General features: G+C 62.5%; 38 protein-coding genes. 18 read left to right on the top strand and 20 right to left on the bottom strand.

The genetic code is table 11. The features are described 5' to 3' along the window. Nucleotides 1–807 precede the first annotated feature (807 nt). Both AADW18_RS11730 and rsgA read right to left on the bottom strand, forming a co-directional pair. Entirely contained in the window at nucleotides 808–2,058 is a 1,251-nt protein-coding gene (locus AADW18_RS11730) for a flavohemoglobin expression-modulating QEGLA motif protein (protein WP_337343569.1), read from the bottom strand. Between the two features lie 175 nt (nucleotides 2,059–2,233). Next, nucleotides 2,234–3,331, bottom strand: coding sequence for a ribosome small subunit-dependent GTPase A (gene rsgA, locus AADW18_RS11725; RefSeq protein ID WP_337343568.1), 1,098 nt, complete (start codon nucleotides 3,329–3,331; stop codon nucleotides 2,234–2,236). Nucleotides 3,332–3,423: 92 nt separating this feature from the next. Between rsgA and AADW18_RS11720 the strand changes: the two genes are divergently transcribed. Both AADW18_RS11720 and AADW18_RS11715 read left to right on the top strand, forming a co-directional pair. After that, nucleotides 3,424–4,704, top strand: a complete 1,281-nt coding sequence (locus AADW18_RS11720; protein ID WP_337343567.1) for an aminotransferase class I/II-fold pyridoxal phosphate-dependent enzyme — start codon at nucleotides 3,424–3,426, stop codon at nucleotides 4,702–4,704. A gap of 279 nt (nucleotides 4,705–4,983) precedes the next feature. Beyond that, nucleotides 4,984–5,625 carry an SGNH/GDSL hydrolase family protein gene (locus AADW18_RS11715; protein ID WP_337343566.1) on the top strand — a complete coding sequence of 214 codons (642 nt, stop codon included), beginning with the start codon at nucleotides 4,984–4,986 and terminating at the stop codon, nucleotides 5,623–5,625. Between the two features lie 151 nt (nucleotides 5,626–5,776). Here the strand turns inward: AADW18_RS11715 and AADW18_RS11710 are convergent, their stop codons facing one another. Further along, the gene (locus tag AADW18_RS11710) at nucleotides 5,777–6,613 is read right to left on the bottom strand and encodes a polysaccharide deacetylase family protein (RefSeq protein ID WP_337343565.1); all 837 of its coding nucleotides are present in this window, start codon (nucleotides 6,611–6,613) and stop codon (nucleotides 5,777–5,779) included. Between the two features lie 39 nt (nucleotides 6,614–6,652). Here AADW18_RS11710 and grxD point away from each other — a divergent pair, with 39 nt between their 5' ends. Beyond that, nucleotides 6,653–7,582 (top strand): Grx4 family monothiol glutaredoxin, encoded by a 930-nt coding sequence (grxD, locus tag AADW18_RS11705; protein ID WP_337343564.1) that lies wholly within the window; start codon nucleotides 6,653–6,655, stop codon nucleotides 7,580–7,582. Nucleotides 7,583–7,815: 233 nt separating this feature from the next. On the opposite strand, the gene AADW18_RS11700 is transcribed toward grxD, so the two are convergent. Both AADW18_RS11700 and AADW18_RS11695 read right to left on the bottom strand, forming a co-directional pair. After that, nucleotides 7,816–8,355 carry a DUF924 family protein gene (locus AADW18_RS11700; RefSeq protein WP_337343563.1) on the bottom strand — a complete coding sequence of 180 codons (540 nt, stop codon included), beginning with the start codon at nucleotides 8,353–8,355 and terminating at the stop codon, nucleotides 7,816–7,818. A gap of 382 nt (nucleotides 8,356–8,737) precedes the next feature. Further along, on the bottom strand, nucleotides 8,738–9,514 hold the full coding sequence (locus tag AADW18_RS11695; RefSeq protein ID WP_337343562.1) for an AMP nucleosidase: 777 nt from the start codon (nucleotides 9,512–9,514) through the stop codon (nucleotides 8,738–8,740). 112 nt (nucleotides 9,515–9,626) lie between these two features. On the opposite strand from AADW18_RS11695, the gene AADW18_RS11690 reads away from it, so the two are divergent. Together AADW18_RS11690 and AADW18_RS11685 are read left to right on the top strand one after the other, a co-directional pair. Continuing rightward, a complete protein-coding gene (locus tag AADW18_RS11690; protein WP_337343561.1) occupies nucleotides 9,627–11,051 on the top strand; it encodes an amidohydrolase in 1,425 nt (474 codons plus the stop codon). 149 nt (nucleotides 11,052–11,200) lie between these two features. Further along, a complete protein-coding gene (locus AADW18_RS11685) occupies nucleotides 11,201–12,454 on the top strand; it encodes an amidohydrolase family protein (RefSeq protein ID WP_337343560.1) in 1,254 nt (417 codons plus the stop codon). Nucleotides 12,455–12,598: 144 nt separating this feature from the next. On the opposite strand, the gene AADW18_RS11680 is transcribed toward AADW18_RS11685, so the two are convergent. Further along, nucleotides 12,599–14,308: a diguanylate cyclase gene (locus AADW18_RS11680; RefSeq protein ID WP_337343559.1), complete on the bottom strand. Its 1,710-nt coding sequence runs from the start codon at nucleotides 14,306–14,308 to the stop codon at nucleotides 12,599–12,601. 258 nt (nucleotides 14,309–14,566) lie between these two features. Here AADW18_RS11680 and AADW18_RS11675 point away from each other — a divergent pair, with 258 nt between their 5' ends. From AADW18_RS11675 to AADW18_RS11665, 3 genes are all read left to right on the top strand, one after another. Then, nucleotides 14,567–15,514 (top strand): DegV family protein, encoded by a 948-nt coding sequence (locus AADW18_RS11675; RefSeq protein WP_337343558.1) that lies wholly within the window; start codon nucleotides 14,567–14,569, stop codon nucleotides 15,512–15,514. Between the two features lie 106 nt (nucleotides 15,515–15,620). Further along, nucleotides 15,621–15,965, top strand: a complete 345-nt coding sequence (locus AADW18_RS11670) for a hypothetical protein (protein ID WP_337343557.1) — start codon at nucleotides 15,621–15,623, stop codon at nucleotides 15,963–15,965. After that, nucleotides 15,962–16,663 (top strand): ATP-binding protein, encoded by a 702-nt coding sequence (locus AADW18_RS11665; protein WP_337343556.1) that lies wholly within the window; start codon nucleotides 15,962–15,964, stop codon nucleotides 16,661–16,663. The genes AADW18_RS11670 and AADW18_RS11665 overlap by 4 nt, the downstream gene beginning before the upstream one ends. Nucleotides 16,664–16,816: 153 nt before the next feature. Here AADW18_RS11665 and fghA read toward each other — a convergent pair whose 3' ends face one another. The 4 genes from fghA to AADW18_RS11645 form a co-directional block, all read right to left on the bottom strand. Continuing rightward, entirely contained in the window at nucleotides 16,817–17,659 is an 843-nt protein-coding gene (gene fghA, locus AADW18_RS11660; RefSeq protein WP_337343555.1) for an S-formylglutathione hydrolase, read from the bottom strand. Nucleotides 17,660–17,886: 227 nt separating this feature from the next. Beyond that, the gene (locus tag AADW18_RS11655; protein WP_337343554.1) at nucleotides 17,887–18,996 is read right to left on the bottom strand and encodes an S-(hydroxymethyl)glutathione dehydrogenase/class III alcohol dehydrogenase; all 1,110 of its coding nucleotides are present in this window, start codon (nucleotides 18,994–18,996) and stop codon (nucleotides 17,887–17,889) included. A 61-nt stretch (nucleotides 18,997–19,057) separates the two neighbouring features. Next, nucleotides 19,058–19,333 (bottom strand): formaldehyde-responsive transcriptional repressor FrmR, encoded by a 276-nt coding sequence (frmR, locus tag AADW18_RS11650; RefSeq protein ID WP_337343553.1) that lies wholly within the window; start codon nucleotides 19,331–19,333, stop codon nucleotides 19,058–19,060. 153 nt (nucleotides 19,334–19,486) lie between these two features. Beyond that, nucleotides 19,487–20,362 carry a LysR substrate-binding domain-containing protein gene (locus tag AADW18_RS11645; protein WP_337343552.1) on the bottom strand — a complete coding sequence of 292 codons (876 nt, stop codon included), beginning with the start codon at nucleotides 20,360–20,362 and terminating at the stop codon, nucleotides 19,487–19,489. A gap of 228 nt (nucleotides 20,363–20,590) precedes the next feature. On the opposite strand from AADW18_RS11645, the gene AADW18_RS11640 reads away from it, so the two are divergent. Further along, complete coding sequence (locus tag AADW18_RS11640) at nucleotides 20,591–23,782, top strand: S41 family peptidase (RefSeq protein WP_337343551.1); 3,192 nt, start codon at nucleotides 20,591–20,593, stop codon at nucleotides 23,780–23,782. A 426-nt stretch (nucleotides 23,783–24,208) separates the two neighbouring features. On the opposite strand, the gene AADW18_RS11635 is transcribed toward AADW18_RS11640, so the two are convergent. Both AADW18_RS11635 and yihA read right to left on the bottom strand, forming a co-directional pair. Next, nucleotides 24,209–25,573, bottom strand: coding sequence for a glutamate--cysteine ligase (locus AADW18_RS11635; RefSeq protein ID WP_337343550.1), 1,365 nt, complete (start codon nucleotides 25,571–25,573; stop codon nucleotides 24,209–24,211). Between the two features lie 224 nt (nucleotides 25,574–25,797). After that, a complete protein-coding gene (yihA, locus tag AADW18_RS11630) occupies nucleotides 25,798–26,430 on the bottom strand; it encodes a ribosome biogenesis GTP-binding protein YihA/YsxC (protein WP_337343549.1) in 633 nt (210 codons plus the stop codon). 165 nt (nucleotides 26,431–26,595) lie between these two features. Here yihA and AADW18_RS11625 point away from each other — a divergent pair, with 165 nt between their 5' ends. The 4 genes from AADW18_RS11625 to AADW18_RS11610 all read left to right on the top strand — a co-directional run bounded on the left by AADW18_RS11625 (nucleotide 26,596) and on the right by AADW18_RS11610 (nucleotide 29,883). Next, on the top strand, nucleotides 26,596–27,387 hold the full coding sequence (locus AADW18_RS11625; RefSeq protein ID WP_337343548.1) for a c-type cytochrome: 792 nt from the start codon (nucleotides 26,596–26,598) through the stop codon (nucleotides 27,385–27,387). A gap of 112 nt (nucleotides 27,388–27,499) precedes the next feature. Then, nucleotides 27,500–28,156 carry a thiol:disulfide interchange protein DsbA/DsbL gene (locus tag AADW18_RS11620; protein ID WP_337343547.1) on the top strand — a complete coding sequence of 219 codons (657 nt, stop codon included), beginning with the start codon at nucleotides 27,500–27,502 and terminating at the stop codon, nucleotides 28,154–28,156. 101 nt (nucleotides 28,157–28,257) lie between these two features. Then, complete coding sequence (locus AADW18_RS11615) at nucleotides 28,258–29,082, top strand: thiol:disulfide interchange protein DsbA/DsbL (protein WP_337343546.1); 825 nt, start codon at nucleotides 28,258–28,260, stop codon at nucleotides 29,080–29,082. A gap of 30 nt (nucleotides 29,083–29,112) precedes the next feature. Continuing rightward, nucleotides 29,113–29,883 (top strand): endonuclease/exonuclease/phosphatase family protein, encoded by a 771-nt coding sequence (locus tag AADW18_RS11610; RefSeq protein WP_337343545.1) that lies wholly within the window; start codon nucleotides 29,113–29,115, stop codon nucleotides 29,881–29,883. A gap of 407 nt (nucleotides 29,884–30,290) precedes the next feature. Here AADW18_RS11610 and AADW18_RS11605 read toward each other — a convergent pair whose 3' ends face one another. Both AADW18_RS11605 and AADW18_RS11600 read right to left on the bottom strand, forming a co-directional pair. Beyond that, nucleotides 30,291–33,149, bottom strand: a complete 2,859-nt coding sequence (locus AADW18_RS11605) for a TonB-dependent receptor (protein ID WP_337343544.1) — start codon at nucleotides 33,147–33,149, stop codon at nucleotides 30,291–30,293. A gap of 202 nt (nucleotides 33,150–33,351) precedes the next feature. Then, a complete protein-coding gene (locus AADW18_RS11600) occupies nucleotides 33,352–34,179 on the bottom strand; it encodes a sulfite exporter TauE/SafE family protein (RefSeq protein WP_337343543.1) in 828 nt (275 codons plus the stop codon). A 278-nt stretch (nucleotides 34,180–34,457) separates the two neighbouring features. Between AADW18_RS11600 and AADW18_RS11595 the strand changes: the two genes are divergently transcribed. Beyond that, on the top strand, nucleotides 34,458–36,407 hold the full coding sequence (locus tag AADW18_RS11595; RefSeq protein WP_337343542.1) for a transglycosylase SLT domain-containing protein: 1,950 nt from the start codon (nucleotides 34,458–34,460) through the stop codon (nucleotides 36,405–36,407). 229 nt (nucleotides 36,408–36,636) lie between these two features. Then, a complete protein-coding gene (locus AADW18_RS11590; RefSeq protein ID WP_337343541.1) occupies nucleotides 36,637–37,887 on the top strand; it encodes a multifunctional CCA addition/repair protein in 1,251 nt (416 codons plus the stop codon). Between the two features lie 104 nt (nucleotides 37,888–37,991). Here the strand turns inward: AADW18_RS11590 and AADW18_RS11585 are convergent, their stop codons facing one another. The 6 genes from AADW18_RS11585 to AADW18_RS11560 form a co-directional block, all read right to left on the bottom strand. Beyond that, entirely contained in the window at nucleotides 37,992–39,299 is a 1,308-nt protein-coding gene (locus AADW18_RS11585; protein ID WP_337343540.1) for a PQQ-dependent sugar dehydrogenase, read from the bottom strand. Nucleotides 39,300–39,676: 377 nt separating this feature from the next. After that, on the bottom strand, nucleotides 39,677–40,759 hold the full coding sequence (locus AADW18_RS11580; protein WP_337343539.1) for a heparan-alpha-glucosaminide N-acetyltransferase domain-containing protein: 1,083 nt from the start codon (nucleotides 40,757–40,759) through the stop codon (nucleotides 39,677–39,679). Nucleotides 40,760–40,977: 218 nt separating this feature from the next. Continuing rightward, the gene (nagA, locus tag AADW18_RS11575) at nucleotides 40,978–42,123 is read right to left on the bottom strand and encodes an N-acetylglucosamine-6-phosphate deacetylase (protein WP_337343538.1); all 1,146 of its coding nucleotides are present in this window, start codon (nucleotides 42,121–42,123) and stop codon (nucleotides 40,978–40,980) included. Then, the gene (locus AADW18_RS11570) at nucleotides 42,120–43,160 is read right to left on the bottom strand and encodes an SIS domain-containing protein (RefSeq protein WP_337343537.1); all 1,041 of its coding nucleotides are present in this window, start codon (nucleotides 43,158–43,160) and stop codon (nucleotides 42,120–42,122) included. Before AADW18_RS11570 ends, nagA begins: the two co-directional genes overlap by 4 nt. Further along, a complete protein-coding gene (locus tag AADW18_RS11565; protein ID WP_337343536.1) occupies nucleotides 43,161–44,258 on the bottom strand; it encodes a LacI family DNA-binding transcriptional regulator in 1,098 nt (365 codons plus the stop codon). Between the two features lie 17 nt (nucleotides 44,259–44,275). Beyond that, nucleotides 44,276–45,586 (bottom strand): sugar MFS transporter, encoded by a 1,311-nt coding sequence (locus AADW18_RS11560; protein ID WP_337343535.1) that lies wholly within the window; start codon nucleotides 45,584–45,586, stop codon nucleotides 44,276–44,278. Between the two features lie 408 nt (nucleotides 45,587–45,994). Here AADW18_RS11560 and AADW18_RS11555 point away from each other — a divergent pair, with 408 nt between their 5' ends. The 3 genes from AADW18_RS11555 (at nucleotide 45,995) to AADW18_RS11545 (ending at nucleotide 52,292) form a co-directional block, all read left to right on the top strand. Beyond that, nucleotides 45,995–47,029 (top strand): glucokinase family protein, encoded by a 1,035-nt coding sequence (locus tag AADW18_RS11555; protein ID WP_346842728.1) that lies wholly within the window; start codon nucleotides 45,995–45,997, stop codon nucleotides 47,027–47,029. Nucleotides 47,030–47,171: 142 nt separating this feature from the next. Further along, on the top strand, nucleotides 47,172–49,847 hold the full coding sequence (locus tag AADW18_RS11550; RefSeq protein ID WP_337343533.1) for a TonB-dependent receptor: 2,676 nt from the start codon (nucleotides 47,172–47,174) through the stop codon (nucleotides 49,845–49,847). Nucleotides 49,848–49,946: 99 nt separating this feature from the next. After that, complete coding sequence (locus AADW18_RS11545; RefSeq protein WP_337343532.1) at nucleotides 49,947–52,292, top strand: family 20 glycosylhydrolase; 2,346 nt, start codon at nucleotides 49,947–49,949, stop codon at nucleotides 52,290–52,292. Nucleotides 52,293–52,372 lie beyond the last annotated feature (80 nt).

Genomic DNA, 52,372 nt, shown 5'->3' with positions numbered 1-52,372 from the left:
CTCTTCGCTTCTGTCGTGATCTGATGGGAAAAGCTCGCGGCGGGACGCCGCTCCTACAAAGGCGAACGACCATGACCCTGTAGGAGCGCCGTCTCGGCGCGAGCTCTTCTCTTCCATCGCGGTCTGACAGGAAAAGCTCGTGGCGGGACGCCGCTCCTACGAAGGCGAACGACCATGACCTTGTAGGAGTGCCGTCTCGGCGCGAGCTCTTCGCTTCTGTCGTGATCTGATGGGAAAAGCTCGCGGCGGGACGCCGCTCCTACAAAGGCGAACGACCATGACCTTGTAGGAGCGCCGTCTCGGCGCGAGCTCTTCTCTTCCATCGCGGTCTGATAGGAAAAGCTCGCGGCGGGACGCCGCTCCTACAAAGGCGAACGACCATGACCCTGTAGGAGTGCCGTCTCGGCGCAAGCTCTTCGCTTCTGTCGTGATCTGACAGGAAAAGCTCGCGGCGGGACGCCGCTCCTACAAAGGCGAATGACCATGACCTTGTAGGAGCGCCGTCTCGGCGCGAGCCCTTCGCTTCTGTCGTGATCTGATGGGAAAAGCTCGCGGCGGGACGCCGCTCCTACAAAGGCGAACGACCATGACCTTGTAGGAGTGCCGTCTCGGCGCGAGCTCTTCGCTTCGGTCGCGGTCTGATAGGAAAAGCTCGCGGCGGGACGCCGCTCCTACAAAGACGAACGACCATGACCTTGTAGGAACGCCGTCAGTCGCGATGAAGCGTTACCGGCAGAGCCTCATCGCGACTCACCAGTGCCGGCATGCCGGCACCACTCCCACAAAGAATAATTCTTGCCGCGCCTCTCAGATCGACGGCGTATCCAGCTGATCCATCCGGATTTTGTTGGCGAACAAGGAAAACGCCAGCATTCCCGCCAGGCCATTCGCGCGGCTGACCCATGGCGGCAGCCAACGCGGCGGCGCCAGCACGCCGCTGTCGAACAGCGGGTCGAAGGCTTGCACATCGCTCAAGGTCATCTTGCCGGCGAACAGCCTTCGACATAGCCGCAGCCGGTCCTGTTGCAGTGCGTGGCGAAAAAAGGTGTGCACGCCTATCAGTCCGCGCAGGTACACCGTGTCCTTGGTGAAAGCCGCGCCACCGTCGGTCGGCACACCGCGGAACACGCGTTGCGCGGAAGAGAAGCTTTCTTCCGGATTCTGGCCAGCGGCGATGAAGTAGCGAAATACCTCGATGAAGTTCGCGCCGTTCAGCGCCATCGCCACGGCATCGATACGCAAGCTGATGCGCTTCATCCGCTCGATGTCGATGCTGCCGGTGATCTGTTCGGCGAACGTAGCCAGGCCTTCCTGCGTGGCGGTGACGCGCGGCGATGACAGCGCAAGGCTGGGCAGGTGAAGTTGTTCTCGCCCGTTCAATGCGGTCAGCGAATGCACCAGCGCTTCGTGCTGCAGCAGTTGCCGCCGGTCGTAGTCGCTGAATGCCGCACCATGGCGTAGCCGGATACGGTTGGCCCCGGCGGCTGCCTTGGCGATCAGTTGAGGATCCAACTCCACGGTGATCACGCGGCTATCGAAGAAATCGTCCAGGTCGCTCTGCAACTGCAATTGCAGTGCGGTGGCCGAGACGGGAATCTGTTCCTCCGGTGCCAGCAATGCGTGATCCATGCCATTGGCGATGGCGATAAAGTGTTGTGCTGCTTCGCGCGTGGTCGGACCATGGCCCGGCAATGCTTCGTCCGGTTGACCGAACAGCGCCGCCGAATGAACGGTTACCTCCACTGTGCCCAGCGACTCCAGCAGCTGCGCGGCGATATCCCAGCTTTGCGCTGACTCGCGCAGATACGTGCCCAATGGGTGCGAGGGGTCGGCCGCCAACGCCACTTTCGCCAGTTCCCGCCGCGCGTCGCCGAAGTCCAGGCGTGGGTATTCGATCTGCGGCAGTTGCGGTTGACCGCGCGCGAATCCTTCCAGGAATGGCGCCTGCACCGTGGCCGGCCAACTCGCCAGGCTCAGCAGTTTGATGCCGCGCACCGCCTTGACCATGCGCGCATCGAGCGCGGCGTGATGGGCGATGTCGGGATTCATTTCAGTCATCGCGGAGCCTTTGCTTCACCTCCTCCCTTGCGCAAAGCGCAGGGGAGGACTGAGGAGGGGTGCTTTTGATCTTGCTTTAAGGTGCAGCAAGCGGTTGGCTTGTGCATGTATCTCGCAAAGAGCACTCCATCCGCCTTCGGCACCTTCCCCTGTAACAAGGGAAGGGAGTTTTCTTCTAGCGCTTGCCGTACTTGTCGTCCAATCGCTTGTTCAATGCTTTTCCTTGCACGCGCGCATCGGACTTCTGCGCCAGGCGCGCTGCCAATTTGTCGGCTGCTGCGGCGACTTCGTCGCGGAGTTTCAGATAGTTGTGGAAACGCTCTTCATCCAGCTCACCGCGTTCGATAGCGGCGCGCACTGCACAACCCGGCTCGCGCTGGTGCGAACAGTCGCGGAATTTGCATTGTTCGGCGAGCGCTTCGATGTCTGAAAATCCGCCTTCGCCCAGGTCTTCCTCGCCCGTCGGCTTCAGTTCGCGCATGCCCGGCGTGTCGATCAGGCACGCACCTGATGGCAGCGGAATCAGTGCGCGGTAGGTGGTGGTGTGGCGGCCGCGTGAATCGCTCTCGCGCACTTCGCTGGTCTTCATCCTCTCGTTGCCCAGAAGGGTGTTGGTCAAGGTGGACTTGCCGGCACCCGACGAGCCCACCAGCACCGCGGTGCGGCCGGGACCCAGCCAAGGCTCAAGTACCGCCACGCTGGCAGGGTCCTTGGCGTTCACTGCGTGCATCGGAATGCCTTGGATCGCGAGTTCTTCCAGCGTGGCGATCGCATCGGGGCCGTATTCGGTCTTGTCGGCCTTGGTCAGCACCACCACGGGCTGGGCACCGCCGCCGCCCACCAGCAGCAGGTAGCGTTCAATCCGGCGCGGATTGAAGTCCGCGTCCAGTCCGCAAACGATGAACACCGTATCGATGTTGGCGGCGATGACCTGCTGGTGATAGTGCTCGCCAGCGGCGCCGCGCTTGATCGCGGTATGCCGCGGCAGCAGCGCGACGATGCGCTTGCCTTCCAGCAGTACCCAGTCGCCCACCGCCGGCCGCTCATGCGCCGGGAACCGTGGGCGCTGCCATTCCGGCAGGGATTCGGCCTTGAGTGCGGCGCCGGGGGCGTTGGCGACCACATAGCCGGACCGGTGCTGTTCCACCACCCGCGCCGGAACCGCCTGGGGGTGGGCCGCGAAGGCCTTTTTCCAAGCCTCGTCCTCGGGGGTGCTGGCGTAGGGCCAGCCGATGGAACGGAGCGGGGCGAAATCCTGGAGTTCTGGCGTCATGGGGTGATTCTAGACGGCCCCTGAACTCCGCGCCGTCCGGACACCGGTTTTCCGCTAAGCTGGCAACTCGTTATTGCCCCTTCCGCCCCGCCATGCCTACTTTGAAGACCCGCGAACGCCTATCCGAAGTCCGTTACGAAATCCGTGGCGAATTGGCGCGGCGAGCCCGGGAGTTGGAGGCGCAGGGCCGCAAGCTGATCAAATTGAACATCGGCAACCCGGGTGCATTCGGGTTCCGTGCGCCGGCACACCTGCAGAAGGCGATCATCGGCGATATCGACCACACCGATCCCTACACCCATCAGCAGGGCCTGCCGGCAGCGCGCGAAGCCGTTGCGGCGGCCTATGCGCGTCGCGGTACGCCGCACGCCAGCGCCGACCGCGTGTTCATCGGCAATGGCGTCAGCGAACTGATCGATCTGTCGCTGCGCGCGTTGCTGAATCCCGGCGACGAAGTACTGGTGCCATCGCCGGACTATCCGCTGTGGTCGGCGGCGACCATCCTTAACGACGGCCGCCCGGTCTATTACCGCTGCGATCCGGAAAACGACTTCCTGCCCGATCCGAGCGAAATCGAAGCGCTGGTGTCTTCGCGCACTCGCGCCATCGTGCTGATCAACCCCAACAATCCGACCGGCGCCGCGTATCCGCGCGAGTTGCTGGAGCGGATCGTCGCCATCGCCGCCAAGCACAAGCTGCTGCTGATGGTCGACGAGATCTACGACCAGGTGCTGTACGACGGCGCCAAGTTCGAGCCCGTCGCGCCGCTGGCCGGTGAAGTGCCCTGCATCACCTTCAGCGGCCTGAGCAAGGTGCACCGCGCCTGCGGCTGGCGCGTCGGCTGGTCGGTGCTGTCCGGCGATGGCGAAGTGGTGCGCGATTTCCTGCACGCGATGGATCTGCTGAGTGCATTGCGCTTGTGCGCCAACGTGCCAGGCCAGTACGCCATCGAGGCGGCGCTCAACGGTCCGGATACTATTTCGGCGCTATGCACCCCGGGCGGCCGTCTGTATGAAACCCGCCGCGCGGTGATCGATGCCTGCGATGCCAGCGAGCATCTGGATCTGGTGGCACCGGCCGGCGCGCTCTATGCGTTCCCCGCCGTGATCGGCGACGCCGCGCGTGCTTTCGACGACCACAACTTCGCGTTGGACCTGATGGAAACCGAAGGCGTGCTGGTGGTGCCAGGCTCCAGCTTCAACGTGCCGTACCGCCACCATTTCCGCGTCACGCTGCTGCCGGAAGCCGCCACGATGCGCGAAGTATTCGCCCGCATTGATCGTGCTCTCACGCGCCGTGCCGAGGCGGTGACGAAGGTTGTCCCGATCAAGGCGAAGTCGCGGCCGCGCCTCGCGATAGGACAGAGTCAATAGCAATGAGACCGTCGCAACGGCCGGTGATTAGCGAATAACCGCTAAGTTGCTTGTCGTAGAGCGGAGCTTGCTCCGCTGCTCTTGCTCCGGAACGGAAAGCAGCCGAGCAAGCTCGGCTCTACCAGGAGCGCCGCCGGTTATTCATTATCGCTGGCCGTTGCGACGGCCTCATTGTTGTTGACTTGGAATTGTCGCGGGGCGCAGCTCCGCTCTACGACAGCCAGCGAGCAGGTAGAACTGCAGCTTTTGCTCTCCAGCATTCCGGAGCAAAATGAAATCATGACTACCACCCACACGACGGCCCTTGTCCCCGAGCTGCGCTATCTGGCACTCGGCGATTCCTACACCATAGGCGAAGGCATCGAAGAAGCCGGCCGCTGGCCGATGCAGTTGGCCCATGCATTGCGTGCCGAAGGCATTCCGGTCGCCGATCCGCACATCATCGCCACCACGGGCTGGACCACGGACGAGTTGGATGCCGCCATCACTGCGCAAGAACCGGTGGGTGAATACGACTTCGTCAGTCTGCTGATCGGTGTGAACAACCAGTATCGCGGCCGTCCCGTCGAGGAATACCGCGTGCAGTTCGCGGCGTTGTTGTGGCGCGCGATCGGCTTCGCCGGCAACCGTCCCGGGCGCGTGTTGGTATTGTCCATTCCCGATTGGGGCGTCACTGCGTTTGCGCAGCAGCAAGGCCGCGACCGCGATCAGATCGCGCGCGAATTGGATGCCTGCAATCTCGCCGCTCGCGAGGCCTGTTCGGCGCGTGGCGTCGCCTTCGTGGATATCACCGCCGTCAGCCGTGAACGCGGTAGCGATGTAAAGATGCTGGCCGAAGATGGTTTGCACCCTTCCGCCTCGATGTACGCCGAGTGGACGAAGTTGGCGTTTCCGGTTGCGCACCGGTTGCTTGCGGCCTGATCGAAGGACGGCTGAATTCCTTGTGGGAGCGACGTAAGTCGCGACGTTGATGTTTCCGGTCGCGACTTACGTCGCTCTCACAAGAAATTCCTCCACGCCTCGTAGAGCGCAGCTCCGCTCTACGACAAGCGGGATCCTCCACATGGATCCGTCACGCCGCTGCGTAGACATCCACGGCTTGGGCTCCACCGCCGGTCTGCCCCGGCAGCACACTGCGATATCCCTGCGCTTCCAGCCATTGCAGCAGTTCCGCCAGGATCGCCACGTTGTGGCCGTGCGCCGCGCCTTCGTGCAACAGCACGATGGCACCAGGGGAGATGTCGCGCTGGATGCGCGCCAATACCTGCGCCGGCTGGCAATCCACGCCGTCGAAACCACGCGCGCTCCACGCCATTCGTGCCAAGCCGTGACGCTTGAGCGACAGGCCGACGAACGGGTTGGTCATGCCCACCACGGACCGGAACCAGCGCGGTGTCTCGCCGGTAATGGCGGTCAGGATCGACTGGTTTCGGCCAATCTCATGCTCCAGACGCCACGGGCCCAGCCGCCAGAAGTGGGCATCCGGGTGGCTGGCGCTGTGATTGCCGATGCCGTGCCCCCGCCCGGCGATTTCCTTCACCAGCTCCGGCTGGGCCAATGCACGCTCACCCACCAGGAAAAAGATCGCCTTCGCGCCATGCTGGTCCAGCAGTTCCAGCATCGCCCGGGTGTCGTCGGAAGGGCCATCGTCGATGGTCAGCCAGACTTGGCGCCCGTCGGCGGGAAAGCGCGACAGCGCCGGGCAGAACAGCGTGGCGCGCGGGTGCAGGGTGCCCCAGAGCACCACCAGATGGGTCGCTGCCATTGCCGGCAGCCCCCATTGCCAGCCCCAACGCCACCACACCGCTGCCACGGCCACTTGCGACAGGGCCAACAGGCCCAATATCCAACCGGGATGGCGCGGTTCGCGATGCAATGTTGCTGCTTTAGTCATGCCCCATGATGCCATGCGGCGTAAAATCCTCTTTCCGTTTTCCGGTACCCATTCATGTCTCTCGACCCTGCTCTGCGTTCCCGCATCGAATCCCTTCTGCAGTCCAACCGCGTGGTGCTGTTCATGAAGGGCCAGCCCAACATGCCGCAATGCGGCTTCTCGGCCAAGGCGGTCGGTGCGCTCGGCGCGCTGGGCGTGGATTACGCTCACGTCAACGTGCTGGCCGACCAGGACATCCGCGAAGGCATCAAGGTCTACGGCGAATGGCCGACCATTCCCCAGCTGTACATCGACGGCGAGCTCGTCGGCGGCAGCGACATCATTGAACAGATGTCCAACTCCGGCGAACTGGCCACGTTGCTGGGCCTGGAAGCACCCGACCGCACGCCGCCCAAGATCACCGTTACGCCGGCCGCCGTCGACATGCTGCGCAACGCGGTGGAAGACGCGGGCGAAGGCGCCGCCCTGGCGCTATCCATCAATGCGCAGTACCAGCCGAATTTCCAGCTCGCGCAGTACGACGCCAATGCGATCGCCGCCGAATCCAACGGCATCCGCATCCAGTTCGATCTGGCCAGTGCACGCCGCGCTGATGGCATCACCATCGATTGGGTGGACGATATCCGCGGCAAAGGCTTGGCCATCGACAACCCGAATGCGCCCAAGCCGGTGCAGACGCTATCGCCCCAGGAAGCCGACGCCAAAATCCGCGCTGGCGAAGTGTTGCTGGTCGATGTACGCCCGGCCGACGAACGCGCGATCGCGGCGGTCTCCCTGCCGTTCAAGACGTTCGATGGCAACGGCCGCGCTGAGCTGGAAGCCTTGCCAAAAGACACCGCGATTGCTTTTTTGTGCCGTAGCGGTGCGCGCAGCCAGCAAGCGGCGGAAGAGTTTCTGGCCCGTGGCTTTACTGATGTCTACAACATCGCGGGCGGGACTAACGCCTGGGCTGATGAAGTGGATGCGGGTTTGGCGAAGTATTGATTTGTATCTCCCTTCTCCCCTTGGGAGAAGGTGCCCCGAAGGGGCGGATGAGGGCATGCGCTTTCAGATCGACGGATGAGTATCCGAGGACGGAATTCTTCTGCCCTCATCCGGTGCTACGCGCCACCTCGCCTCGCACCCCGGCCCTGCGCAGCGCGCAGGGCGTTCAGGCACGCACGAGCCGGTGGCTCGTAAGCCGCATGCCTTCACCCCGGAGGGAGAAGGGAAAAGCTCTACCCGCTAAACCCGCCACTCGCCAGATAATCGATCTCTTCCTGCGTCGACTCGCGACCCAGGGCTGAGTTGCGGTGCGGGAAGCGGCCGAAGCGTGCGATGAGGTCGTAATGCAGTTGGGCGTAGCGCATGTATTCGCCGTCGTCCAGCGCGCCGAATAGTTCCAGCGAGCGCTGCTGGTCCTCCAGCGACTCGGAATGCTCGAACGGCATGTAGAAGAAGATGCGTAGCGTCGGATCGACCTGATGGTCGAATCCAGCTTCCAACGCACGGCGTGCGTAATACCGCGCCAATCCGTCGGTGGCGTACGAATGCGCGCTGCCGCGGAAACAATTGCGGGGAAACTGATCCAACAGCACCATCAGTGCCAACGCGCCTTCCGCGGATTCCATCCATGTTTCACAGTCGCGGCGTGCGGCTGCGAAATGCGCTTCCAGGAAGCGGTCGCGGAACCGCACGTCGAACGCGCTGTCGTTGGCGAACCAGCGTTCCATGCCGGCTTCCTGCCAAAACTGCACCACCGTTGCGGGTTTTTCCATGCGCGTCACCGGTGATCGGTTTACAGGCATTGGATTGTGCCGGACCGGTAGCTGCCGGCGTAGATTGGGTTTGCCATCGAACTTCCAGGCCTGGAGAGACAGGGAGGATAGTGCAAATCGTGTCCGGAAAACGTCGTTGCTGGTGCGAGTCGTCCGGCTGGCAGTGAGATCGCTTCTGAACCGCCCGCCAAGCTTGAGTTGGCTTAGCTTCATGCAGAACCGAGATCCGATGTTGACTCTCATGGCGATACCGCATCTTTGTGGTAGCGACGTAAGTCGCGACCGGAAACGTCAACGTCGCGACTTACGTCGCTACCACAAGGAACTCATTCGAACGTTCGTAAAGCCGACTTCTCAAGCTAACGGAACCTCGCGCGACCCATCACTCATCGAACCGCAAATGCCGCACCGATTTTCCATTGCGGCGAATCAGCTTCAATGCCTCGATGCCGATGGTGATGTGGTTTTCGACGAACTGGCTGCTGACCTTGGCGTCTGAGGCTTCGGTCTTGATGCCTTCCGGGATCATCGGCTGGTCGGACACCAGCAGCAATGCGCCGCAGGGAATGTGGTTGGCGAAACCGGCGGTGAAGATGGTGGCGGTTTCCATGTCAATGGCCATGCAGCGCAGCTTGCGCAGGTATTCCTTGAAGGTGTCGTCGTGTTCCCACACGCGCCGGTTGGTGGTGTAGACCGTGCCGGTCCAATAGTCGTGGCCCAGGTCGCGGATCATGGTGGAAACGGCGCGCTGCAACGCGAACGCCGGCAGCGCCGGGACTTCCGGCAACAGATAATCGCTGGAAGTACCCTCGCCGCGGATCGCCGCGATCGGTAGCACCAGGTCGCCCAATTCGTTCTTACGCTTCAGTCCGCCGCATTTGCCCAGGAACAGCACCGCCTTGGGCATGATGGCCGACAGCAGATCCATCATGGTCGCAGCGTTGGGACTGCCCATGCCGAAATTGATCATGGTGATGCCGTCGAAGGTGGCGCTGGCCATCGGCCGGTCCAGGCCGACGATGGGCGCGCCCGTCAGCGCGGAGAAGGTATTGAGATAGCCGCCGAAATTGGTCAGCAGGATGTGCTCGCCGAACTGATCCAGCGGCACGCCGGTATAGCGCGGCAGCCAATTTTCGACGATGTCGTTCTTGTCTTTCATTGCTCTTGTCCTTTTGTTGTTTTTTTCGCCATTGTGGCATGAGCCTTACTCCATGCACTTGGCATCGGCGCCGTCGCCGGTTAGGTTTCACCGACCTTCCTGGGGAAACTCCATGCGATCCATTCCGATGGCCGGCTTTGGTCTGGCTCTACTTTGCGCGGCGGCCGCTGTGTCGGCGGCAACTCCCACCTCCCGTTTCACTCAAGATCCCTATCCCAGTACGTATCGCGCCATCGCCTCCGGGCCGGTGCTGATCGAGCACGCCACCGTGCTGACCGGTACCGGCGAGCGGCTGGACGATGCCGACGTACTGCTGGAAAACGGCAAAGTCACGGCGGTCGGTCGCGGCCTGAATGCACCTGCCGATGCCACCCGCGTCGACGCCCACGGCAAATGGGTGACGCCCGGCATCATCGACGTGCACTCGCACCTGGGCGTCTATCCCAGCCCTGGCGTGCGTGCGCACGGCGACGGCAACGAGGCCACCGCACCGGTGACCGCGAATGTCTGGGCGGAGCATTCCATCTGGGCGCAGGACCCGGGCTTCCACACCGCGTTGGCCGGTGGCGTGACCTCCCTGCAGATCCTGCCGGGCTCGGCCAATCTGGTCGGCGGCCGCGGTGTGACGCTGAAGAACGTGCCCGGCAATACTTATCAGTCGATGAAGTTTCCCGGCGCGCCGTGGGGCGTGAAGATGGCCTGTGGCGAAAACCCCAAGCGCGTCTACGGCCAGAAGAGCGGCCCATCCACGCGCATGGGCAATGTGGCCGGTTATCGCGCGGCCTTTATCGATGCCAGCGAATACCTGAAGAAAAACGCAGCCAAACCCGAGAAGCAGAAGCGCAAGCGCTGGTGGGAGCGCGCCTCCGGCAATGGCAGCGAGGACAGCGAAGGCGACACCGGCGGCAAGCGCGACCTGAAGCTGGATACGCTGGCCGGCGCCATCAATGGCGAAATCCTGGTGCACATCCACTGCTACCGCGCCGATGAAATGGCGACGATGCTCGATCTGGCGAAGGAGTTCGGCTTCAAGGTGTCCGCGTTCCACCACGGCGTGGAGGCCTACAAGCTGGCCGACCGCCTGGCTGCCGAAGGCGTCTGCGGCGCGCTGTGGGCCGACTGGTGGGGCTTCAAGATGGAAGCCTTCGACGGCATCCAGGAGAACATCGCGTTGGTCGATCGGCCCGCCAACAGCTGCGCCATCGTGCATTCCGATTCCAGCGAAGGCATCCAGCGCTTGAACCAGGAAGCGGCGAAAGTCATCGCCAGCGCTCGGCGCGCCGGCATGGACATTCCACCGGAGCGCGCCATCCGCTGGTTGACCGCCAACGCCGCCAAATCGCTGGGCATCGCGGAGCGCACCGGCACGCTGGAGGCCGGCAAGATGGCCGACGTAGTGGTGTGGAACCAGGATCCTTTCAGCGTCTACGCCAAGGCGGAGCAGGTCTATATCGACGGCGCGCGCATCTACGACCGCAATGATCCTTCGCGGCAACCCAAATCCGACTTCATGCTGGGCCAGGAGGTGGCGCCATGAAGTTCATCCGCATTCTTACCGGCACTCATTTTGCTCATCATCCAAGTGCTCATCATCCCGGCGCAGGCCGGGACCCAGCGACTCTCGCTCAGAACTCCACATGTAATCACCTATCGCGAACAAGGCGCTGGGTCCCGGCGTCCGCCGGGATGACGGCAAAAGCGGTGGCGTTGGTGGTGTGCATGGTGGCCAGCAGCGCCTCCGCCCAGAACGTCCTGATCCGCAACGCCACCGTGCATACCGCGGGTGCCCAAGGCACGCTGAAGAACGCCGACGTGTTGGTGCGCAACGGTGTTATCCAGTCGGTCGGTAGCGGCCTGGTCGCGCCGGCGGGTGTCGAAACCATCGACGCTGCCGGCAAGCCGCTGACGCCGGCTTTGTTCGGTGGCATCACCGAAATCGGCATCGAGGAAATCTCGGGCGAATCGGCCACCAATGATGGCGCGCTGACACTGACCGACCAGCCGATGCGGCCGGAGTTCGACGTGACCCTGGCATACAACCCGGATTCGGTGCTGGTGCCGGTGGCGCGGGTGGAAGGTTTGGGCTTCACGCTGCTGGGCGCGACCACCGGCGGTTCTTTCATAGCAGGCCAAGGCGGCGTGGTGCGGCTGGATGGCAGTGCCGATCCCATCGGTCCACGTGCCCTCTTCATCCGCCTGGGCAGTAGCGCCATTGGGCTGAGCGGCAATTCGCGTGCCGCGCAATGGATGTTGCTGGATCAACTGGTAGCCGAAGCGCGTGGGCGGGTGCCCGCGGATTCGCCGCATGCGCTGTTGACACCCACCGGACGTGCGGTGCTGGCGCGTTATCTCGCCGGCCAGGGCCGTGTGGTGGTCGAAGTGAACCGCGCTGCCGACATTCGCCAGCTGTTGCGTTGGGCGCAGCGCGAAAAGCTGCGCATCGCCATCGCGGGTGGCGCGGAAGCCTGGCAGCTGGCGCCGCAGATCGCACAAGCGGACGTACCGGTGTTCGTGGATTCGCTGGCGGACCTGCCGGCCGACTTCGATCAGATCGGCGCCACCCTGGAGAATGCGGCACGCTTGCGCGCGGCGGGTGTGGCGGTCGGATTCGCCCAATCCAGCGACGCCTCGCACAACGCGCGCAAGATCCGGCAGTACGCCGGTGTGGCGGTCGCCAATGGCCTGCCTTGGGAAGACGGTTTGGCAGGCCTGACACGGGTCCCGGCGCAGGCGTTTGGCGTGGGCGACCGCCTGGGAACCATCGCGCCGGGCAAGCTCGCCGATCTGGTGCTGTGGTCCGGCGATCCACTGGATGTGGCGAACACCGCCCAGCAACTGTGGCTAAGCGGCCGCGCCATCCCGATGCGCTCGCGCCAGACCGAATTGCGTGACCGCTACATGCGCGAATCCGGCGCGCTTCCGCGGGCTTATACGCGGTAGTCCGTTTTTGTAGGAGCGGCGTCCCGCCGCGAGCTCTTCCCTCAACGCCAGCGAAAAAGCTCGCGCCGGGACGGCGCTCCTACAGGAAGGTTGCAGAACGTAGGTCGGCCCCGCGTAGCCGACCGCATGCAGTACAAAATCCGGCTAGCCGGAAGCGCCTTCGGGCGCTTCCGCCGCATAGCTGGGTACATCATGCAGAAGGCCCTGTGTGGCCACCTGATTTCCGCCCGCCCGCTTGGCTGCATACATGGCCTGATCCGCTCGGGCGATCAGACTGGCGACACTGTCCTCCGGCAGGCATTCCGCTACGCCGATACTGGCGGTGACACCCACCGGTATGTGTTCCACCACCGCGCATGAGCGCTCGATCTTGATCCGCACACGCTCAGCGATCTGCCTCGCGGCTTCCGCGTCCGCACCGGCGAGCACCAGCACGAATTCCTCGCCACCAAGCCGGCCCAACTGGTCGCCGTACTGGAATTCCTCGCTGACCGCGCGTGCCACCGCACGCAGGCAGGCATCGCCCAGCGCGTGACCATGGCGGTCATTGATCTTCTTGAAGAAATCCAGGTCGATGAACAGCAGCGACAGCGCGATGCCCTCGCGGCGCTTTTCCAGCACCGCCCAGTCCAGGCGATATTCGATGCCGCCGCGGTTCAACACACCCGTCAGCGCGTCACGCTCGGCGTGCTCCTTGGCGCTGTCGCGTTCGCGGCGGAAGGTCAGCATGCGGTCCGCCAGACCCAACGCCAGCACGACCGCGGTAAACGCCAGCACCAGCGGCAGGCCGTATTGCACCCAGTCGATGACCTGCGCACCCCGACTCAATTGCAATGCGCGCCAGGTAGTGATTACCAGCAGCGGTATCCAGGCGATCATCGCGTAAGCCGCGTGGCGACTGCCGCGCCGCCACGCTACCCCCAAGGCTGCGAGTGCCACCACATTGGTCAACAGGAAAACGCCGTTTGCCACGTCTGGAAACCATTCCTGGTTACGCGGCCAGGGCAACGCCAGCAGCAACAGCAGTACGCCGGGCAGATACAGCCCCAGGCTGCGCATCGCCACCGCCAGCCGCGGCACCTGCCTGCGCAGTCCCGCGTAGTCCAGCCACAAGGCCACCACCGACATGCTGGACAGCGTGGCGATGGTCCAAATGCCCGGCGCGCCAAGTATTGCCAACCAGCGCAATACCGGTACCGCATAGGCTTCGCCATAGGAGCACAGCACAAACAGCAATTGCAGCAGCATGCTGGCCGCATACAGCAGATAGACGCGGTCGCGCAGCATGGCCCAGAACAACAACACCGCCAGCGATACGCCTACCACCATGCCGACAGCGCACATCAGTATGCGGATGTGGATCAGGTCATCGGCGGCGTGCGCCGCACGCGATTGCACCGTGATATGCAAGGGATAGCGCGCACCTTCCACCTTCACATAGACAGGCCCATCGCCAGGCAGCGGAAACACCAACGCATGCCGCGAGTACTGCGGGTCGAGGTCGGCATCGAACAGACTTCGCGTGACGGGTCGGCCGCCCGGCGCCGTCAGCACCGTGATGCGCGCGCTATAGGGGTGATGGATCAGCAGGAGTGGTTCCGGCAGCGATTGCGTCGGTTCTATCCGCCATTCGCCGTTGCCAATTACGGTGGGTTCTTTTGATACACCCGTGTTGAGCAAACGCTTCTCGGAAGCGTCGAACCGGCGCTCGGAAAACAAACCGGCGTTCTGACTGGCGGGCTGCGCGGCTGTGAGGGGTTGTATCCGGTCGACGCGCACGGCGGCGCCTTCCCACGCCAACGCGGGTTGCAGCATCCCCAGCCACAACAGAATCGACCCCCACCCCAGTTTCATGTCGCTCCTTGCCCCTTGCGGAGTTTCTGTGGGTAGCGATGCTGCGACAAGCCTGGACAGGTCATTTTTGTGACTTGCGTCACATACTTTTAATGATTTTGTGCACAACAGCAATTCGACCTGGGACCCACATCCGATGTGCGCCAGTTCAGATAAAGGGTGACTGAGCGCACAGTCCCGTGCATCCTACGGGACGTATTGCCCACCAATGGGATACGTTTCGCCGAGTGAATGCGACGAATGCCGGGAGGGGCTGAGATGCGCATAGGGATAGTCGTCGACTCTGCGTGCGATCTGCCGCAGGAGTTTCTGCAACAGAACAACATCATCGTGCTGCCAATTACGGTCCGCATCGGCGAAGCCGTCTTGGCCGACCACCGTGACGAAGAGGCCACGCTGGGCTTTCTGCACGCACATGTGGCCGAACGCGGGCACGAAGCCGAAACCACTCCGTACACGGTCAACCAGATTCGCGACCTGTTCCTGGGACGATTGGTGATCGACTACGACCACGTCTTTTGCATGACGATCACCAAGACGCGCAGCCCGATCTACGACAACGCCATGCAGGCCAGCTTCGCCATCCTCAACGACTACAAGCCGGTGCGGCAGGCGGCAGGCCACAACTCTCCCTTCGCGCTGCGTGTGATCGATACCCAGAACCTGTTCGCGGCTCAGGGCATTACTGCGGTGGAAGCCGTACGCATGCGCGCGGCGGGCGCGACGGTGCAGCAAATCCGGGTCCGGCTGGAAGAACTTGCCACCCACACTCACGGCTACATGATCCCGCGCGACCTGTATTACCTGCGCGCCCGCGCCCGTACCAAGGGCGATCGCAGCGTAGGCCTGCTGAGCGCGGCATTGGGCAGCGCGCTGGATATCAAACCGGTACTGCACGGGTTCAATGGCAACACCGAGCCAGTCGCCAAGATCAAAGGTTTCGAGAACGCGGTGGAGCAGCTGTTCAAGTTCAGCGGCAATCGCGTCATGAGTGGATTGATGACGCCCACCGTCTGCCTGAGTTACGGCGGCGAGTTGTCGGAACTGCGCGCCCTGCCGGGTTACCAGCGCTTGCGTGATATCTGCACCAACAACAACGTGGAAGTGTACGAAAGCGTGATGAGCCTGACCGGCATGGTCAACGTGGGCAAGGGTGCGGTAGTGGTGGGTTTCGCGTCCGACCCGCACACCTTCAAGGCCGCATGACGGCGGCGCGACGCCCGTAGACGCATGGGACAGGCCGTCCCAAAAACGTTAACAAGGCTTTAGCGCGCCCTCGCTAATCTAGTCGCCTTACTGCGACGAGGGTGCCATGCCTGTCCGCTACTACATCAGCCTGCCCAATCCGGGCCGTGCTCGCGGCAGCGATGCCGCCTTCAGTTTCAGCGCCCATGGCGCCGAAGAATTCGCGACGCAGTTGCAAGGCGCCCTACGCAGCAACTCCTTGTTCGAGCGCTGGCGCAATGCGCAGGATGATCCGGATGAAGTGGACCCTGGGCTTGGCATTGTCGACCCAAGCGCCAACGTCAGCGGCCAACAGGACGATCTGCGCATTGTGCTGGTGGCCACTACTTCCATTCCCGGACTGGTACTGAAGCACCGATTGCGGCTGCTGGCCGGCGGCAGCTGGGAACTGCTGGACGTTTCCGCCGCTTGATTTCCGCATCCACCCCCGTGCTGCTGGCCTGGAGCGGCGGCAAAGATGCTGCTTGGACGCTGCACACGTTGCGCCAGCGCCGTGATGTGGAAGTCGTGGGTTTACTGACGACGTTCGCGGGCGACCGGGTCGCGATGCAGGGCATTCGCCGCGAAGTGCTGCATGCGCAGGCTGTGGCTGTCGGATTGGCGCTGATAGAGGCAGCCATTCCCAGCCCCTGCAGCAACGCCGACTACGAAACCGCAATGACACGCGTCCTGGATGACGCAAGATCGCGTTGGCCCACGCTACGCACGGCCGCGTTCGGCGATCTGTTCCTGGAAGACATCCGCACCTATCGCGAGAGCCAATGCGCTCGCATCGGCTGGCAGGTCGTCACGCCTCTGTTTGGTCGGGACACTGCCGCATTGGCGAGAGAAATGATCGCGGGCGGACTACGTGCGCGCGTTTGCTGCGTCGATACGCAGCAGCTGGATGGCCGCTTCGCCGGCCGCGAGTTCGATGAAGCACTGCTGCGCGACTTGCCACCGCACGTGGATCCTTGCGGGGAGAACGGCGAGTTCCATACCTGCGTCTATGCAGGACCGATGTTCTCCGAGCCATTGAGCCTGCGCGAAGGCGAGACCGTGCTGCGCGATGGGCGTTTTGCGTATACCGACTTTGTGCTGGTTCCTGAGGCTGCTGCAGGAGCGACGTGAGTCGCGAAAGGCATTTCAGACACGGATCAAGGCAGATCAAAGATCAAGGCAGATCAAAACGGATGGAAACATTCAAATGCTTTATTCGTTTTTATCCGCGTTGATCCGTGTCCAGAGCTTCTGCTTGCGCTTGTCGCGACTACGTCGCTCCTACTATTGAGGGCGGGCCAACGCCGCCGCATGATAAGCAATATGCTCGCCAATGAAACTGCTGATGAAGTAGTAGCTGTGGTCGTAGCCGGGCTGCATTCGCAGTTGCAGCGGATGACCGGATCTTTCGCAAGCTTCGCGCAGCAATTCCGGTTTTAACTGACTCGCCAGGAACTCGTCGGCATCACCTTGGTCGATCATCAGCGGCAGTCGCTCTTTGGCTTGCGCAATCAACGCGACGGCATCCCAAGCTTTCCAGGCGGAACGATCGTCACCGAGATAGGCCGCGAATGCTTTCTCTCCCCAAGGCACCTGTGAAGGCGAGACGATGGGCGAGAAGGCCGAAACACTGCGATAGCGTCCGGGATTCTTCAGTGCAGCGACCAGCGCCCCATGTCCGCCCATTGAATGGCCACTGATCGCACGCGCCTCAGTCACCGGAAAATGTGCTTCGATCAGCGCCGGCAGTTCGGATACCACGTAGTCGTACATGCGGTAATGGCCGGACCATGGCGATTGCGTGGCATTGAGATAGAAGCCGGCGCCTTTGCCCAGGTCGTAGCCTTCCGCATCGGCGACATCGTCGCCGCGCGGGCTGGTATCCGGCACCACCAGGATGACGCCGTGCTCGGCCGCATAACGCTGCGCGCCCGCCTTGGTGATGAAGTTCTGTTCGGTACACGTCAGGCCCGAGAGCCAATACAGCACGGGAAGCTTGCGCGATGCTGCCTGTGGCGGCAGGTAGACGGCGAAGTTCATGCTGCAGCCGAGCGTTTTCGATGCGTGCCGGTAGACGTCCTGCCAACCGCCGAAACAGGCGCGGTGTTCGATGCGTTCGAGTGTCATAAGTTGGTCCTGTTTTCCCTTCTCCGTCGGGAGAAGGTGGCGCGCAGCGACGGATGAGGGAATGTAATGTCCGCTTGCTGGGAAGTATGAGCAAGGAGACGGTTCTCTGTTTCATCATCTTTTATCCTCCCCGGCCCTGCGCAGCGCGCAGTGCGTTCAGACATGCACGAGCCAATGGCTCGTAAGCCGCCTGTCTTCACCCCAGTGGGAGAAGGAAAACCGAACGCTTAGTAATGAATCACCGTCCGGATCGATTTGCCTTCATGCATCAGGTCGAAAGCCTCGTTGATCTGTTCCAGCGGCAGATTGTGGGTAATGAAGGGATCGAGATCGATCTCGCCTTTCATCGCCTGCTCCACCATGCCCGGTAGCTGCGTGCGGCCCTTGACGCCGCCGAATGCCGAACCGCGCCAGACACGACCGGTAACCAGCTGGAATGGACGCGTGCGGATTTCCTGGCCCGCGCCCGCCACGCCGATGATGACACTCTCGCCCCAACCCTTGTGGCAGCACTCCAACGCCGCGCGCATCACCTCGACATTACCGATGCACTCGAAACTGAAATCCACACCGCCTTCAGTGAGTTCGACGATCACATCCTGTATCGGCTTGTCGTAGTCCTTCGGATTGATACAGTCGGTGGCGCCCATCTGCCGGGCCAACGCGAACTTGCCCGGATTGGTATCGACCGCGACGATGCGGCCGGCCTTGGCTTGCACCGCACCCTGGATCACCGCCAGACCGATACCGCCCAAACCAAATACCGCCACGCTGTCGCCCGCCTTTACCTTGGCGGTGTTGTGCACGGCACCGATGCCGGTGGTGACGCCGCAGCCCAGCAGGCAGACTTTCTCGAGCGGCGCGTCTTGGTTCACGACCGCCAGCGAAATCTCGGGGACTACCGTGTACTCGCTGAAAGTACTGCAGCCCATGTAGTGATAGATCGGCTTGCCTTGGTAGGAGAAACGCGTGGTGCCGTCCGGCATCAGGCCCTTGCCTTGAGTGGCGCGCACGGCCTGGCAGAGATTGGTTTTGCCGGACAGGCAGAATTTGCACTTGCGGCATTCGGCCGTGTACAGCGGGATGACGTGGTCACCGGGCTTGACGCTGGTTACACCTTCGCCGACTTCAACGACGATGCCGCCGCCTTCATGACCGAGCACGGCGGGAAAAATGCCTTCCGGATCATCGCCGCTCAGCGTGAAGGCATCGGTATGACAGACACCAGTCGCGGTGATCTTGACCAGAACTTCCCCAGCCCGGGGCGGCTCGACATCGATCTCAACGATTTCCAGTGGCTTGCCGGCTTCGAAAGCAACGGCGGCACGACTCTTCATTTCTGTTTTCTCCCTGCAACAAAGTTCAAGAAAGCAAAGCGGAACGAGCACCGCCGATGCGTTATTTCAAATAGGAACGAACCAAAGCCGCCATTTCCTTCACCCGGGCCTGCCGCTGGGCGTTGGAGCGTGCTGCCTGGCCGAATTCCTCGCGGATATGGGCCTCCATCACTTCCGACATCAACCCATTCACCGCGCCACGGATGGCCGCTATCTGCTGCAGCACCGCACCGCATTCGGTGCCGGCCTCCAGCGCGCGCTCCAACGCTTCCGCCTGCCCCCTGATGCGGCGAACGCGGGCCAGTACGCGCTTCTTTTCCTGGGGTGTGTGGGGCATGCGAGGTGCTCGTCCTATACTGGGGGATAGTATAGCTGCCGGTGCATCAGCGCGCGTTGCGGGATTCCCTGATCCAGCACGGATCCTCCGGCTCCTCCTCGGAATTGCCGGCTGGGATACGGGTCCTGCGGAACCGTTTCGCTCATGGCAACGCTAGCCAAGCTCGGAAGACATTCGTTCCACCAAGCGCAATAGCGCCGGCCGATCCTCATCGGCGCGGATGACGATCCAATGGCTGGCTTTGTTGTGGATGACATGGTCGTTGAGTTGCACCAGCCGCCCGGAAGCGAGCGCTGAAGCTGCGAGCGGCGCACGCAATAGAGCGATGCCGAGACCGGCCTCGGCGGCAGCCAGCACAAGGTCGTAATCCTCGAAGCGCCGATCGCGCGCGCGTGGACGATAGCGTTGTCCGCAACTCTGCAGCCAGGCACGCCACTGCGTGGTATCCGAGTCATGCAGCAGCGGCTCCTGGGCGATCCGCTCGGCTGATGCCCGTGGGCCGAGACGTCGCGCGATGTCTGCCGCCGCCACCGGAAATAGCGTTTCGCGCAGGAGAAGACGCGTGCTCAGCCCCGGCCAAGCGCCTGCGCCGTAGCGGATCGCCAGGTCCGCCTCGCGGCCTTGCAAGTTGGCCAGGCGATGCTCGACCAACAGCTCGATGCGCAGCTCGGGCGGCGTGCCTTGCAGCGCGCGGAGCCGTGGTAGCAACCACAGCTTGGCGAACGAAGGCACCACACTGATCCGCACGGTTTCCAACTCGCGCGGCGGCCGCCAGTGCTCGGCCGACTGACTGATCGTTGCCAGCGCCTGCTCGACTTCCCGCGCGAAACGCTGACCGGCGGGCGTGGCGCGCACGCCGCGCGCATGGCGTTCGAACAGCGGCGTGCCCAGCCAGCGCTCAACCGATTGGATGCGGCGGCTAACCGCGCCGTGAGTGAGACCGAGTTCGTCGGCGGCAGCGGTGAAGGAGCCGGCGCGGATCGCGGCGAGCACGGCAGTCAGGCCATCGAGTGGCGGCAAGGTGGTCATGCTGTGAGTCTATCGCACAGCTGCGCGGCGAACGGTGTTCTAGCTGGACGGCTGGATTCCGCCCACGATGACGGTCCTCGCCATTCCCACGACGTTTCCATGCGCCTACCCGCGACTGCCACCACTGGATCAGCAAGCGCTTACCACTGTCGGCTGCCCTCCGCCCGGCAGCGGTTCGGGGCGCTGCTTTCGATGTGCGTGCTTTTGATATGTGTTCTTTTGATATGCGTGTTCGGGAGCTTCGCCGCGCACGCCGCCGACACGCGTCTGTTGCGTTTCCCCGACATCTGCGGCGACCGCGTGGCGTTCGTGCAGGCCGGGGATCTGCACATCGTCGCAGCCTCCGGCGGCATCGCCAGGCGGCTGACGTCGCACCAAGGCCAGGAGCTTTACCCGAAGTTTTCCCCCGATTGCCGCCGGATCGCGTTCTCGGCGGAATACGACGGCACGCGGCAAGTGTTCGTGATGCCGGCCGATGGTGGCGAGCCGCAGCAACTCACCTGGTACAACGATGCCGGCCCGCTGCCACCTCGTGGCGGTACCGACTACCGCGCGCTCGACTGGGCGCCGGATGCGCAGCACGTGCTGGTGCTGGCCAACCGCACCCCGCATGGCAACCGCAACGCTCGACCGTATCTGGTGCCGGTTGCGGGTGGCATGGAGCGACCATTGCCGATGCCGGAGTCCGGCGGCGGCATGCTGTCGCCGGACGGCATGCAGTATGTCTACACGCCGATCGACCGTGATTTCCGCAGTTGGAAGCGCTATCGCGGCGGACGCGCGCCGGACGTGTGGATCTACGATCTGGGGCACGGCACCGCGCGGCGGCTCACCGATCATCGCGCCAGTGACGCCCAGCCGATGTGGCTCCACGACGCCGTGTACTTCGCCTCCGATCGCGGTGGAATCGTGAACCTCTACCAGTTGCCCGTCGAAGGCGGCGAGCCCGAGCAGGTCACCCATTTCGACACCATGGATGTGCTCTGGCCGAGCGCGGGCCGGGACGCGATTGTTTTCGAACGCGATGGCTGGCTCTGGCGATTCGATCCGGCAAGCCGGCAGGCGACGCGCATCCGGATCCAGGTTCCTGATGCGTTCCGCCACGCGGCCGCAATCTCGAAGCCGGTGGCGAAGCACGTCGAATCATTCGCGCTGGACGCGCATGGCGAACATGTCGTGTTCGGTGCGCGCGGCGACGTCCTGGACCTGCAAACCGCAAGTGGCATGGTCGAAAACCTGACCATCACCGCGACCGCACGCGAGCATGGTGTGGCGCTTTCGCCCAATGGGCGACACATCGCCTATCTCTCCGATGCGAGCGGTGAATACGAACTCTACGTACGTTCACTAGTCGACCGCACCGTGAGGCAACTGACCCTGGGCGGTAATGTATGGCGCTTCATGCCGACCTGGTCGCCGGACGGAAAATGGCTTGCCTACGCCGACCATTCGCGTCGCCTGCACATTGTCGAAGTCGCCACAGGCCGGCGTCGCGAAGTGGATCGCGACGACTTCGCCGATCTGACCGATCACGCTTGGTCGCCCGACGGTCGTTGGTTGGCGTACACACGGCGCAATGCCGCACGGCTGGATCAGGTCTGGCTGTATTCGGTCGAAGACGGCTCACGGCATGCCGCCACCGAACCGACCACCAGCGCATTCGGCCCGGCTTTCGATCCGGAGGGACGATGGCTGTACGTACTCTCCAAGCGCGACATACGGCTGACCATGAGCGCTTACGAAGAGAATTTCGTGCCGACGGCCGCCACCCGCGTGTACGCGATCGGGCTGACCGTCGACGCACCGGCTTGGATGAATGCGAAAGTCGCGCCTGTTGCACGCGTTCGGATTGCCCGAGAATTTCAAATCGATCCCGCCGGGATGACCGATCGCGTGCAGGCACTTCCAGTGACGTCCGGCGACTACCGGACGTTGCGTGCGACCAGCGAAGCTTTGTACTTCCTCTCGGGAAGCGAAGAAGATGCCGAGGCCGGCGCGCCGACCCTGCGTATGATCGACATCGGCGCCCCGCAGGACGCGATCGTCACCGAACGCATCGGTGGTTATGCGCTTTCCGGAGACGGTCGTCGCGCGCTGGTGCGCCGCGACGATGCATTTGCGCTGATTGCGGCGCGGCCGCAGCAGGACTTCTCCTCCTCCACGCTCGATCTTTCAAGGCTCAATATCCTGTTGCAGCCGCGCGGAGAGTGGCGCCAATCCTTCGACGATTCGTGGCGCATCATGCGCGACTGGTTCTATGATCCCGACATGCACGGCGGCATGGCGCGCTGGCGTGCGTTGCGAACGAATTATGCACCTTGGGCAGAACAGATCGCACATCGGACGGATCTCGATTACGTACTGCACCAGCTCGTCGGCGAACTCAACGCCAGCCATCTCTACGTCGAGTCAGGCGACCAGCCCGAGGTTCCGCGACGCGATGGCGGCTTACTCGGCGCAGAGATCACGGCCGATCTCTCCGGCTACTTTCGTATCGCACGTATTTTTCCTAGCGAACCTTGGCATGAGGGCACTCGATCGCCGCTGGCAGGGCTGGCGAACGACGGAGACTACGTTCTCTCCATCGACGGCGTAGACACCCGCGCCGTCTCGAATATCTACCAGCTGCTGCAGGGCAAGGGCGGCGAGCATGTCCGCCTGCGCATCAATGCGAAGCCCAGCGAAGTCGGTGCACGCGATGTGACGCTACGGACCATCACTTCGGAACATGGTCTACGCAAGCTTGCGTGGGTGCGCGAACGGCGTGCGCTGGTCGACCGATTGTCCGATGGACGCATCGGCTACATCCACGTCGCCAACACGGGCGCATCCGGTTACGGCGCGTTGCTGTTGGGGATACAAGCCTATGGCGACAAGGAAGCTTTGATCATCGACAACCGTTACAACGGCGGCGGCCTGGTGCCCGACCGCATGATCGAGCTCCTCGCACGGCAACCCATGAAGCACTGGCGACGCCGCGACCAGCCCCTGCAGTCCACGCCTCAGCTTGCCCATGTCGGACCGAAGACGATGTTGATCAATGGCCATTCGGCATCCGGTGGCGACACATTTGCCCACTATTTCCGACAGCTTGGACTAGGTCCATTGGTCGGCACTCGTACGTGGGGCGGAACCATCGCGGTCGACGGCAATCCCAAGCTTGCCGATGGTGGCGAAGTGCAGGTAGCCAGTGCCCGCAGCCTTGGCCTGGATGGGCGTTGGGTGATCGAGAACGAAGGCGTGGTACCGGATGTCGAGGCAATCGATCGACCGGACATGCTGGCGGCCGGTCGCGATCCAAGCATCGAGGCAGCGGTATCCCTGCTGCTGGAGGCGCTGAGTAAATCCGAAGACGACGGCGTGGCCATTGATACTCGGCTGTTGAATTCATCCGCGACCGAACAGCAGCAACCGCGCTAGATGGAATCGCGACGATCGCTGTACCAGTTCCTTGCCGCTGCAAGGCCTTTGACAGCGCAGGGACTACAATGGCTCGCCCACGAACAGCTGCATAAGCCGGAGATCGGCCGCAGTAGCCGCAAGGCAGAGCCGCCACGCGAACGTAGTCCTTGGTCTGAGCGACTAGGAACTCCGCGCACTTCTCGCAGACATAACCATCGAGACCGGAAGCGGTGGGCCCGCCGACGTCGAAATCCGTGTCCAGCGTGACCGGAAAGCCAGCGGCAACAATGGAGGAATGCCATGCTGCCGGTGTAGGCATGTTGCTGCGTTGCAGGTAGACAACCAAGTCGTACGACATGGATCCCCCTGAGCCCTGAGGTGTGAAGTAGTAGCACTGACGCTCGGAATCCCGCCAAGCAGGAGTTCGATGCGGCAACCAAAAATTCAGTAAGCAAACTCGCGGAAAACGCGGTCGATGTCGCCGTTCCATTCGCCATGGAACAATTTGAGCTTGCGCTCGGCCGGCGTTTCGTTGGCTTCGACGATCTCGACCAGTGCGTCCAGGAATCCGCTTTCGTCCACGCCTTTGCTGTTGACGCGAGCGCGCCGCTGCAATCCCCCGATCGCGATCTTCACTGCTTCCGCAGCCAGATCGCGGACGGTGCCATTGCGGAAGGGCAGTCGTAACGCCTGCCGCGGCACGCCGTCGCGCAAGGCGTGGCGTTCTTCTCGTGAGAAATCCTTGACCAGGTCCCACGCGGCGTCCAACGCGGCATCGTCATACAACAAACCTACCCAGAACGCCGGCAGTGCGCAGAGGCGATTCCACGGGCCGCCGTCGGCACCGCGCATTTCCAGGAATTTTTTCATGCGGACTTCCGGGAATGCGGTGGTCATGTGATCGGACCAGTCGCGTAGCGTCGGCAATGCGCCTGGCAGAACCGGCAGTTCGCCTTTGAGGAAATCACGGAAGCTCTGCCCGCTGGCGTCGTGATAGATGCCATCGCGATAGCTGAAATACATCGGCACATCGAGCAGGTAGTCGACATAGCGTTCGTAGCCAAAGCCGTCTTCGAACACGAAGTCCAGCATGCCGGTGCGGTCCGGATCCGTGTCGGTCCAGATATGCGAGCGATAGCTCTGATAACCGTTGGGCTTGCCTTCGGTGAAAGGCGAATCGGCGAACAGGGCCGTCGCTATGGGCTGCAGTGCCAACGACACGCGGAACTTCTTGATCATGTCCGCTTCGGTGGCGTAATCCAGATTGACCTGCACGGTGCATGTGCGCGTCATCATGTCCAAGCCCAGCTTGCCGACCTTGGGCATGTAGCTTTTCATGATCTGGTAACGGCCCTTGGGCATCCACGGCATGTCTTCGCGGCGCCACTTGGGTTGAAAGCCCATGCCCAGAAAACCGAGCTGCAACTCATCGGCAACGGCTTTCATTTCCTTCAGGTGGGTACCGACTTCCTTGCAGGTCTGATGGATGTCCTCCACCGCCGCACCGGAAAGCTCCAATTGGCCCGCCGGTTCCAGCGTGACCGATGCGCCTTCTTTATATAGCGCGATGACGCGATTGTTCTCTTCGACCGCTTCCCAACCGAAACGCGTCAGCCCTTTCAGCAACGCCTCGATGCCACGTTCGCCGTCGAAAGTGGGAGGACGCAGGTCATCCAGCTGGAAGCCGAATTTCTCGTGCTCGGTACCAATGCGCCAATCGGATTCCGGCTTTTCGCCAGAGGCGATGTATTCCACCAATTGCGCGCGTTGGGTGATCGGCGTATCGGCGACGTGGCTGGGGCTCGACAAGGGCTGGCTCGCGCAGTGAGTGGGTAGACCGATGTGGGGATGGCTCGCCCCCACCGCAAGATCGGCACTATAGCCGCTTGGCCGCGCGCCATCGTTGCCGCCAAAAGGCTGCTGTATTCCATGGACAGCCATCTGGTGGCCGCCACTCGGCGGGCTTGAGCCCGCCTTATGAAAGGGCGAACAACTTGTTTTTGCTGGTCACGACGTAATTTTTCGGACCTTGCCTATGTGTTGCTGTCGGCGGCTGCGGTCTTTGGTGTCAGCTCCAGCCAATCCGCCACCACTTTCCGCGCTTCTTCCACGCCCTGCTTGGATTCGGCGGAGAACGTCTGGAGGCTGACGGTGTCGCCGAACGCCGAGAACAATTCCTTCTTCACCGCCTGCATGGTGTTGCCCTGCTGGCCGCGGCCCAGCTTGTCGGCCTTGGTCAGCAGCGCATGCGCGGGCAGGCCGCGCTTGACGGCGTAGGTGAGCATCTGGCGGTCGTAGTCTTTCAGCGGGTGGCGGATATCCATCACCACCACCAGGCCTCTCAATGCCTCGCGGGTGCGGAAGTACTGATCGAGGAAGGCTTGCCAGTGCGCCTGCAGGTCGTGGGGCACCTTGGCGTAGCCGTAGCCGGGCAGGTCCACCAGGTAGCGTTCGGGCCGCACTTCAAAGAAGACCAGCTGCTGGGTACGGCCGGGCGTCTTCGACACACGTGCCAGCGCGTTGTGATTGGCCAGGGCATTCAGGGCACTGGATTTGCCGGCATTGGAACGGCCGGCGAAGGCGACTTCGTGCCCACCGTCGGCCGGCAACTGCCGAGTGTTGTGGGCCGAAAGCAGGTAATGCGCGCTATTGAGGAGGTTCGACATCCCACTAGGATGGCACGCTCAGCGCCATGGCGGGCCGCTTTGCGACGGCTGTGGGCCTGCCGTCGGCGGTCTTCAATTGACCCCATGGGCCCCTGGCGACCATAATTCGCGGGTTTCGCGGCTGCCATTCGGTGCCGCTTTGTCATTGGTTCACGGAGCTCTAGCATGCGCCACGCTCGCGTTATGGGACTCGCCGGACTGGCCATCGTGGCTGTCGGTGCGGTCGCATTTGCACAAACCACCGTCGTTCCGGTGCCGGATAACGCGCCGGTGGAATCCGCGCCGCTGGATACCGATCTGACCAAGACCACCTGGGGCGACGCCAAGGCCGGCCAGACCAAGGCCGCTGCCTGCGCCGCCTGTCACGGCGCGGACGGCAATCCGTCCGATCCGCAGTACCCGCGCATTGCCGGCCAGAGCGAACGCTATATGGCTCACCAGCTGGCCCTGTTCGCCTCGGGCGAGCGCAATACCGGGATGGCCGCTGTGATGGCGCCGTTCGCGAAGACCCTGAGCGCGCAGGACATGCGCGACGTGGGCGCCTATTTCGCCACTCAGAAGGCCGGCGCGGGGCTGTCCGACGACAGCGTGATCGCCGATGGTCCCTACAAGGGCATGAAGTTCTACGAAGTGGGCCAAAAGCTCTATCGCGGCGGCGACGCTTCCCGCGGCGTGCCGGCCTGCCTGGCCTGCCACGGTCCGGCGGGTGCCGGCAACCCCGGCCCGGCCTATCCGCATGTTGGTGGCCAGATGCAGGACTACACCGTGCGCCGCCTGCAGGAATACCGGGCGGGTACGACCACTCAGAAAGATCCCGCGCTCTTCCACATCATGGCCCAGGTTGCCGCTCCGCTGAGCGACCAGGAAATCCAGGCACTGGCCAGTTATCTGCAGGGTCTGCACGACCGAGCCGATGACGAGGCGGTCGCCAAGGCTGGCAACGCCAAGAAAGGTTGAGCGAGCGGGCGGCGGAACTTACACCGTCACGTAAGGTCCTAGCCCTGGCTCCTGTTCATTACGCCGGCCCGATCATGGCCGGCGTTTCTTTTTTTGTTCCTGGAGAAATCACATGAAATCCCGCCTGCTTCTGCTGTTGCTCGCTCTGCTGCCAGCGATTGCTGGCGCCGCCCCGGCCGCCGCTCCGGCACCGGTCGAAGGAAAGGATTACGTCGTCATTCCCGATGGCAAGCCGTTCGCGCCGCTCAACGGCAAAGTGGAGGTGGTGGAAGTCTTCGGCTACACCTGCATCCATTGCGCTCATCTGGAGCCCATCATCAGTGCGTGGAAGCGCAAACAGCCTTCGTATGTCCGCCTTACTCCGGTGCCGGCGGCCTTCGGCGGCTATTGGATTCCCTACGCGCGCGCCTACTACGCCGCTGAGGTGTTGGGTGTCCTGGGCAAGACGCACGCCGATATGTTCAAGGCCTTGCACGAACGCAGCGCCCTGCCCATCCAGAACGCCACGCCGGATGAGATTGCCAGCTTCTACGCTGGCTACGGCGTGGACAGCAAGAAGTTCGTCGATACGCTGAACGGCGCGGCCGTGGACCAGCGCCTGGAACGCGCCCGCGCTTTTGTCACGGCTGCAGGTGTCGAAGGCACGCCCAGCATCATCATCAACGGCAAGTACCGGGTGACTGGCGGTGGCAACTACGACGGCATGCTGCGCATCGCGGATCAACTGATCGCGCGGGAACGTAGCCGCGGCGGCAACGCCGGCAAGTGAACCCCGTCATGGCGCCACATCGGTCCCCCATGCAGAATCCAATCCTCGGCCACGACGGCTTGCCGGTCGCGGCACCTTCCCTCTCCTTTGGAGTTCGAACGATGAAATACCGTGCCTTACTGACGATGCTGGTCCTGCTGCCGTTGATGGCGGCCTGCGGCGGAAAGAATGACGGATCCGAAAACGTGTCCGCGCCGTCGGCCGAAACGGCACCGGCGACTGAAGGCACCGCGGCCACGACGGCGGACACCGCCGCTCCCGCGGCTGCTGCTGGCGACACTGCCGCGCAGGGCACTCCCGCCGACGGCGCGGCACCCACTGCTTCCGCCCCGGTCGTACCGCCTGAAGGCCCGGCGCCGGTACTCGGCAAGGATTACGTGGAAATCCCCAACGGTCAGCCGTATGCGCCCTTGAACGGCAAGATCGAGGTGGTGGAGGTGTTCGGTTACGTCTGTCCGGCCTGCGCTCGTTTCGCTCCCGACGTCGCCGCCTGGAAGAAGAAGCTGCCGGCCGACGTCCGCCTGACCTACGTGCCCGTGGCCTTCGCCCCCGCATGGATGCCGTACGCCAAGGCGTTCTACGCGGCCGAAAGCAAGGGCCTGGTGGAAAAGACCCACGATGCCGTATTCACCAAGATCCATTTGGAACGCAGTTTGCCTGGAGAAGGCCAACCAGCTGATCCGGCCAAAGTAGCTGCCTTCTACGCTGGCTATGGCGTCGATGAAAAAGAATTCCTGGCACTGATGAACAGCTTCGGCGTCGATGCCCAGGTCAACCGGGCCAAGCAGTTCGCCATGAAGACCGGTGTCGAAGGCACGCCCTCCATCATCGTGAACGGCAAATACCGCGTGACGGGCGGCAACAGCTACGCCGATGTGCTGCGCATCGCCGATCACCTGATTGCCATGGAGCGCGCGGCCAAGTAAAGGGGCGCCCCTTTCCTCCCTCGCCTTGCGATGACCACGACGCCCGACCAGCGACGCCTGCGGCTGCTCAGCGCCAATATCCAGGCTGGCTCCAGTACCCGTCGCTACAGCGACTACGTGACCCGCAGCTGGTCGCATGCGCTGCCCACGGGCAACAAGCGCGGCAGTCTGGACGTCATCGCACAGCTGGCCGGCGAGCACGACATCGTCGGCCTGCAGGAAGCCGACCCCGGCAGCCTGCGCTCGGGCTTCACCAACCAGACTCATTATCTGGCCGAGCGCGCCGGCTTCGATTACTGGAGCCACCAGCCCAATCGCAGCGTCGGGCGCGTGGCTTCCAGCGCCAATGGCCTGCTGAGCAAACTCGAACCGGTGGAAGTCGCCGACCATTCACTGCCCGGCCGCATCAGCGGCCGCGGCGTTTTACTGGCGCGCTTCGGTGATGGCCGCGAAGGCTTGACCGTGGCGGTGGCGCATCTCTCCCTGGGTGCGACCTCACGCCGCGCGCAGCTGGCCTTCATTGCAGAACTACTATCGGATCATCCCCATGCGGTCCTGATGGGCGATTTCAACTGCATGCCCGATACGCCGGAAATGGAAGTGCTGTACAAGCGCACGCGCCTGCAGCCGCCTAAGATCAACATTCCCACGTTTCCCAGCTGGCGCCCGCAGCGCGCCATCGACCACATCCTGGTCAGTGCCGATCTAGGCATCGATGGAACACGCGCCTTACCGGCCGCCAATTCCGATCATTTGGCGCTCGCGTTGAGTATCGACGTTCCGGCGGCCGCGTTGCGTTGATGCCTGACGCGTCCACGCTCCGCGATGGCATCGAGTCAGTGATAGTGAAGCGGTCGCAACGGCAAGTGATAGCGACTAGCCGCTCGCCTGAAGGCGCTACTCGTGTAGAGCGGAGCTTGCTCCACTGCTTTTGATTCTGCATTTCACACTTCATGAGCACGGACCGAAGAGCAGCCGAGCAAGCTCGGCTCTACAAACGCGCGGATCATTTCTTTGCGGGAGTGGTGGTGGCATGCCACCGCGGTAAGTCGCGACCGGAATCATCAACGTCGCGACTTACGTCGCTCCCACAAAGACGGTTGACGATCAACACGGAGGTCTCAGAAAAATTTGGTGGCGACTTGCACGCCGACCCCAAGAAAAAGCCGGCCATCAGGCCGGCTTTTTCTCTACTGCATTAACTTATTTCAAAACCGCAGATTCGCCCGCACATAGAAGAAGCGGCCACCCGGAATATCGTAGGTGGAGGCTTCATAGCCATTGAGCGAACATGAGGTGCACACCGGGGGATCTTCCTCAAACAGGTTGTTCACGCCTGCGGTGAGTTGCAGACCTTTCAACCAGTCGAATTCGTATCCCAATTGCACATCGTGGTAGGTCGTCGCGGCCAAGGTGTTGCTGGTCGGCGTATCGCAGAACTCGGCCGGATCCGCGGCCAGGCAGGCTTCCTCCATCTCGGAGAGATGGCGAATGCTCCAGGCGGCGTTCCAGTTACCGAGTTTCCAGTCCAGCGTGGCGGTGGACGTCCACTCCGGAATGGCACTGTCGTTGACGACGACGCCCGGGCCCTGGGCTTGTAGTTGTCCGCTGGCATCGCGCGCTTCGTAACGGGTCACGAAGGTGTTCTGCCAGCTCAGCTTGAAGCGGCCCGCATTGGTTTCCGGCAGCGTCCAGAACACGTCCGCATCCCAGCCGTCGGTCTTGATAGAACCCAGGTTGACGAGGAAATTCTCGAAGGTGTCGATCTCGCCCGAAGCCAAACGGTTGATGCCGGTGCAGTACTGCGGCGACTGTGTGGTGGCGCACAGGTCAAGCTGCGTTTGCGCGCCGATGGCCTGGATGGCGCCTTCCAGGTCGTGCCGGTAGAACGTCACCTCGAAGTCCAGCTTGTCCGACCAACTTGTGTCCGCAGCGAACGACGGGCTGAAGACGAATCCGGTGCTGAAGCTACGCACGCGCTCCGGCTGCAGCTCCGGATTGCCGCCGGTCAAGACCGGAACCTGCGGGTCGTTCTGGCGTGCACCGGCGGGAACACCCGGGCAGGCGATCGGCGCGGTCGAACCCGGAGGTGCACTGGGTGGCACGAGGCACGGATCGATCAACAACGCGTCGAAGCGGCTTTGCGAGCCGTACAGTTCACCGATGGACGGTGCGCGGAAACCTTCCGCATAGGTGGCGCGCAACACCAGGTCTTCAGCCACCTGCCAACGCAAGCCGTACTTCGGCGTGAATTCGCCGCCAAAGGTCGAATAATCGGAATAGCGCCCAGCCAGGCTCAGGTCGAGCTTCCCGCTGCCGCCTTCCTGCGCAAACAACGGCACGTTCAACTCCACATAAACTTCATTGACGTCGTAGCTGCCGGAGGTGGGACCCGACGGCACGCCGTTGTATTCGCCGGCCACAGTTTGCGGATCTGGGTTGTAGCTACCTTCGTACTTACGGTATTCGTAGCCGGTCGCGAATTCGACATCGCCGGCCCAGGTGGGGAACAAACTGCCACTGAGGTTGGCGGTGAACTGCGACAGCTCTTGCTCGCTGCGGTCGCGAAACAGCGGGCTGATATAGGCGAGCATCTCAGGCGTCATGGTGTTGAAGCCAAAAATGTCCAGCGGCGTGCAGCCCGGCGTTGCCGCGCACACAGCCGGGTCACCCAATGCAATGGAGATATTGCGCGCGTTGTAGCTGCCGCGGTTGGTCTGATCAGCCTCGTTCTTGCTGTAGGCCGCATTGACGTCCCAATAGAACTGACGCTCGCCTCCGAACGAACCTTCCAGTCCGGCCGCGAAATACTGCGTGTCCACTTGCTGTTCGAAGATGCGCGGTCCGCCTTCGGAGGGGCGACGGCGGATGGTTCCGATGTTCCCGCCCTCGCCGCCTACGAGATCGAAACCAAACGGATTGTAGGGATGGTTGGCGGGAATGAAGACGTTCGCGGTATAGGCGGTACCGGCGCCCGGGCCGAGATCGATCGGTTCCGGCGCAGCCTGATTGGTGGACTCGCGCCGATTGAACAGCGCCTTGACGTAGAACTCGGTCTGCTCAGTGAATTGGAAGCGGTACTGGCCGTATACGCCCATGCGCTCGGAAGGCGTGATCAGAAGATTGAAGGGTGCGTAGTTGTACGCATCGTTGGCGAAATCGAAACAGTGGAAACCGTCGGTACGCGGCGTGCCCGATTCGCAGTCCGGCAGGTTGGGCGTATAGGTCGGGTTGGTCAGGCCCGCGTTGGTGGTCAGGTCGTACTCGTTTCCGTTGGGATCAGTGAAAGCGAAGCGTCCACCGGGAATGCGCGAACTGCCGCCCTGGATTGGAATGGCCGAGATCCTGCGATCGGACGAACGGACTTCATCCTGTTTGGTGTAGCTCAAGCTCAGGAACAAATTGCTGCGATCGGTAGTGGTGCCCCAGGCAATGTCGGCACCAGATATCTGACCGTCGCCCTTGTCGTATTGCCCGTAGTTGAGTGTGACCTGGCCGCCCTCGAAGTTGCGGCGAGTGATGATGTTCACGACACCGGCAATCGCGTCGGAACCGTACAGCGAGGAAGCGCCATCCTCCAGGACCTCGATACGCTCCACCAGCGCAAGCGGGATGGTGTTGAGGTCCACCGCCGCGCTGACGCCAGATGCCGAAGATTCATTGACCCAACGCATGCCGTCCACCAGTACCAGCACGCGTTTTGGTCCCAGGTTCCGCAGGTCTACTTGCGCCGAACCCGCACCCACGCCGTCGCCATTTGGGGAGAAGCCGAAATTGCCCGACGAATTGAACTTGGTGTTGAGCGCCGAACCCGAACCGGTCAGCTCCTGCAGGATCTCGCCGATCGAGGTCATGCCTGTGCGGTCGATGTCTTCGCGGCTCAGCGTCTGGACAGGCACACGCCCCTCGATTTCAGAGCGCTTGATGCGGCTACCCGTGACGGTGACGGCATCGAGCGTCGTGGGGTCCGGCGGTGTGTCCTGCCCCAAGGCGATGCTGGGCAAAGCAAGCAAAAGACTGCAATGAATGGCGAGCGCCATCCGCGATTTCCGTAGCTTCAACTTCATCTCTCTCTCCTGGTGGGTGAAATGGTTGGCCACCGACGCTGGTCCTTCCGGTGACCGAACTAAGAGTTGTAAACAAAATGTAAAGAGATGGCGTGATGATTAGCTGAATGTAGTAGTGATTTCGCTTCAATTCACTATCTTGGCCCGACAGACGGTCGACCGCGGCGAATAAACACGCAACAGTCTCCGGAAGCAATGACGCCTAGCGGCCCGCGATAGCGACGCTCAGGCCCATGACCACCATGAACAGCGCGAATACACGCTTCAATGCGGCTCCGCTGATCCAGTGAGCCAGCCGCGTACCGTACGGAGCTGCGAATACCGAAGCCACCGACACGCCGATCGCGGCAGGTAAATAGATGTAGCCAATGGCGTGGCTGGGCAAAGCGCCTGCGGGAGCATGCATCGCATAGCCGAAGGCGCTGGCCAGGCCGATGGCGACGCCACCGGCGCTGGAGGTGCCCACCGCCTTGACCGGCGACACCCCACGCCACACCAGCAACGGCACGGTCATGCTGCCTCCGCCGATACCGACTACCGACGACACCGCGCCGATCACCGTGCCGGCCGTCGTCATCAACCATCCGCGAGGTGGCGTCACCGGCGTGTCGTTGGAGTTAGCCCGGGTCTTGCCGAATGCCAACTGCGCACCCGCGATGAAGCAGTAACCCGCGACGATCCAACGTAGAACGTCGTCGTCCAGATAGACCGCAAGATCGCTGCCCAGCCATCCGCCCAACAACAGGCCTGGCACCATCCACGCGACGGTAGGCCAGAGCACGCTGCCGCGGCGGTGATGCGAATACGCCGATGAAGTCGCGGTCAACACGATGCTGGCCAACGAACTGGCCAGGGCCGCATGCATCGCCGCTTCCTGAGGAATGCCGTACAACGGCAGCAACCATACCAACGCCGCCACCAGCACCAGACCGCCACCGATGCCCAGCAGTCCCGCCAGTATTCCAGCCACGATGCCGAGCAGAGGGAATATCCAGAAACCGTCCAAATGCAATCTCCCAGAAGCGGCCATGAAACAATCATCGACGTGCGCGTTCAGCCGGCTTCGGTATATTTCCGTGCATGACTCGCCATAAGCTCGACATCGTACTCGTTGCCGCCCACCTCTTAGAGCCTGCTCACCGCTCCTACAGGGTTTCGCCTGCTGCGCTCGGCAGTCGGCCCGCGCGCGGTGCTCGCAATGCTCACCTATCCCACAAGGTAAGCACCCACATACGCTGCGCTCGTGCTTGCATCCCCTTGGGCGGCTCTGCCCCGACACGGGGCGTCCACCTTCGCTCGCGACGGATCGTGAACAGGTTCTTCGTAGGCCTTCTCGCCAGCACACTTCTCGCTTGCTTGCCCATCCAGGCACAAAACCTGGATGCGCAACGGCCGCGCATACGCGCTGCATTGGAAGCGGCGGAGCGTGGTCAGTTCGATGCCGCGCAATATCGTGACGTCGTGTCCCATCCGCTTTACGGCTGGGTCGAGTTCGCTGGACTGAGACGCAACATCGACACGCTCGGCACCGCGCAGGCCCAGGCGTTCCTCAAGCGCTACGAAGGCCAGGCCGTGGCCGAAGCCTTCCGCAGCCTGTGGCTGCCGGCACTCTCGCGCCGCCAGGATTGGCCGACATTCCGTGCCCACTGGAAGCCGACCAGCAATCTCATTTTGCAATGTGCGGAGTTGAATGCACGGCAGGCCCTGGGCCACGCCGACGCACAATGGATCAAGGATGCGCAGGAAGTCTGGCGCAAAGGCATCAAACCGCTGCCCGATACCTGCGATCCAGTGTTCGCGCTGCTGGTCAACAAGCACGGATTGCTTGCAACGCTGCGCTGGGAGCGCATCGATGCCGCCGCCGCCGAACGACAGACCGCATCGATGCGTCATGCCGCACGCGGCTTGCCCGGCGGCGAAGCAGCGTTGGCGAACGACTACGCCGCCTTCATCGACAGCGTGCATCCGCGAGCCTTGCAATGGCCCAAGACCGATCGCAGCCGCAAGATGGCCGCTATTGGCTTGGCGCGGCTGGCGGCGAAAGATCCTGCTGCCGCTGAGCGGCAATTGCCGCAATACGCCAGCGCGCTCGGCATGACCGATGCCGAACGCGGCCAGGTACTGAACCAGATCGCGCTGTGGACCGTGGCGTCGTACGAACCGGATTCGGCGCGGCGGTTAGCCGAAGTGCCCGAAGTGGCTTTCGATGACAATCTGCACGAATGGCGGGTTCGTGAGGCGCTGTCGCGCGGCGACTGGCGTGCCGCATTGGCAGCCTTACGTAAGATGCCGCCGAAACTGCGCACCGATTCGCGCTGGCGATATTTTGAAGCGCGATTGGAGGAAAAGACGGGCGACAAGGCCGAAGCCCAGCGCCTCTATCGCGAAGCCGCACAAGCCGCGACCTTTCACGGTTTCCTGGCGGCCGACCGCCTGAATCAGCCGTACGCACTGTGCGCCTGGACGCCCAAGGACACCACGCAGGCGAAGAATGCCGTCGCGCGTGACTCCGCCATCGTGCGCGCCATGGAGTTGTGGAAGCTGGAGCGTCCTGGTTGGGCGACCAGCGAGTGGAATGATGCGCTCTCGCGTTTTGATGACACGCAGCGGCGAATCGCAGTGGAGGTCGCGCGCGACAACGGCTGGTTCGATCGCGCTGTGTTTTCGTTGGGCAAAGCACCCGACGAACAGCGCCTGTACGAACTACGCTTCCCGCTGCACCACGGCGATACCATCCGCCGCGAAGCCGCGAAACACGGCTTGGATCCGGCTTGGGTCGCCGCCGAAATCCGCGCCGAGAGCGTGTTCAATCCGAAGGCGCGATCCGGCGCCAACGCAATGGGATTGATGCAGGTGCTGCCCAGCACCGGCGCCGCTACCGCCAAGCGCTTAGGTCTGCCATGGGGCGGCGCGGCCAGCTTGTACGACTGGGATACCAACATCGCCTTGGGCACAGCGTATCTGCGCGAAATGGAAAACAAGTACGGTGTGCCGTATGTCGCCATTGCCGCCTACAACGCCGGCCCAGCACCGACCGCACGCTGGCAATCGCAACGTCCCAATTACGATCCGGATTTCTGGATCGAAACAATCAGCTACCGCGAAACGCGCGAGTACGTTGCGCGCGTGCTCGCCTTCAGCGTGATCTACGATTGGCGCTTGAACGGTAACGCGTTGCCGATCACCGATCGCTTGCTCGGTCGCGTCAATGCCAAGCGAAAAGCGTTTGTTTGTCCGACACCGGCGGCTAAAAGCTAGTCCGCTCTGCACTGATTGGGAGCGGCATCTGCTGTTGCAGGAGCGGCCTTTGCCTTTGTAGGAGCGGCGTCCCGCCGCGAGCTCTTGATCTTATTGGGGGCTACCGAGGTTTGTCGGCCGCCAGAGGAAGAGCTCGCGGCGGGACGCCGCTCCTACAATGGCGTTCCGCTGCTCCTACAACGGCGGACGCCACTCCTACGACGCGAGACATTCCGGCATCATTGTCTCCATGAAGACCTATCTTGTCGGTGGCGCGGTCCGTGACCGTTTGTTGGGCATCGAGCCCGGCGACCGTGATTACGTCGTGGTCGGTGCCACGCCTGAGCAGATGCTGGCGCAGGGTTTCAAGCCCGTAGGCCGGGACTTCCCCGTATTCCTGCATCCGAAAACAGGCGAGGAATACGCGTTGGCCCGGACCGAGCGCAAGAGCGGGCGCGGCTATCGCGGTTTCGTTGTCGATACGGATCCGTCGGTGACGCTGGAGGAAGATCTGCAGCGGCGCGATTTCACCATCAATGCGATGGCGCAGGATGAAACCGGAGATCTGGTCGATCCCTACGGCGGCGCGGACGATATCCAGGCACGTCTGCTGCGGCATGTCGGTCCCGCTTTCGCCGAGGATCCGCTGCGGATCCTGCGCGCAGCACGTTTCATGGCACGGTTCGCACCGTTGGGTTTTCGCGTGGCGCCGGAAACCATGACGCTGATGAAGGACATGACGGCCAGCGGCGAACTGGACGCACTGGTCCCCGAGCGCGTTTGGCAGGAACTGCGGCGCGCGCTTGCTTCGGCGCAGCCTTCGGCGTTTCTGGCAACGTTGCGCGAAGCCGGCGCGCTGGCCGCCGTTCTTCCTGAAATCGATGCGCTGTACGGCGTACCGCAGCGCGCGGAATTCCATCCGGAAGTCGATACCGGCATCCACCAGCAGATGGTCAGCGACATGGCGGCGAAGCTGGCACCCGGCGATGCCGTGATCGGCTTCGCGGCACTGACGCATGATCTGGGCAAAGCTTTGACGCCTGCCGAAGTACTTCCCAAGCACATCGGCCACGAACATGCTGGCGTCAAACCGGTGCTGGCGTTGTGCGAGCGGCTGAAGGTGCCGCTGGAGCATCGCGATCTCGCCGTGATGGCCTGTCGCGAGCACCTCAACGTCCACCGATTGATGGAACTACGCGACGTCACCGTCTTCGAGTTGCTGGCGCGCTGCGATGCCTTCCGCAAACCCGAACGCATCGCGCAACTCGCGCTGGTCTGCGAAGCCGACAAACGCGGCCGCTTGGGCAGCGAAGACGCCGACTATCCGCAAGGTCGCGAATTGCAGCGGCTGCATGCCGCCGCGATGGCGATCAATGCGCGCGACGTGGCGGACCCTCAGTTGAGCGGACCGGAGATCGGCGAAGCGGTTCGGAAGGCGCGGATTGCGGCGATTGCGCGGGCAAGAGGTGGCGGTGAACGCTTTCGCTTACCTCCCCTTTAATAAAGGGGGATTGAGGGGGATTTGCTTTTGATCTATGGAAGCAGCAAGAGCAAATCCCCCGTAGCCCCCTTTATTAAAGGGGGCAAAGACTCTCCCTCTTCCCTCTACCCACCCAAATTCGGCGTGAGCTTCAACAAACGCGCATCGGCGCCATCTTCCAACAACCAGATCGCACCATCCGGTCCTTCCTCCACTTCGCGGATGCGGCGGCCCATGGGGTAGCGCGCTGCTTCACGTGCATTTATCCCGGTGATCTCCACGCGGATCAACGCTTGCGATGCGAGCCCACCGATGAATCCCTGTCCGCGGAAGTAAGGAAACATATCGCCGGAGTAGATGATGAAACCCGCGGGCGCGATCACCGGGGTCCACCATGCTTCCGGCGCATTGAACTCCGGCCGCGTGTCGTGCCGCGGGATCGGTGTGCCGTCGTAGTGATTGCCCTGGGAAACGATGGGCCAGCCATAGTTGGAACCGCGCTCGATCAGGTTCAGTTCGTCACCACCCGCCGGTCCCATCTCGTGCACCCACAGCCTGCCATGCGCGTCGAAATCCAACCCCAGCATGTTCCGGTGTCCCAGCGACCACACCTGAGCGGCCACGCCGCCTTGCGCAGCGAAAGGATTGTCGCCCGGAACAGTACCGTCATCGTTCAAACGCACCAGCTTTCCGAGATGCGACTGAATATCCTGCGCTGGAGTCATCTTCTGCCGGTCGCCCGAAGTGATCCACAGCTTGCCCTGCCCGTCGAACGCGAGCCGGTGGCTGTAATGGCCGTCGCCGGTAACCTTGGGTGTCTGCCGCCAGATCACCTGCAGATTGGACAAGCTGCCGGCGCTACTGCCGGCATCCGATACCAACTGCGCACGCGCCACCGCCGCGCCGCGGGTGTTATTCGGTCCCGCCTCGGCATAGCTGAGATATACCCAGCGGTTTGCGGCGAATTGCGGATGCAGGACGATGTCTCCGAATCCACCCTGCCCGCCATACGCCACCGCCGGCACGCCGGTGATCTCGCCGACCTGGCGCGTGGCGACATTCAACAACCGTAGCCGCCCGTTCTTTTCGGTGACCAGCAGGCGTCCATCGGGCAGGAACGTCATCGCCCAGGGTTCGTTGAACCGCGCGAATTCCGTGCTGACAAACGGCGGGTTGGGAATCCGACGCGCAGGGTTCGGTCCCCCTGTCACCTGCGGCACCGCAGCCGCCACGGCGTTGGCCGTCACGGGCTGAGATTGCGTCGCTGCGGGCAATGGTGCCTCCTGCGCGCGAACGCTAATGAAGGACGCGTCTTTGACATCGGCCAAAGCCAGGGCCTTCGAATCGTTGGCTTGAGGTTCGACACTGACGGCGCGGTCGCAAGCGACCAACAGGAGCGTCAGGCATACGATCGTTGAGAGGTTTAGCGTCATGGTGAGGCTCACTGCGTAAGAGGGAGCTGCCGGCCGTTTTACCGCAATACGCTGGAGAAAAGCGTGATGGGCAAGCGGGGATCAATGGATCCTACAGCACCGCCAAGCACCGCTGGTGTCGGGACCTGCGCCGATCCAGGCACCAATCGATCCCGCCATGCCGTAGGTCGGCCTCACGCGGCCGGCGCACGCGGGGCCTGACCCTGGGCGACCCGGATAGCGACGGCATCGGCATAGCCCACCGCGGGAGCGACGTGAGTCGCGATCGGAAACATCAAGGTCGCGACTCACCGGTGCCGGGCATGCCGACACCAATCCCACACGGATTTGATCGCGCTTTCGTAGAGCCGAGGTCGGGCCATGGTCTCGACCTGCGGTCACACTTTGAGATACCAGCGCTTGCGATCCATCCAGCGAACCACCCGCCACCAGAACAGCACGAACACACTGGCAAATACCAGCGACGGCAGATATGGTCCGAAAAGCGGTGTCATCCAGTTGGCGAAGCCGACACGGTATATCGGTTCCCACCAGCCCAACCCGGCGAACACCAGAACCATTGCGGCGGATCCTGCGTACGCCGCAATCGCGTTGACGCCGAAGCTGCGCCCCCAGGCTGGCCAGCGGTTGCGGTCAATCAGGACGTGGCTCAGCGCGAGCGCCAACATGGCGCAGCCACCGGTGAACATCACGTAGGAAGACGTCCACAGATTCTTGTTGATCGGGAACGCCAACGCCCACAGCAAGCCGATCGCCAACGCAGCCACACCCGCCAGCAACAAACGTCGCAGCTGTGCGCGGCGCAACCACTCGCCTGCACGCAATCCCAGCAGCGTCGTCGCGATCGCCGGCAGCGTGCTCAGCAAGCCCTCGGGTTCGTGACCACGGCCGGTTGCCGGATCGAATTGATAAACCATCGGACCCAGCAGAGCAGTGTCGACACGGCTGGCAAGATTTTCGTACGGGGTATAGCCGCCACACGTCGCCAGCAGCGCCCAATAACCGAGCACGACGATAGCGATGAAGAGCCACTGCATCCGTGGCCGCACATACAAGGCGACCATACCCGCCACGGCGAAACAAAGGCCGATCCGCTGCAACACGCCCCACGGGCGGAACCACGTCTTGTCCAGCAACCAGAATGCCAGCAGATGCAGCAACAAACCCAAACCGATGATCTTCGCGGCGCGTATCCAGATGCTCCTGCGCAACGCCGTCGGATCGGCGCCCGCTTCCACGCGCGGCACGATGCCCAGCGCGATCGATACGCCGACGATGAACAGGAAAAAAGGAAAGATCAGGTCCGTAGGCGTGATGCCATGCCATTCCGCGTGCAGCAACGGCCAGTACACGTGACCCCAATCCCCTGGATTGTTCACCAGCAGCATCGCGGCAACAGTGATGCCACGCAGCGCGTCGACCGAGGTGAAACGGATGGGTGGGGAATTGCTGGCCGTCATGTTGCTCGCTTTGCTGGAATTCGCTGCGTCCCTTTTTCAACCCGGCGCAGCGATTCTCTATGCTCGTTTACGGGAGAAATCGCCCACTAGTTAAATTAAAGACTTCAGCAGAAGGGGCTTGCTAGTGAAGCCGCCTTGTCGCGACTTACGTCGCTCCCACAGTGAGGATTTACCGGTAGAGCTTCATCGCGACTTACGTCGCTCCTACAGGAAAACTCTTAATGCGCTTGATAGCTGCCGCTGATCCAGGTGGCTTTCAGCTGCAGATCGGCATCCAGCGCTACCAGGTCCGCGTGATAGCTCGGTGCGATGCGGCCGTGAGTCGCCCCCAAACCGAGGAAATCCGCTGGATAGGTCGCCGCCATCCGCGCCGCCTCATCCAACGGAAGCCCCAGCAGGTTCACCGTGTTGCGCACCGCGGTCAACATATCCAGCGCGGAGCCTGCGAGTGCTCCAGCGGCATTGCGCACGACACCATCCTGGACAGTGATGACTTCGCCATAGAGTTCGTAACTGGGATCTTCCGCGCCTACCGGCGGCATCGCATCGGTCACCAGGAACAGTTTGCCGCGTGGCTTGGCGGCGAGCGCGACGCGCAAACTGGCGGGATGCACATGCACACCATCGGCGATGATGCCGCACCAGCTGTCGGGATCTTCCAGCGCGGCGCCGACGGCACCGGGCTCACGCCCTTGCAAGGGCGACATCGCGTTGTAGAGATGAGTGAAACCGCGAACGCCCGCGGCCAGTCCTGCGCGGATTTCTTCATAGGTGCCGGCGGTATGACCTGCCGCCACGATTGCGCCACGCTGAATCAGTGCTCGGATGCTTTCGACCGGCACCCGCTCCGGTGCCAGCGTGAGCAGCGTGACGCCGTTGCTCAGCGATGTAGCCAGTGCGATTTCCGAGTCATCCGGCACGCGGAACTTATCCGGGTTGTGCGTGCCTTTCCGCGCCGGCGCCAGGTAAGGGCCTTCCAGATGGATGCCCAGCACGCCCGGCACGCTCTGGTCGATCGCATCGTGCACCGCGGCAACAGCGTTTCGCATTACATCCACATCATCACTGATCAGCGTGGGGAGCATGCCCGTGGTGCCAAACCTGCGGTGTGCCTGCGCGATGGTGCGCAAGGCATCGACGGTCGGGGTGTTGTTGAACAACACACCGCCGCCGCCGTTGACCTGTGCGTCGATGAAACCCGGCAGCAAATAGGCGCCTTCAAGATCATGACGAAGGATGTCGCTGGGCAATTCGGCCGTTGGGACCAAGGCCGCAACGCGGCCTGCTTCGATCAGCACCGCACATGCGGAATCAAAACCATCGGCGGTCAGTACTTGGCCGTTGATCAGCGCAGTGCGGTTCATACGGTTTCGGTGACCTTGTTCAGATGTGGTGGCACGTCAGGATTGTGGCCACGGCGCAGCGCCAGCGCGTTGATGGCGCGGTAGAAACTCTGCACCGTCAGCAGGGGCGCACACGCAGGATGCGGTGCCGATGCCAGCGGCAAATCGCCATGTTCGGACGAGACCCACACCTGTGCGCCACGGCCGCGGAATTCACGTGCCAGCGCCAGCGTGCCGGCTTCGGTTTCGTCCGGCTGGGCAAAGCACAACACGGGAAAGCCTGGCCCGACCAGCGCCATCGGGCCATGTTTCACTTCGGCCGAACTATAGGCCTCGGCGTGCAGGCCGCAGGTTTCCTTGAACTTCAACGCCGCTTCCTGAGCCGCCGCCAGGCCCAACCCGCGGCCCAGCACGAACAGATTGTGCGCATCGACCAGACCGTCGGTCAGCGGCGACCAGTCGGCCTGCCACGCGGCGCGCAGACTGCCAGGCAGCCGTGGCAGCGCATCCAGCAATGGTGCTTCGTTCTTCCAGTACGCCGCCAGTTGCAGGATCGCGGCGAGCGAACCCAGATAGCTCTTGGTCGCAGCCACACTGTGCTCGGGCCCGGCATGCAGCGGGATGACCGTGTCGGCCAGCGCCGCCAGCGGCGAGTCTTCCGCGTTGACAATGGCGACCACGCGCGCGCCGGCATCGGCGGCCGCCGAAGCATTGCGCAGCAGATCCGGACTTTTGCCCGACTGCGAGATCACCAGATACAGCGCGCCACGCAATTGTTGCTTGGCTTCATAGACCGACCCTACCGAAGGCGAGGCCGAGGCGGTGACGATGCCCAGCTGCGTCTCGAACAGATACTTGCCGTAAGTAGCGGCGTGGTCGGAACTGCCGCGCGCGCAGGTAACGACGAAGGGAGGCGGATTGCTGCGCAGTTCGGCGGCAAGTGCCTGCACCGTGGCTTGGTTGCGTTCGTATTGCGTGGCGATGACATCGGCTGTCTGCTGCGCCTCCTGGAACATCAGGGTATCGGTAGCGGCTGGAAGCGTGGCGAGATCGGTCATTTAGGCGGGTTCGGTACGGTCGGAATGGTCGGTTCGATCGATACGGTCGTTGCGTTCGGAACGCGGCCGTACCGGTGCGGTGGACCCGCGCACCACCAACTGCGGCACGAAGCCTTGGTTGTGGACGGGGGATGGATTGTCGTCGTAAGCGTCTTGCCGCAGGCCGGCGATCAGCAAGCGCGCGGCCTGCTTGGCGATGTCTTCGGTGGCCTGCTTGGCGGTGGTCAGTGGCGGCCAGGATTGCCGGGAGAACGGGCTGTCTTCGAAACCGGCGATCGACAAATCGTAGGGCACGTTCATTCCGCCAGATTTGGCAGCGGCGAGCACGCCGGCAGCGATTTCATCGTTGGAACCGAAGATCGCCGTTGGCGGTTCGCGCAATGCCAGCAGCCGCCGCGCTCCGCGGAAGCCATCGTCGAAGGTGTAGTCGCCAGGCACGATCAGATGTTTGTCGACGGTAATGCCGTAGTCCTTCAGTGCCTGCTCGTAGCCTGCGTAGCGCTCGGTACTGGAGCGATGCGCCAGCCCGCCCCAGAGAAAACCGATGCGCTGATGGCCCAGCTGGATCAGGTGCTCGGTGATCTCGTAAGCCGCGTCACGATCGTCCACGTAGACGCAGGCGTGGCCATCCTGCGGATCTTCGGTAGCGGCGATGATGCGCACCAGCTTCACGCCGCGTGCGGCCAGTGCATTCACCAGGTCCATGCGTTCGGACATGGGCGCGGTGAGCACCAACCCCGCCAGGCGCGAACGCTGCACGAATTCCACCAGCTCCTCCGCCAGTAGCGGTGAAGTGGAATCCACCGGATGTATCTGCAAACCAAAGCCGGTCTCGCGGCATGCCGCCAGTACGCCGTTCTGCACGCCGATGATGTGGTACGGATTGGGGTTGTCGTAGACCAGCCCGATCACGAAAGGCGTACCGCTGCGCAAGTTGCGCGCGGATTGGTCGGGCTCGTAGTCCAGTTCGGCAATCGCATGCAGCACGCGTGCACGCGTGCCCTGCATGACCGAAGGTTCATTGTTGATGACCCGGGAAACGGTCTTCAACGAAACCTTCGCCCGTTCGGCGACGTCCTTGATGGTGGGTCTGCGCATGTTGGGGCCTACTTCTATCACTCGGCGGGTACGCGATCATCATGCGTGAAAGCGGTCTTGTCTGCCGTGCCAACGCGGTGGCCGGACAAAGCGTAGTACAGGATGTAGAGATAGCAGGGCACCGTCAGCGCGGCGAATACCCACTGGAAATCGTAGTGCTGCTTCAGCACCGCGAACAGCTGCGGAATAATGGCACCACCGGCGATACCCATGACCAACAACGCCGATCCGGTCTCGGTGAAACGGCCCAGGCCCTTGATCGTCAGCGGCCAGATCGCCGGCCACATCATGGCGTTGGCAAACCCGAGCGCGGCGACGAAACCGACCGACACATAGCCATGGGTCAGCAAGGCGCCGATGGCGAACAACATGCCCAGTACCGCCGAGACGCTGAGATAGCGCTCCTGCGAGATGAAGCGAGGAATCGCGATCAGGCCCGCCACGTAGCCGCACAGCATCGCGCCCAGGGTGAACGAGGTGAAGAACTTGGTTTCATCCAGCGGCAGACCGAAGCCGTTGCCGTAGGTGCCGATGGCGTCGCCGGCCAGCACTTCCACGCCCACGTAGACGAACAGGCACAGCACGCCCAACCATAGATGCGGAAACTGAAAGACGCTGCGCCGGCCGGCTGCGGAACCACCGGCACCGCGCTCGGCATTGACTTCGGAAGGCTTCAATTCCGGCAGCGGCGAGAACAGGATCGCGATCGCCAGCACCACCAGCACACCGGCCATTACCAGGTAAGGCGTGTGGATCTTGGCGGCGAATTCATTCAACAAAGCCGCCTTGGTGGCGGGATCGGCCGCGCTCACCTGCGTGGACAGGTCGCCGATGCCATGCAGCACCACCGCACCAATCACCAGCGGCGCCAGCATGCCGGCGACCTTGTTGCAGATACCCATCACCGCGATGCGCTGAGCGCCGCTTTCGATAGGACCCAGGATGCTGATGTATGGGTTCACCGCTGTCTGCAACAGCGCCAGCCCACCGCCAATGACGAACAGTCCGCCCAATGCGCCGGGGTACCAACGCTGAGTGGAAAACTCGCCAAACAACGCCGCGCCGATCGCCATCACGAACAGACTGACCGCCAGGCCCTTCTTCATGCCGGTAACTTTCAGCAAAGCTGCCGCGGGCAAGGCAAGAAAGAAATAAGACAGGTAGAACACCATCAGTACCAGGAAGGCGTTCACTTCGTTGAGATCGAAAGCCAGCCTGACAAAGGTGATCAGTGGTCCATTGATCCAGGTGAAAAATCCAATGATGAAAAACAGCGCGCCGATGATGGCGATGGAACCGGTGTGGCGCGTGCCTTGGATGGCGGTCATGTCGAAAGGACTCCCCTACTGGATTGGATCGGCTTGGCGCGAGAGCCTGCCGGATTTTCGGGCAGGGCCTCAGCTGGGAATAACGTTGTCACAAATCTTTCCTGCAAACCACTTTTTCTGCCGTTTCGACCAAGAAAACAGGCGTTACGGGAAGGCCCGAGTTCTTGCGGCGCAGCATAAAGTCCGTGATGACCGGCCATTTTGGCCTCCAAAATGAATGTATGCAGCCATTAAACGAATCAATCTACGTCTTGTATAGCCGTTGATGACAGATTTGGCACCAAATCTGGCAACCCCGCATCTATTTCATGACAGAGTGTTGACAACGTTGTCAAATCGCTCTCACACTCCGGCCGCAATGGGGGAGCAGTAAGACGCTCCCAAGTCAGCGAACAGGTGGGGAGACGTGTGGTCGCAATCGCCAAGCCAGCACCGGTGGATGTCGTGAGCCCGAAAGACGGCGCGTTCATCGCCGCCGACGTGGGAGGCACGCATGTGCGTATCGGCTTGGTCAGCGCAAGCGCGGACCCCGGCCATCCGGTGAAAGTGCTCGAGTACCGCAAGTACGTCTGCGCTCAGTACGCGGGGCTGACGGAAATCATCGAAGACTTTCTCACTGGGCTGAGCGGCATCAGGGTCACGCAAGGCGTCATCGCCAGTGCGGGCTACCCTTTGGAAGACGGCACCGTGATCACCGCCAACCTTCCCTGGCGGCTGTCGCCGCAGGAAATCCGCGGACGGCTGGGTTTCGACGATTTCAAGTTGGTCAACGACTTCGAAGCGGTAGCGCATGCCGCGGCCCTCGTCGACGACAGCCTGGTCCTTCAACTCACCGGACCGGTCAAACCGCCTGTGCAGGGTCCTATCCTGATCCTCGGGCCAGGCACAGGTCTGGGCGCCGCGGTGTGGATTCCCACCGCTGGGAAACAGGCCGTCGTATTGCCTACCGAGGCCGGTCATGCCGCATTGCCTGCTGGCAATGCGATAGAGATGGCCTTGCTGACGGAGATGCTGAAGCAGCGCGCGCATGTGCCGATCGAACACGCATTGTCCGGTCCCGGCTTGATGAATCTGTACATGGCGCTATCCGTAGTGCGCGGCCAAGCATTGACCTACACCACGCCGGGTGAAATTACTGCCGCTGCCATCTCGGGCAGCGATCCGCTGGCGCGCGAAAGCCTGGAGATTTTCTGCGGCTTGCTGGGCAGCGTGGTCGGCGACTTGGCGCTGCTATACGGCGTGCAGGGCGGCGTGTACCTGGCTGGCGGCATCCTGCCGCAGATACGCGATTTTCTATTGAACAGCCGCTTCGTCGAAAGGTTCCTCAACAAGGGACCGATGCGCGAAGCACTGGAGCGGATTCCCGTGAAATTGGTCGAACACGGACAACTGGGCGTGATTGGCGCGGCCAGCTGGTATCTCGATCAGCGCAACGGAGATTGAAGAAGGCGTCGGCACAGACGCAGGTATCGGCGGACGGCGCGGGTGCGGCAACGGCACCGTCCTTGGGAACAGGCATCAGGCACGGCCGCGGGCGTTTAGGCCCGTAGTCGATTTCAATTCAATGAATGATGGGAGAGACATCATGAGCTACCGTAAATCCGTTTTATCCGCAGCCATCGTGACCTGCCTCGGCATGGCCTCACACGCTCACGCGCAGGAACAAGCGCCCGCGCAGCAGGAAGCCACCGATCTGGACAAGGTGGTCGTCGTCGGCATTCGCGGCAGCATGGAAAAGTCGCTGGATACCAAGCGCGAAGCCAACTCGCGCGTCGAAGTGGTCACCGCTGAAGACGTCGGCAAGCTGCCGGCCCATAACGTGGCCGACACCCTGCAGCGCCTGCCGGGCGTGAACATCAGCTCGTCCTCCGCCGACGAAGGCGGCTTCGACGAAGCCGACCGCGTCAGCTTGCGCGGCACCAGCCCCAGCCTCACCCAGACCCTGATCAACGGCCATACCGTGGGTTCAGCCGACTGGTTCGTACTCAGCCAGGGCAACAACGTCGGCCGCAGCGTCAGCTACACCTTGCTGCCCTCCGAGCTGGTGAGCTCGGTGGAAGTGCACAAGTCCTCGCAAGCCAAGCTGCAGGACGGCGGCACCACCGGCAGCATCAACATCATCACCCGCAAACCGCTGCAGTTCGCCGACCGGATTACTGCCGAGGCGTCGATCGGCGTGGTCAACGCCGAGCAGGCCGACTCCACCGATCCGCAACTGTCGGGGCTGTTCAACTACAAGAACGACGCCGGCACCTTCGGTGTGATGGTTCAGGCGTTTAGCCAGAAGCGCGAACTGCGCCGCGAAGCTCAAGAAGTTCCGGGCGGTTTCTTCCAGATCGCGGACACCGATCCGGTCGCAGCCACCAATCCGGACCTGGTCGGTGTATGGGTCCCGGGCTTGCTCGGCTCGACCCTGTTCGAACAGACCCGTGAGCGCAAGGGCGGCCTGATCGAAGTGCAGTTCAAGCCCAACGATGACCTGACCCTGGGTCTGAGCGGCTTCCGCTCGGATATGGATGCCAACAACTACAACCGCAACTTCATGATGTGGGGCGGTTCGTTCGCTCGCTCCCAGGCACCGGATGCAGGCTATGTAATCCGGGACGGCGTGCTGGCCCAGGCTACGTACACCGGCGAGCCTGACCGCGATTACGCGGTCTACGACATGATCTACCGCGAGGCTTCGGCCAAGAGCGAATACGTCACCTTCGATGCCGACTGGCAGATCAACGATCACCTGAGTTCCAAGTTCCAGGTCGGTACCACCCGTGGCGAAGGCTCAACGCCGCGCCAGTTCATCGCCGAGGTGACCCTTGCCAACGGCGGTGGTGCCAGCTGGACCAGTCACGGCGCAGGCTCCCCACTCGACTGGAATGTGGGCGGCGATATCAGCCCTGCCGGCGTCACCAGTTTCGGCACGTGGGGCAATCAGGAAGTAACCGCGAAAGACGACGAGGACTGGTTCACCGCCGACTTCACTCAGTACTTCGACGGCGGCACGCTCGCGTCGATCGACTTCGGCGCGCGTTATGCCGATCACACCCGCGAAGCGCAGTCACCGGAAGGTGCGAGCCCGGGCGATATCTGGAGCGCACTGCAGAACGGCGCCACCGGCTCGTACCCGAGCGGCTTCGCCAGCAACGTCGGTGGCAGCTTCCCGCGCAACCTGTGGTACTTCACGCCGGGCGCGCTGAAGGACGCGATCATCAACAACTCAACCTGGCTGCACGACAACGATGGTCCGACCGGTCGCCACAACTACGGCGCCGAGTGGAAGGTGGAGGAGAAGAACTTCGCCGCCTACGTGCAGGCCAACTTCATTGGCGATAACTGGAGCGGTAACGTCGGTCTGCGCTACGTCGACATCGATCAGGACATCAGTTCGTACCAGGCCGTCTCCGATCCAGCCAACGCCGATGTTTCCAGTCTGTTCGGCCAGTGGATCCGCCGGTTCACCAACAACAGCCACAGTCGTGTCCTGCCCAGCGCGAATATCAAGTTCGACCTGAGCGACGATTTGGTGTTCCGCTTCGCGGCTTCGCAGACGCAGACCCTGCCGGACTTCTCCGCGCTGGGTGCTTCGTCCTGGGGCTCGGATCTGAACAAGACCGGCGGCGGCGGCAATCCGAATCTGAACCCGGTGGTCTCCACCAACTTCGACGCCAACTTGGAGTGGTACTTCATGCCGCGCGGCCTGCTGTCCGTCGGTGCCTTCTCGATGAATCTGAAGGACTACGTCGCGTTCGGCACCGAGAGGCAGATGCTGTTCAGCGAACTGACCAATCAGCTCGAGGAATACCTGGTTTCGGTGCCGATCAACTCCAACGGCAAGGTCACCGGGTTCGAAGTAGCCTATGAGCAGCCGATTGGCGACTACTTCGGTGTCACCGCCAACTACACCTTCGCCGATGGCAGCACCTCGCATACCTGGGCCGACGGCAGCAACAACCTGCTCGGCACCTCGAAGAACACCTACAACGTGGGTGCCTACTTCGAGAACGACAGCTTCGGCGCGCGGGTCAGCTACACTCGCCGTTCGTCGTTCCTGATCGGCCTGTCCGGCGCCAATCCGTACTACCAGGATGACTTCGGCACGCTGTCGGCGGCACTGAGCTACAAGGTCAACGATCACCTGAGCTTCTCGCTGGACGCGTTGAACCTCAACGACCCGACCATCAAGTACTACCAGACCGCGGCCATCCCGACCTCGTTCTACAGCAACGGGCGCCAGTACTACTTCAATGTCCGCCTGAAGTTCTGATCGCGGTGATGTAAGGGAATGCTCTCCCTCTGCGGGCCTGGACTTGTCCGGGCCCGCTTTTTTTTGGAATGCTGTCGCTATTGCCCGAAGAGTATCGAGATGAAGAGAACTACCGCTCCCCGCTTGCTGTCTTTCCTGGCCATTCCGGTATTCGTGTTGGCGTTGGCTGCTTGTCAGCGCGACGAGAAAAGCGCCGCGACAACGGATGCCCCGCCGCCAGCCGATGTTTCTGCCGAAATGGCGTTGATCCCATTGCCCGCGAAACTGGAGCCACGGCAGGGACAGTTCGTCATTGACGCCAGCACGTCGGTTCGCGCTGAAGGAGAAGCGGCGCAGCGGGTGGCGAAGCAATTTTCTGAGCTGGTTTCCACGACCGGCAAGATCGACCTGAAGCTCGCGGCGGATGGCGCTGCCGGCGGTATCCGGTTCGTATTGGACCCGACGTTCAAAAGCGCTTCGCCCGAGGCGTATGCACTGGATGCGGCGACGGACGGGATCACCGTTCGGGCCAACGACGAACGCGGCTTGTTCTATGGCGCCGTCACGCTGTGGCAGCTATCCACGCAAGGCGGCGAACCCGCCATCAATATTCCGGCGCTGCATATCGAAGACGGCCCCCGCTTCGGCTGGCGCGGTTTGATGCTGGATTCGGCGCGTCATTTCCAGTCGGTCGATGAGATCAAGCGACTGCTGGACGCCATGGCGTTGCACAAGCTCAACACTTTCCACTGGCATCTCACGGACGACCAGGGCTGGCGCATCGAGATCAAGCGCTATCCGAAGCTCACCGAGGTTGGCGGCTGCCGGATTCCGGCGGGCGATGGCGGCAAGGATCCCGCGACCGGAAAGCCGAAACCGTACTGCGGCTACTACACCCAGGACCAGATTCGCGACGTGGTGAAGTACGCGGCCGAGCGCCACATCACCGTCATTCCCGAGATCGACGTGCCGGGCCATGCACAGGCGGCGATCTCGGCGTACCCCGAGTTGGGTGTTCTGGGCGACAAACCGCCCGTGCTCAACGAGTGGGGCGTCAACACCTATCTGTTCAACACCGAAGAAAGCACGTTCCAGTTCCTGGAGAACGTGTTTGCGGAAGTGATCGAACTGTTCCCCGGGCCTTACGTGCATGTCGGTGGCGACGAGGCCGTCAAGGATCAATGGGAAGCGTCGGCCCGTGTGCAAGCGCGTATGCGCGAGTTAGGCGTCAAGGATGAGATGGCGATGCAGAGCCATTTGATCCAACGCCTGGAAAAATTCCTGGTCACGCACGATCGCCGTTTGATCGGCTGGGACGAAATCCTGGAAGGCGGCCTGCCGCCGGAAGCCACCGTGATGTCCTGGCGCGGTATCGAAGGCGGCATCGAAGCAGCCGAGCAAGGCCATGACGTGGTGATGTCGCCTTCGTCGGAACTGTATTTCGACTATCAACAGACTCACTCACCGAACGAGCCGCCTGGCCGCCCCGCCATCATTCCGCTCAAGCAGGTCTACGCGTTCGAGCCGGTACCGCAGCAACTGGGTGCTGCGCATCGCCAGCACATCCTCGGCTTGCAGGCCAATGTCTGGACCGAGCACATGCGCAGCTTCGCGCGCGTACAGCACGCCATCTTTCCGCGCATTGCCGCGTTGGCGGAAACCGGCTGGTCGCCGCAGGCGCGCAAGGACTATGACGGTTTCCTGGCTCGCCTGCCTGCGCAGCTGCAGCGTTATCGTGCATTGGGTATCGCCTACGCCACGACGCCGTTTGAAGTTGCCTTCTCCGTGGAAGACGACCGCACAGCCGGCAAAGCAACGGTAGCGCTGTCCAATCCGACTGACTATCAAGACATCCGTTACACCACCGATGGCAAGGATCCAACCTCCGCGTCGGCTCGATACGAGTCTCCGCTGGTGCTGACGCTGCCGACCGAACTGCGCGCGGCGGTATTCGCCGATGGCAGGCCGTTATCCCATGCCAGCCTGCGCAACCTCACCGCCGCATCCCTGCTCAGCCGCAGCGACGAAGAACTGAAGATGTGCAGCAGCGGCTTGATGCTGCGCTTGGAAGACGATGGCCCCGCTGAGGGCGAACGCGCCATCTTCAACGTGGATATTTTCAACCCATGCTGGCTGTGGTCTGGCGCGGACCTGAGTGGCATTGCTTCCGTCGAAGTACGCGCCGGCCGCATGCCTTACTACTTCCAACTGCATAAGGACGAGGCGAATCGCAAGTTCCGCACGCCCAAGTCCGCGCATGGAGAGCTGGAAATCCATGCCGGCTGCGATGGCGAGTTGCTGGCCAGCGTGCCGTTGCCTGCGGAGCCGGACAGCAATGGTTTCGTCGACCTTAAAGCGGACCTGCCTGCCGACCTGAAGGGACGCAAGGATCTGTGCATCACCTTCACCGGCGATACCCGTCCGGCGATGTGGGTGCTGGACCGCGCCACATTGCAGCCGAAGTAGCCACCCTTGTAGGAGCGCCTTCCCGGCGCGAGCTCTTTGCTTTTGTCGCGATCTGATCGAAAGAGCTCGCGGCGAGACGC

This window comes from Pseudoxanthomonas sp. CCNWLY206-1 (assembly GCF_039710385.1).
Taxonomy (GTDB): domain Bacteria; phylum Pseudomonadota; class Gammaproteobacteria; order Xanthomonadales; family Xanthomonadaceae; genus Pseudoxanthomonas_A.
This window is presented reverse-complemented; position numbering and strand designations above follow the sequence as displayed.

Coding starts and splice junctions, on each gene's coding strand:
- AADW18_RS11560 (WP_337343535.1), bottom strand. CDS start 45,586: ATGACCGCCATCCAAGGCACGCGCCACACCGGTTCCATCGCCATCATC.
- AADW18_RS11715 (WP_337343566.1), top strand. CDS start 4,984: ATGACTACCACCCACACGACGGCCCTTGTCCCCGAGCTGCGCTATCTG.
- AADW18_RS11690 (WP_337343561.1), top strand. CDS start 9,627: ATGCGATCCATTCCGATGGCCGGCTTTGGTCTGGCTCTACTTTGCGCG.
- AADW18_RS11710 (WP_337343565.1), bottom strand. CDS start 6,613: ATGGCATCATGGGGCATGACTAAAGCAGCAACATTGCATCGCGAACCG.
- fghA (WP_337343555.1), bottom strand. CDS start 17,659: ATGACACTCGAACGCATCGAACACCGCGCCTGTTTCGGCGGTTGGCAG.
- AADW18_RS11615 (WP_337343546.1), top strand. CDS start 28,258: ATGAAATACCGTGCCTTACTGACGATGCTGGTCCTGCTGCCGTTGATG.
- AADW18_RS11675 (WP_337343558.1), top strand. CDS start 14,567: ATGCGCATAGGGATAGTCGTCGACTCTGCGTGCGATCTGCCGCAGGAG.
- grxD (WP_337343564.1), top strand. CDS start 6,653: ATGTCTCTCGACCCTGCTCTGCGTTCCCGCATCGAATCCCTTCTGCAG.
- AADW18_RS11720 (WP_337343567.1), top strand. CDS start 3,424: ATGCCTACTTTGAAGACCCGCGAACGCCTATCCGAAGTCCGTTACGAA.
- AADW18_RS11670 (WP_337343557.1), top strand. CDS start 15,621: ATGCCTGTCCGCTACTACATCAGCCTGCCCAATCCGGGCCGTGCTCGC.
- AADW18_RS11585 (WP_337343540.1), bottom strand. CDS start 39,299: ATGACGCTAAACCTCTCAACGATCGTATGCCTGACGCTCCTGTTGGTC.
- frmR (WP_337343553.1), bottom strand. CDS start 19,333: ATGCCCCACACACCCCAGGAAAAGAAGCGCGTACTGGCCCGCGTTCGC.
- AADW18_RS11580 (WP_337343539.1), bottom strand. CDS start 40,759: ATGACGGCCAGCAATTCCCCACCCATCCGTTTCACCTCGGTCGACGCG.
- AADW18_RS11645 (WP_337343552.1), bottom strand. CDS start 20,362: ATGACCACCTTGCCGCCACTCGATGGCCTGACTGCCGTGCTCGCCGCG.
- rsgA (WP_337343568.1), bottom strand. CDS start 3,331: ATGACGCCAGAACTCCAGGATTTCGCCCCGCTCCGTTCCATCGGCTGG.
- AADW18_RS11550 (WP_337343533.1), top strand. CDS start 47,172: ATGAGCTACCGTAAATCCGTTTTATCCGCAGCCATCGTGACCTGCCTC.
- AADW18_RS11610 (WP_337343545.1), top strand. CDS start 29,113: ATGACCACGACGCCCGACCAGCGACGCCTGCGGCTGCTCAGCGCCAAT.
- AADW18_RS11590 (WP_337343541.1), top strand. CDS start 36,637: ATGAAGACCTATCTTGTCGGTGGCGCGGTCCGTGACCGTTTGTTGGGC.
- AADW18_RS11620 (WP_337343547.1), top strand. CDS start 27,500: ATGAAATCCCGCCTGCTTCTGCTGTTGCTCGCTCTGCTGCCAGCGATT.
- nagA (WP_337343538.1), bottom strand. CDS start 42,123: ATGAACCGCACTGCGCTGATCAACGGCCAAGTACTGACCGCCGATGGT.
- AADW18_RS11545 (WP_337343532.1), top strand. CDS start 49,947: ATGAAGAGAACTACCGCTCCCCGCTTGCTGTCTTTCCTGGCCATTCCG.
- AADW18_RS11680 (WP_337343559.1), bottom strand. CDS start 14,308: ATGAAACTGGGGTGGGGGTCGATTCTGTTGTGGCTGGGGATGCTGCAA.
- yihA (WP_337343549.1), bottom strand. CDS start 26,430: ATGTCGAACCTCCTCAATAGCGCGCATTACCTGCTTTCGGCCCACAAC.
- AADW18_RS11730 (WP_337343569.1), bottom strand. CDS start 2,058: ATGACTGAAATGAATCCCGACATCGCCCATCACGCCGCGCTCGATGCG.
- AADW18_RS11605 (WP_337343544.1), bottom strand. CDS start 33,149: ATGAAGTTGAAGCTACGGAAATCGCGGATGGCGCTCGCCATTCATTGC.
- AADW18_RS11655 (WP_337343554.1), bottom strand. CDS start 18,996: ATGAAGAGTCGTGCCGCCGTTGCTTTCGAAGCCGGCAAGCCACTGGAA.
- AADW18_RS11695 (WP_337343562.1), bottom strand. CDS start 9,514: ATGAAAGACAAGAACGACATCGTCGAAAATTGGCTGCCGCGCTATACC.
- AADW18_RS11685 (WP_337343560.1), top strand. CDS start 11,201: ATGACGGCAAAAGCGGTGGCGTTGGTGGTGTGCATGGTGGCCAGCAGC.
- AADW18_RS11570 (WP_337343537.1), bottom strand. CDS start 43,160: ATGACCGATCTCGCCACGCTTCCAGCCGCTACCGATACCCTGATGTTC.
- AADW18_RS11600 (WP_337343543.1), bottom strand. CDS start 34,179: ATGGCCGCTTCTGGGAGATTGCATTTGGACGGTTTCTGGATATTCCCT.
- AADW18_RS11700 (WP_337343563.1), bottom strand. CDS start 8,355: ATGGAAAAACCCGCAACGGTGGTGCAGTTTTGGCAGGAAGCCGGCATG.
- AADW18_RS11565 (WP_337343536.1), bottom strand. CDS start 44,258: ATGCGCAGACCCACCATCAAGGACGTCGCCGAACGGGCGAAGGTTTCG.
- AADW18_RS11625 (WP_337343548.1), top strand. CDS start 26,596: ATGCGCCACGCTCGCGTTATGGGACTCGCCGGACTGGCCATCGTGGCT.